56 protein-coding genes and 4 tRNA genes (2 of these 60 running past the window's edge) are annotated in these 55,467 nt (G+C 62.4%); 32 read left to right on the top strand and 28 right to left on the bottom strand.

Translation table 11 applies throughout. The annotated features are described in order from the left end of the window. The 5 genes from BX591_RS05375 to BX591_RS05355 all read right to left on the bottom strand — a co-directional run. Positions 1–100, bottom strand: partial view of an acyl carrier protein gene (locus BX591_RS05375; RefSeq protein ID WP_035547711.1) — the 5' end (the start) only. Its footprint begins 152 nt before the window's first position; only the first 100 of its 252 coding nucleotides appear in the window; the start codon lies at positions 98–100; its stop codon lies beyond the left edge, outside the window. Between the two features lie 3 nt (positions 101–103). Continuing rightward, a complete protein-coding gene (locus BX591_RS05370; protein WP_035547715.1) occupies positions 104–403 on the bottom strand; it encodes a phosphopantetheine-binding protein in 300 nt (99 codons plus the stop codon). Continuing rightward, positions 378–1,172 carry a lysophospholipid acyltransferase family protein gene (locus tag BX591_RS05365; protein WP_111929664.1) on the bottom strand — a complete coding sequence of 265 codons (795 nt, stop codon included), beginning with the start codon at positions 1,170–1,172 and terminating at the stop codon, positions 378–380. Before BX591_RS05365 ends, BX591_RS05370 begins: the two co-directional genes overlap by 26 nt. Continuing rightward, complete coding sequence (locus tag BX591_RS05360; protein ID WP_111929907.1) at positions 1,156–1,941, bottom strand: beta-ketoacyl synthase chain length factor; 786 nt, start codon at positions 1,939–1,941, stop codon at positions 1,156–1,158. Before BX591_RS05360 ends, BX591_RS05365 begins: the two co-directional genes overlap by 17 nt. Before the next feature lie 648 nt (positions 1,942–2,589). Next, on the bottom strand, positions 2,590–3,297 hold the full coding sequence (locus BX591_RS05355) for a DUF4136 domain-containing protein (protein ID WP_111929663.1): 708 nt from the start codon (positions 3,295–3,297) through the stop codon (positions 2,590–2,592). A gap of 225 nt (positions 3,298–3,522) precedes the next feature. Between BX591_RS05355 and pepN the strand changes: the two genes are divergently transcribed. The 5 genes from pepN (at position 3,523) to BX591_RS05325 (ending at position 8,473) form a co-directional block, all read left to right on the top strand. After that, positions 3,523–6,228, top strand: a complete 2,706-nt coding sequence (gene pepN, locus BX591_RS05345; protein ID WP_111929661.1) for an aminopeptidase N — start codon at positions 3,523–3,525, stop codon at positions 6,226–6,228. A 220-nt stretch (positions 6,229–6,448) separates the two neighbouring features. Continuing rightward, complete coding sequence (locus BX591_RS05340; RefSeq protein WP_111929660.1) at positions 6,449–6,730, top strand: type II toxin-antitoxin system RelE/ParE family toxin; 282 nt, start codon at positions 6,449–6,451, stop codon at positions 6,728–6,730. 16 nt (positions 6,731–6,746) lie between these two features. Next, positions 6,747–7,202, top strand: a complete 456-nt coding sequence (locus BX591_RS05335) for a HigA family addiction module antitoxin (protein ID WP_111929659.1) — start codon at positions 6,747–6,749, stop codon at positions 7,200–7,202. 123 nt (positions 7,203–7,325) lie between these two features. Then, positions 7,326–8,342 carry a class 1 fructose-bisphosphatase gene (locus BX591_RS05330; RefSeq protein ID WP_035547733.1) on the top strand — a complete coding sequence of 339 codons (1,017 nt, stop codon included), beginning with the start codon at positions 7,326–7,328 and terminating at the stop codon, positions 8,340–8,342. Between the two features lie 55 nt (positions 8,343–8,397). Beyond that, positions 8,398–8,473 (top strand) — tRNA-Thr (locus tag BX591_RS05325). 298 nt (positions 8,474–8,771) lie between these two features. Here the strand turns inward: BX591_RS05325 and BX591_RS05320 are convergent. Further along, a complete protein-coding gene (locus tag BX591_RS05320) occupies positions 8,772–8,954 on the bottom strand; it encodes a hypothetical protein (RefSeq protein ID WP_111929658.1) in 183 nt (60 codons plus the stop codon). Between the two features lie 368 nt (positions 8,955–9,322). Here BX591_RS05320 and BX591_RS05315 point away from each other — a divergent pair, with 368 nt between their 5' ends. The 3 genes from BX591_RS05315 (at position 9,323) to BX591_RS05310 (ending at position 13,514) form a co-directional block, all read left to right on the top strand. Then, positions 9,323–12,007 carry an excinuclease ABC subunit UvrA gene (locus BX591_RS05315; protein WP_111929657.1) on the top strand — a complete coding sequence of 895 codons (2,685 nt, stop codon included), beginning with the start codon at positions 9,323–9,325 and terminating at the stop codon, positions 12,005–12,007. 472 nt (positions 12,008–12,479) lie between these two features. After that, positions 12,480–12,629, top strand: a complete 150-nt coding sequence (locus tag BX591_RS36355; RefSeq protein WP_028200145.1) for a hypothetical protein — start codon at positions 12,480–12,482, stop codon at positions 12,627–12,629. 288 nt (positions 12,630–12,917) lie between these two features. Continuing rightward, positions 12,918–13,514, top strand: coding sequence for a chorismate mutase (locus BX591_RS05310; RefSeq protein ID WP_111929906.1), 597 nt, complete (start codon positions 12,918–12,920; stop codon positions 13,512–13,514). Positions 13,515–13,562: 48 nt separating this feature from the next. Here BX591_RS05310 and BX591_RS05305 read toward each other — a convergent pair whose 3' ends face one another. Both BX591_RS05305 and BX591_RS05300 read right to left on the bottom strand, forming a co-directional pair. Continuing rightward, positions 13,563–14,714, bottom strand: coding sequence for an exonuclease domain-containing protein (locus tag BX591_RS05305; protein WP_111929656.1), 1,152 nt, complete (start codon positions 14,712–14,714; stop codon positions 13,563–13,565). Between the two features lie 346 nt (positions 14,715–15,060). Then, positions 15,061–15,264, bottom strand: a complete 204-nt coding sequence (locus BX591_RS05300; protein ID WP_007180812.1) for a cold-shock protein — start codon at positions 15,262–15,264, stop codon at positions 15,061–15,063. Between the two features lie 294 nt (positions 15,265–15,558). Between BX591_RS05300 and BX591_RS37295 the strand changes: the two genes are divergently transcribed. Beyond that, positions 15,559–15,969, top strand: a complete 411-nt coding sequence (locus tag BX591_RS37295; RefSeq protein WP_420849327.1) for a hypothetical protein — start codon at positions 15,559–15,561, stop codon at positions 15,967–15,969. A gap of 530 nt (positions 15,970–16,499) precedes the next feature. After that, complete coding sequence (locus BX591_RS05290) at positions 16,500–17,648, top strand: porin (RefSeq protein ID WP_111929905.1); 1,149 nt, start codon at positions 16,500–16,502, stop codon at positions 17,646–17,648. A 121-nt stretch (positions 17,649–17,769) separates the two neighbouring features. On the opposite strand, the gene greB is transcribed toward BX591_RS05290, so the two are convergent. Next, positions 17,770–18,339 (bottom strand): transcription elongation factor GreB, encoded by a 570-nt coding sequence (gene greB, locus BX591_RS05285; RefSeq protein WP_111929904.1) that lies wholly within the window; start codon positions 18,337–18,339, stop codon positions 17,770–17,772. 120 nt (positions 18,340–18,459) lie between these two features. Between greB and BX591_RS05280 the strand changes: the two genes are divergently transcribed. Together BX591_RS05280 and BX591_RS05275 are read left to right on the top strand one after the other, a co-directional pair. Continuing rightward, a tRNA-Arg gene (locus BX591_RS05280) sits at positions 18,460–18,536 on the top strand. A 79-nt stretch (positions 18,537–18,615) separates the two neighbouring features. Further along, positions 18,616–18,692, top strand: a tRNA-Arg gene (locus BX591_RS05275). 138 nt (positions 18,693–18,830) lie between these two features. Here the strand turns inward: BX591_RS05275 and BX591_RS05270 are convergent. From BX591_RS05270 to BX591_RS05250, 5 genes are all read right to left on the bottom strand, one after another. Further along, positions 18,831–19,322: a phage protein NinX family protein gene (locus tag BX591_RS05270; protein ID WP_111929654.1), complete on the bottom strand. Its 492-nt coding sequence runs from the start codon at positions 19,320–19,322 to the stop codon at positions 18,831–18,833. A gap of 164 nt (positions 19,323–19,486) precedes the next feature. Further along, the gene (locus tag BX591_RS05265; protein ID WP_111929653.1) at positions 19,487–21,844 is read right to left on the bottom strand and encodes a RelA/SpoT family protein; all 2,358 of its coding nucleotides are present in this window, start codon (positions 21,842–21,844) and stop codon (positions 19,487–19,489) included. Positions 21,845–21,997: 153 nt separating this feature from the next. Further along, complete coding sequence (rpoZ, locus tag BX591_RS05260) at positions 21,998–22,201, bottom strand: DNA-directed RNA polymerase subunit omega (RefSeq protein WP_006025620.1); 204 nt, start codon at positions 22,199–22,201, stop codon at positions 21,998–22,000. A gap of 60 nt (positions 22,202–22,261) precedes the next feature. Continuing rightward, positions 22,262–22,924, bottom strand: coding sequence for a guanylate kinase (gmk, locus tag BX591_RS05255; protein WP_111929652.1), 663 nt, complete (start codon positions 22,922–22,924; stop codon positions 22,262–22,264). A gap of 18 nt (positions 22,925–22,942) precedes the next feature. Further along, a complete protein-coding gene (locus BX591_RS05250; RefSeq protein ID WP_111929651.1) occupies positions 22,943–23,866 on the bottom strand; it encodes a YicC/YloC family endoribonuclease in 924 nt (307 codons plus the stop codon). 237 nt (positions 23,867–24,103) lie between these two features. On the opposite strand from BX591_RS05250, the gene rph reads away from it, so the two are divergent. The 4 genes from rph (at position 24,104) to BX591_RS05230 (ending at position 26,855) form a co-directional block, all read left to right on the top strand. Next, the gene (gene rph / locus BX591_RS05245; RefSeq protein WP_111929650.1) at positions 24,104–24,844 is read left to right on the top strand and encodes a ribonuclease PH; all 741 of its coding nucleotides are present in this window, start codon (positions 24,104–24,106) and stop codon (positions 24,842–24,844) included. Continuing rightward, a complete protein-coding gene (rdgB, locus tag BX591_RS05240) occupies positions 24,837–25,484 on the top strand; it encodes an RdgB/HAM1 family non-canonical purine NTP pyrophosphatase (RefSeq protein WP_111929649.1) in 648 nt (215 codons plus the stop codon). Before rph ends, rdgB begins: the two co-directional genes overlap by 8 nt. After that, positions 25,481–26,710, top strand: coding sequence for a radical SAM family heme chaperone HemW (hemW, locus tag BX591_RS05235; RefSeq protein ID WP_111929648.1), 1,230 nt, complete (start codon positions 25,481–25,483; stop codon positions 26,708–26,710). Before rdgB ends, hemW begins: the two co-directional genes overlap by 4 nt. A gap of 55 nt (positions 26,711–26,765) precedes the next feature. Continuing rightward, positions 26,766–26,855: transfer RNA gene (locus BX591_RS05230), tRNA-Ser, on the top strand. Between the two features lie 173 nt (positions 26,856–27,028). Here BX591_RS05230 and BX591_RS05225 read toward each other — a convergent pair. After that, positions 27,029–27,838 (bottom strand): hypothetical protein, encoded by an 810-nt coding sequence (locus tag BX591_RS05225; protein ID WP_146749728.1) that lies wholly within the window; start codon positions 27,836–27,838, stop codon positions 27,029–27,031. 246 nt (positions 27,839–28,084) lie between these two features. On the opposite strand from BX591_RS05225, the gene BX591_RS05220 reads away from it, so the two are divergent. Further along, on the top strand, positions 28,085–28,543 hold the full coding sequence (locus BX591_RS05220) for a hypothetical protein (protein WP_111929646.1): 459 nt from the start codon (positions 28,085–28,087) through the stop codon (positions 28,541–28,543). A gap of 54 nt (positions 28,544–28,597) precedes the next feature. Here the strand turns inward: BX591_RS05220 and BX591_RS05215 are convergent, their stop codons facing one another. Together BX591_RS05215 and BX591_RS05210 are read right to left on the bottom strand one after the other, a co-directional pair. Then, positions 28,598–28,828 (bottom strand): hypothetical protein, encoded by a 231-nt coding sequence (locus BX591_RS05215; RefSeq protein ID WP_111929645.1) that lies wholly within the window; start codon positions 28,826–28,828, stop codon positions 28,598–28,600. Between the two features lie 164 nt (positions 28,829–28,992). Continuing rightward, complete coding sequence (locus BX591_RS05210) at positions 28,993–30,213, bottom strand: Bcr/CflA family multidrug efflux MFS transporter (RefSeq protein WP_111929644.1); 1,221 nt, start codon at positions 30,211–30,213, stop codon at positions 28,993–28,995. Positions 30,214–30,531: 318 nt separating this feature from the next. On the opposite strand from BX591_RS05210, the gene BX591_RS05205 reads away from it, so the two are divergent. The 5 genes from BX591_RS05205 (at position 30,532) to BX591_RS05185 (ending at position 35,294) form a co-directional block, all read left to right on the top strand. Continuing rightward, positions 30,532–31,065 (top strand): hypothetical protein, encoded by a 534-nt coding sequence (locus tag BX591_RS05205; RefSeq protein ID WP_111929643.1) that lies wholly within the window; start codon positions 30,532–30,534, stop codon positions 31,063–31,065. Between the two features lie 130 nt (positions 31,066–31,195). Next, positions 31,196–32,479, top strand: a complete 1,284-nt coding sequence (gene hemL / locus BX591_RS05200; RefSeq protein ID WP_111929642.1) for a glutamate-1-semialdehyde 2,1-aminomutase — start codon at positions 31,196–31,198, stop codon at positions 32,477–32,479. Between the two features lie 5 nt (positions 32,480–32,484). Continuing rightward, complete coding sequence (gene ribD / locus BX591_RS05195) at positions 32,485–33,642, top strand: bifunctional diaminohydroxyphosphoribosylaminopyrimidine deaminase/5-amino-6-(5-phosphoribosylamino)uracil reductase RibD (protein WP_111929641.1); 1,158 nt, start codon at positions 32,485–32,487, stop codon at positions 33,640–33,642. Positions 33,643–33,657: 15 nt separating this feature from the next. After that, positions 33,658–34,266: a riboflavin synthase gene (locus BX591_RS05190; RefSeq protein WP_111929640.1), complete on the top strand. Its 609-nt coding sequence runs from the start codon at positions 33,658–33,660 to the stop codon at positions 34,264–34,266. Between the two features lie 8 nt (positions 34,267–34,274). Next, positions 34,275–35,294: a D-cysteine desulfhydrase family protein gene (locus BX591_RS05185; RefSeq protein ID WP_111929639.1), complete on the top strand. Its 1,020-nt coding sequence runs from the start codon at positions 34,275–34,277 to the stop codon at positions 35,292–35,294. A gap of 11 nt (positions 35,295–35,305) precedes the next feature. On the opposite strand, the gene BX591_RS05180 is transcribed toward BX591_RS05185, so the two are convergent. Both BX591_RS05180 and BX591_RS05175 read right to left on the bottom strand, forming a co-directional pair. Then, a complete protein-coding gene (locus BX591_RS05180; RefSeq protein ID WP_146749727.1) occupies positions 35,306–35,611 on the bottom strand; it encodes a hypothetical protein in 306 nt (101 codons plus the stop codon). 173 nt (positions 35,612–35,784) lie between these two features. Continuing rightward, on the bottom strand, positions 35,785–36,762 hold the full coding sequence (locus BX591_RS05175) for a LysR family transcriptional regulator (RefSeq protein WP_111929637.1): 978 nt from the start codon (positions 36,760–36,762) through the stop codon (positions 35,785–35,787). Between the two features lie 144 nt (positions 36,763–36,906). Here BX591_RS05175 and BX591_RS05170 point away from each other — a divergent pair, with 144 nt between their 5' ends. The 5 genes from BX591_RS05170 (at position 36,907) to BX591_RS05150 (ending at position 42,760) form a co-directional block, all read left to right on the top strand. Continuing rightward, positions 36,907–39,198, top strand: a complete 2,292-nt coding sequence (locus BX591_RS05170) for an NADP-dependent malic enzyme (RefSeq protein WP_111929636.1) — start codon at positions 36,907–36,909, stop codon at positions 39,196–39,198. Between the two features lie 145 nt (positions 39,199–39,343). Continuing rightward, on the top strand, positions 39,344–40,477 hold the full coding sequence (gene ribBA / locus BX591_RS05165) for a bifunctional 3,4-dihydroxy-2-butanone-4-phosphate synthase/GTP cyclohydrolase II (protein ID WP_111929635.1): 1,134 nt from the start codon (positions 39,344–39,346) through the stop codon (positions 40,475–40,477). A gap of 51 nt (positions 40,478–40,528) precedes the next feature. Next, positions 40,529–41,035: a 6,7-dimethyl-8-ribityllumazine synthase gene (gene ribH / locus BX591_RS05160; protein WP_054037335.1), complete on the top strand. Its 507-nt coding sequence runs from the start codon at positions 40,529–40,531 to the stop codon at positions 41,033–41,035. Beyond that, positions 41,032–41,466, top strand: coding sequence for a transcription antitermination factor NusB (gene nusB / locus BX591_RS05155; RefSeq protein ID WP_111929634.1), 435 nt, complete (start codon positions 41,032–41,034; stop codon positions 41,464–41,466). Before ribH ends, nusB begins: the two co-directional genes overlap by 4 nt. Positions 41,467–41,563: 97 nt before the next feature. Then, a complete protein-coding gene (locus BX591_RS05150) occupies positions 41,564–42,760 on the top strand; it encodes a pyridoxal phosphate-dependent aminotransferase (RefSeq protein ID WP_111929633.1) in 1,197 nt (398 codons plus the stop codon). A 113-nt stretch (positions 42,761–42,873) separates the two neighbouring features. On the opposite strand, the gene BX591_RS05145 is transcribed toward BX591_RS05150, so the two are convergent. Next, a complete protein-coding gene (locus BX591_RS05145) occupies positions 42,874–44,052 on the bottom strand; it encodes a lytic transglycosylase domain-containing protein (RefSeq protein ID WP_111929632.1) in 1,179 nt (392 codons plus the stop codon). 607 nt (positions 44,053–44,659) lie between these two features. Between BX591_RS05145 and BX591_RS05140 the strand changes: the two genes are divergently transcribed. Together BX591_RS05140 and BX591_RS05135 are read left to right on the top strand one after the other, a co-directional pair. Beyond that, entirely contained in the window at positions 44,660–46,228 is a 1,569-nt protein-coding gene (locus tag BX591_RS05140) for a UbiD family decarboxylase (protein ID WP_111929631.1), read from the top strand. A 52-nt stretch (positions 46,229–46,280) separates the two neighbouring features. Next, on the top strand, positions 46,281–46,958 hold the full coding sequence (locus BX591_RS05135; RefSeq protein WP_111929630.1) for a LysE family translocator: 678 nt from the start codon (positions 46,281–46,283) through the stop codon (positions 46,956–46,958). Between the two features lie 83 nt (positions 46,959–47,041). On the opposite strand, the gene BX591_RS05130 is transcribed toward BX591_RS05135, so the two are convergent. From BX591_RS05130 to BX591_RS35995, 3 genes are all read right to left on the bottom strand, one after another. Beyond that, complete coding sequence (locus BX591_RS05130; RefSeq protein ID WP_111929629.1) at positions 47,042–48,007, bottom strand: threo-3-hydroxy-L-aspartate ammonia-lyase; 966 nt, start codon at positions 48,005–48,007, stop codon at positions 47,042–47,044. A 159-nt stretch (positions 48,008–48,166) separates the two neighbouring features. Further along, positions 48,167–48,484 carry a hypothetical protein gene (locus BX591_RS05125; protein WP_035547823.1) on the bottom strand — a complete coding sequence of 106 codons (318 nt, stop codon included), beginning with the start codon at positions 48,482–48,484 and terminating at the stop codon, positions 48,167–48,169. Positions 48,485–48,864: 380 nt separating this feature from the next. Then, a complete protein-coding gene (locus BX591_RS35995; protein WP_146749726.1) occupies positions 48,865–49,191 on the bottom strand; it encodes a hypothetical protein in 327 nt (108 codons plus the stop codon). A 79-nt stretch (positions 49,192–49,270) separates the two neighbouring features. On the opposite strand from BX591_RS35995, the gene BX591_RS05120 reads away from it, so the two are divergent. From BX591_RS05120 to BX591_RS05110, 3 genes are all read left to right on the top strand, one after another. Beyond that, positions 49,271–50,206: a Rossmann-like and DUF2520 domain-containing protein gene (locus BX591_RS05120; protein WP_111929628.1), complete on the top strand. Its 936-nt coding sequence runs from the start codon at positions 49,271–49,273 to the stop codon at positions 50,204–50,206. A gap of 77 nt (positions 50,207–50,283) precedes the next feature. Further along, a complete protein-coding gene (locus BX591_RS05115) occupies positions 50,284–50,604 on the top strand; it encodes an EthD family reductase (RefSeq protein WP_111929627.1) in 321 nt (106 codons plus the stop codon). Between the two features lie 243 nt (positions 50,605–50,847). Continuing rightward, on the top strand, positions 50,848–51,411 hold the full coding sequence (locus BX591_RS05110) for a YggT family protein (RefSeq protein ID WP_111929626.1): 564 nt from the start codon (positions 50,848–50,850) through the stop codon (positions 51,409–51,411). Between the two features lie 409 nt (positions 51,412–51,820). On the opposite strand, the gene BX591_RS05105 is transcribed toward BX591_RS05110, so the two are convergent. The 5 genes from BX591_RS05105 to BX591_RS36350 all read right to left on the bottom strand — a co-directional run. Further along, on the bottom strand, positions 51,821–52,522 hold the full coding sequence (locus BX591_RS05105; RefSeq protein WP_111929625.1) for an HNH endonuclease: 702 nt from the start codon (positions 52,520–52,522) through the stop codon (positions 51,821–51,823). Continuing rightward, positions 52,503–53,720, bottom strand: a complete 1,218-nt coding sequence (locus BX591_RS05100; RefSeq protein ID WP_111929624.1) for an AAA family ATPase — start codon at positions 53,718–53,720, stop codon at positions 52,503–52,505. The genes BX591_RS05105 and BX591_RS05100 overlap by 20 nt, the downstream gene beginning before the upstream one ends. Before the next feature lie 276 nt (positions 53,721–53,996). After that, positions 53,997–54,953 carry a reverse transcriptase family protein gene (locus tag BX591_RS05095; protein WP_244146844.1) on the bottom strand — a complete coding sequence of 319 codons (957 nt, stop codon included), beginning with the start codon at positions 54,951–54,953 and terminating at the stop codon, positions 53,997–53,999. 52 nt (positions 54,954–55,005) lie between these two features. Continuing rightward, positions 55,006–55,302 (bottom strand): helix-turn-helix domain-containing protein, encoded by a 297-nt coding sequence (locus BX591_RS05090; RefSeq protein WP_276330762.1) that lies wholly within the window; start codon positions 55,300–55,302, stop codon positions 55,006–55,008. Between the two features lie 48 nt (positions 55,303–55,350). Continuing rightward, a protein-coding gene (locus BX591_RS36350) for a hypothetical protein (protein ID WP_167444500.1) crosses the window boundary here: on the bottom strand, positions 55,351–55,467 show its end. 126 nt of this gene lie beyond the right edge of the window; only the last 117 of its 243 coding nucleotides appear in the window; its start codon lies beyond the right edge, outside the window; its stop codon occupies positions 55,351–55,353.

Below are 55,467 nucleotides of genomic sequence, written 5' to 3'. Positions count from 1 at the left end.
CTTCGAACAGGTTCGCTTCAGGCGTCACGCGCTCCGGCTCGATCGCGAAGTTCTCTTTGAAAATGGCGCGGATGCGCTCAAGAATCTCAGCCTCGGACACGATTTATTCCCCTTTTCTGGTGGTTTCATTCACAGCGTGCGCCGCTTCGCGCTGGCTCGCGACGAGCGCGGCCAAGGTGCTGATCGAACGGAAATGTTCGCGCGTGCGCTCGTCGTTCGCTGCGATGGTCAGTTGGTATTGTTTGCGCAGCACGATGCCGATTTCGAGTGCATCGATCGAGTCGAGACCGATGCCGTCGGTATCGAACAACGGGGCGTCGTCGTCGATATCGGCGGGGCTCAGGTCTTCCAGATCGAGGGCCTCGATCAGAAGCTGTTTAATTTCCAGTTTTAAAGAATCCATAATCGAACAGGTGCTGAGTAATGTGTGCTTCGATGGCGCTCGTCACGCTGCGCGCCGCAAGGGCCGGTGTCGCGTCGTGCGCCGCGAGTTGCTCGACGTCGAGCGGTGCGAGGACGTTCACGCGCATCCGGAATGCGCGCGCCGGCACGTCGTACCAGCGCATCTGCTTGGTGAAAGCGGGCGGATCGCAGTCCATCAGCACCGGCACGATCGGCGCGCCGACCTTCAGGGCCATATGCGCGAAACCGCGCGAAAACGCATGCAGGCGGTTCGGCGCGGGACTGCGCGTGCCTTCCGGAAAAATGATCATCGTGTAGCCGGCCGCCAGTTGCCGCGCGCCGGCCTCGACGAGTTCCGCGGGGTCGGCGTTGCTGACGTATTCCGCCGAGCGCACGATGCCCCAGAAACACGGGTTGCCCCAATGGGCGTTTTTCACCACGCAACAGGCGTGCGGCGTGAGCGACAACAGCACCATCACGTCGAGATACGTGGGGTGATTCGCGACCACGATCGCCGGCCCGCCCGCGCGTAACGCCTCGACGTTCGACACGTCGAGCTCCATCACGCCGATGCGCTGCAGCACCGCGACCAGCGCGCGGAAAAACCAGTGGATCACGCTCGTCACCGCGAATTGCCGCGACGCGCGGTGCGGCCAGAGCCATGCAAGCGGAAACACCAGCACCGAAAACAGGGTGCCGCATACGCCGAACACCACGAAGGCCATGCCCGTTGCGCACAAACGCCAGCCGTAATCAAGACGCGAGGCCATGCCAACTCCAGTGCCAGGTGGCGTCGGCGTGTTGCCAGGCGCCCGGGTTGCCGGTTTCCAGGCAGTGCAGCAGCGCCTGGGTTTGCGTCGCGAAGCGGGCCTCGGGGACAGCCTGGTTGGCGGCCGCGGCCAGACTCTCCGGCCCGGCTGAGTTGCCGCGTACGTTGTCCGGTGCTTGTGCGTTGCAGGACGCTTCCGTCATGCCCGCGCCCCCGCCGCCGGACAATCTGCACGTCAGTTGCCCGGTCGCCGCGCCGCTATCCAGCAGGATCGCCAGCGCACCGCCCGGCACTTCGTCTTCGATCGTGCCGTAGGCCGGATCGGCCGGCTCGTCGGCATACACCAGCAGCACTGGAGAGCCCGGCTGCGCCGCGTATTGCGCATGCGCTTCCAGCAGCGCGTAGCCGAGCGTTTCGGCACCGGCCGAAATCGCGCTGGCCGCGGAACGGTCGCCACGCGCGATACCAAATACGCCGGTCATCGCATTGAGCACCGACAGGCTGAACGCGGTCGGCGACACCGGCTCGCCCGCACTGATGGCGCGCAGGATGTCGGTGGTGCGGCGCAGCTCGCCATGACGCGACGCGAACACGACCCGCGCCGGCTCCTGCGCGACGCACTCGTGCGCAACCTTCAGCGCGACTCGGGACAGAGTGCTGAGACGACGCCGCACGATCGGCTCGATAAAGCCGATGTCGGGTGCGGCAGATGCGGCAGCAGGCCAGCTAGACCAGCGAGCGACCGGAATGGTCCAGTGCAGATCGGGCATATCGGTGTTCGCGCGTTGATGCGAGGAGAGGCTGAAGCGCCTGACGGAATACGCAGCCGTCACAGCGTGCGAGCGCCGCGCGGACCGGCAATCTCCAGCCGGGAGTCAATCCAGATCCAGTTTTCTTATATGGGGTTCAGCGAATTAACGGCACCGCGCCCCATTTATTTAGGCACCTTTGACAATTAGTGTGACAAATTGTCCCGAGCCCCCGTATAGTCGCCGAATCATACTGAATATTGTGGATTAAATCAGCCACAAAAGACGTATCCATCTGTATCCGTATCGCCCTCACGACGGATCGTCAAATCTGCGGCAGGCCGCTCCGGCGGCGTTTCCACGCGCTACGCATCGACCGTGCGCCCCAGCCCCGGCCGGTTCAGCCAGCCGCCGCGATGCGCGCGACGATAGCCTTACGTCCCAATACTTTCATTTAACTTTCTTAATCGTTGTTTCACTTTTCGTATTTTCGAACTTCAGGCGACGCCCGTTTAAATTCACGCCGGTGCGCGACGCAGTTCGCGGGCGTAAGAAACGGAACGGCCCGCCAGGGCATCCCTGGCGGGCCGTTCCGTTTCTTACGTGTGGATTGCCGCGGCGATTCGCGGCGGGGGCGCCTTCCGGCGCTCCCTTTCCCATTCCCGATGCTTACTGCACGACCTTCGGCGCGGAAGCCGGTGCCGGCATCGCGGCGGGCGCGGCGCCCGTCGCGGCCATTTCGTTCGATGCCGCGCCGTTCCTGTCGAGCGGAATCTTGACGGTATGCACGATGCCGTTACCCAGCGGGAAATCGGCCAGCGCGCTGCGCGCCAGATAAGGCATGGCCCTGACCAGCGACGACTCGGCGCCCGAGTTGCGCGCGGTCACGTTATAGACCTCCTTGCCGGTCGCGCGCTCGGTGATCCGCACACCGAGCAGATGCGTGAAGATCGGATAGCTCTGGTTCACATAGGCGTTCGGAAACGGTCCATACGGACCCCAAGGGCCCCACGGATCGAACGGCCTCCCCCAGTAAGGCGCGGGCCACGGGTTGTAGTACACCGGCTCGGCAACCGTCACCATGTCCGAGCGAATCCCATAGGAGAGCCCGACCAGATAGCGCGCCTGCGCGGCGTCGACCTGACGGAACGCATGCGTGGCCAGTTCGTTGGCCACCACGCGCTCGTAAGTGCTCAGTTCCAGATTGTTCTGCTGGTCCGCGGTCCGCGTGAAGGCATAGGTGCGGGTCGCGTCGTTGCCGCTCCAGTCGGAGAAGGCGGTGACCTGAGTGGTCACGTAGGTCGTGCAGCCGGACAGCAGCACCGCCAGCGACGCTAGCAGCAGCGTGGCGCGGCGGGTCCATCGATTGATTGTCATGGTCTACCTCGTGAAGCGCTGTGTTGCCCGTTATGGCCCGTCATGAGCGGACTCGCCGACGCGCGGGCTGTGTTCCGCGTCGGCGCCCGATAATACGCTGACCAGGCGATTCGGTAAAAAGTTCGCGCCGCACGAATGGCCGAGGCTTTGTACAATGGCTCGACAAGCCCGGCTCGCACGCCAGAAGCGAGCTTGCCGACTCGAGTTCCCATCCTACAGAACGCCATGGCCGATACCGCTACGCCCAATGTGATCCGCCGCGCCGATTACGCGCCGCCCGCTTTCCTGATCGACACCGTCGCACTCGAGTTCGATCTCGTCCCCGAACGTACGATCGTGAAGAACACCATGCGGGTGCGCCGCAATCCGGAGGCGTCGCACGCCACGCAGTTCGCGCTGATGGGCGAGCAACTCGAGTTCGTCAGCGCCACGATTAACGGCAAGCCGTTCGCCAACGTGCATGCGCATGAACACGGCCTGCTGCTCGACCATGTGCCGGACGACTTCGAGCTCACGCTCACCAGCGTCTGCAATCCGGCTGAGAACACCACGCTGTCGGGCCTCTACGTGTCGGGCGGCAACTTCTTCACGCAGTGCGAGGCCGAGGGCTTCCGCCGCATTACCTACTTCCTCGATCGCCCCGACGTGATGGCGACCTACACGGTCACGTTGCGCGCCGACAAGGCCGACTATCCGGTGCTGCTGTCGAACGGCAACCTGCTGGAAGAAGGCGATCTGCCGGACGGCCGCCACTTCGCGCGCTGGGAAGATCCGTTCCGCAAGCCGAGCTATCTGTTCGCGCTGGTGGCCGGCAAACTGGTGGCGCTCGAAGAACGCGTGAAGAGCGGCTCGGGCAAGGAAAAGCTGTTGCAGGTCTGGGTCGAGCCGCACGATCTGGACAAGACCCGTCACGCCATGGACTCGCTGATCAACTCGATCCGCTGGGACGAGGAACGCTTCGGGCTCGAACTCGATCTCGACCGTTTCATGATCGTCGCGGTGAGCGACTTCAACATGGGCGCGATGGAGAACAAAGGCCTCAACATCTTCAACACGAAGTACGTGCTGGCGAACCCCGAAACAGCCACCGACACCGACTTCGCGAACATCGAGGCGGTGGTCGGCCACGAGTACTTCCACAACTGGACCGGCAACCGCGTGACCTGCCGCGACTGGTTCCAGCTGAGCCTGAAGGAAGGCCTGACGGTGTTCCGCGATCAGGAGTTCTCGGCCGACATGGCGGGCGGCCAGGCCAACAGCAGCAACGAAGCCGCGCGCGCCACCAAGCGCATCGAAGACGTGCGCGTGCTGCGCCAGATGCAGTTCGCCGAAGACGCGGGTCCGATGGCGCATCCGGTACGTCCGGAAAGCTACGTCGAGATCAACAACTTCTACACGATGACGGTCTACGAAAAAGGCTCGGAAGTCGTGCGGATGTACCAGACGCTGTTCGGCCGCGACGGCTTCCGCAAGGGCATGGACCTGTACTTCAAGCGCCACGACGGCCAGGCCGTGACCTGCGACGACTTCCGTCACGCGCTCGCCGACGCGAACGGCCGCGATCTGGCGCAGTTCGAACGCTGGTACAGCCAGGCCGGCACGCCGCGCGTGTCGGTGCGCACCCGCTACGACGCCGCCCAGCAGCGCTATAGCGTGACGCTGACGCAAGGCTACGGCGAGGCGGCTTCGGCCGCGCGCGACACGCAAAAGGGACCGCTGCTGATCCCGTTCGCGATTGGCCTGATCGGCCGCGATGGCGCGGACCTGCCGCTGCAACTGGAAGGCGAGGCGCAGGCCTCGGATAACACCACGCGCGTGCTGGAATTCACGCAGACCGAGCAAACCTTCACGTTCGTCAACGTGGCGCAGGAACCGCTGCCTTCGTTGCTGCGTAATTTCTCGGCGCCGGTGATCGTCGAATACGATTATTCGGCGGACCAACTGGCGTTCCTGCTCGCGCACGACAGCGATCCGTTCAACCGCTGGGAAGCGGGTCAACGTCTGGCCACCCGCGAATTGCTGACGCTCGCGGCGCGTGCCGCGACGGGCGTGCCGCTGCAACTCGACGACTCGGTGGTCGCCGCGTTCGCTCGGGTACTGACCGACGAAACGCTCTCGCCGGCGTTCCGCGAACTGGCGCTGATGCTGCCGTCCGAGGCGTATCTGGCCGAGCAGATGGCGGAGTCGAATCCGGCCGCCGTGCATGCGGCGCGCCAGTTCGTGCGCAAGCGTCTCGCCAATGCGCTGAAGAGCGACTGGCTCAAGGTAGTCGAGCAACATCGCACGCCGGGCGCGTACGAAGCAACGCCGGAGGCCTCCGGTCATCGCGCGTTGAAGAATCTCGCGCTCTCGTATCTCGCCGAACTGGACGAACCGTCTGAAGCGGTGCGTCTCGCGGCCGCGCAATACGACGCCGCCAACAACATGACCGACCGCGCGGCGGCGCTGTCGGCGCTGCTCGGTGCGGCCGCGGCGAACGGCGGCAGCGCCGACGCGCAGCGCGCGCTGGACGACTTCTACCGGCGCTTTGAGAAAGAGCCGCTCGTGATCGACAAATGGTTTGCGTTGCAAGCCGTCCAGCGCGGCAGCGCGCAGCGCCCGGTGATCGACGTCGTGCGCAAGCTGATGGCACACCCCGCGTTCAACCTGAAGAACCCGAATCGCGCACGCTCGCTGATTTTTAGCTTCTGCGCGGCGAACCCGGCGCAGTTCCATGCCGAAGACGGCTCGGGTTATGCATTCTGGGCCGAGCAGGTGATCGCGCTCGACGCCATCAATCCGCAGGTGGCCGCCCGCCTCGCCCGCTCGCTCGAATTGTGGCGCCGCTTCACGCCGACGCTGCGCGATGGCATGCGCGCCGCGCTGGAGAAAGTGGCCGGACAGGTGAAATCGCGCGACGTGCGCGAGATCGTGGAAAAAGCGTTGGCCTGATGCTCGCCTGAGCGCTGTTTTTGCATGGAGAAGCCGGCACGCGTTGCCGGCTTTTTTTCGTCCGGAGTGTGTGCTGTATTCGTCTTGCGCTGGCCGAAGCGGCCACGCGCGCGGCGCTCAACGTTAGCCATCTGGCCGACTGTTCGAGCGACGCCGACAGGGTGAAAGTAAACGTATTCTTTTAACGGTTTACGTTTAACGCTATGCGTTATATCATCCTATGATCAAGACATTCAGCGACAAAGCGACGGCAAGAATTTTTCAGGGCGAGTTCGTGCGATCACTGCCGCTTCAAATACAGCCGCTCGCACGGCGCAAGCTGCTCATGATCGACGCCGCCCATTCCATACGCGATCTGCGGGCGCCGCCGGGCAATCGGCTCGAGGCGTTGCAAGGCGAACGCAGTGAGCAATGGAGCATCCGTATCAACGCGCAATGGCGCATCTGTTTTGGCTTTGTCGGCGAGCACGCGCTGAATGTCGAGATTGCCGACTATCACTGATTATTGGGAGAGCAGCATGGTCATCAAACGCTCCGATCTGGACCGCATCGATTTCTCGGACATCGATACCGGCGAGAGCATGCCGGAAATCTATCCGGGCGAGATTCTGCGCAGCGAGTTCCTCGAACCGCTCGGCATGTCGGTCAATGCGCTCGCGCTTGCGCTGCGGGTGCCGGCGCCGCGCATCAACGACGTCGTTCGCGGCAAACGCGCAATCTCGGCCGACACCGCGTTGCGCCTCGACCGCTACTTCGGCGCGAGCGCGCAATTCTGGCTCAATCTGCAAATCGCCTACGACCTGCGCGTCGCCGCAGCCGCAGTCGGCGAGCAGATCGAACGCGAAATCGAGCCCATGCCCAAGGCAGACCGGCCGAAAATGCCGAAAATCACCGCCGAACATGCTCGCGCGGCAGCACTGGCCACCAGCCTGCGCGGCAGCGCCGAGAACAGCCGGGCGCAGCGCGCAGCCTGACTCCTTGCACGCCGCGCGCGGCGCGTTGCGGCATCGAGCGGGGCGGTCCTCGTCAAAAGCACGGAGCGGACACAACGAACGGTTAAAATCGCGATATTCCTCAAGCCTTCCCGGAGTACAGCAATGGCTTTGCAACGTCGTACCACTCTCACGAAGTACCTGATCGAGCAGCAGCGCGAGACCAATAACCTGCCGGCCGACCTGCGCCTTTTGATCGAAGTCGTCGCGCGCGCGTGCAAGGCGATCAGCTACCACGTCAGCAAAGGCGCGCTGGGCGATGCGCTCGGCACCGCCGGCAGCGAAAACGTGCAGGGCGAAGTGCAGAAGAAGCTCGACATTCTGTCGAACGAGATCCTGCTCGAGGCGAACGAATGGGGCGGCAACCTGGCCGGCATGGCATCCGAGGAAATGGAGCAGTTCTTCCCGATTCCGGCCAACTATCCGAAGGGCGAATACCTGCTGGTGTTCGATCCGCTCGACGGCTCGTCGAATATCGACGTCAACGTTTCCATCGGCACGATCTTTTCAGTGCTGCGCTGCCCGGACGGCCAGCAGCCTACCGAGCAGTCGTTCCTGCAACCGGGCACGCAGCAGGTCGCCGCGGGCTATGCGGTGTACGGCCCGCAGACCGTGCTGGTGCTGACCACCGGCAACGGGGTGAACTGCTTCACACTCGACCGCGAATTGGGTTCGTGGGTCCTCACGCAAAGCGATATGCGCATTCCGGTCGAAACCCGTGAGTTCGCGATCAACGCGTCGAACGAACGCCACTGGTATGCGCCGGTCGAGCAATATATCGGCGAATTGAAAGACGGTAAGGACGGTCCGCGCCAGAGCGATTTCAACATGCGTTGGATCGCGTCGATGGTGGCAGACGTGCACCGTATCCTGAATCGCGGCGGCATCTTCATGTATCCGGCCGACAAGCGTACGCCGGACAAACCGGGCAAATTGCGCCTGATGTACGAAGCCAACCCGATGGCGTTCATCGTCGAACAGGCCGGCGGCGCTGCGACAAATGGCGAGAAACGCATTCTGGACATTCAGCCGAAGAGCCTGCACGAGCGCGTGGCGGTGTTCCTCGGTTCGAAGAATGAGGTCGACCGGGTCACCCGCTACCATCTCGAAGCAAAAAAATGAGCGCGGGGGCTTGCCAAGCCCGTAAAGAAGTCCCTATAATCTCGTTTCTCCTGATGCCGGAATAGCTCAGACGGTAGAGCAGCGCATTCGTAATGCGAAGGTCGGGGGTTCGATTCCTCTTTCCGGCACCACAAGATTCAAGCAAAAAGCCCAGTCCTCGTGACTGGGCTTTTTGCTTTTTTGCGTTTGCAGAAGCGCTTGTGCAAACGCCTGTTTCGGCACTCGCTGAAACGCCACTGATCGATGGACGATCCTGATTGGCGAATTCGCCTTTGCCGGGTGATGAAAATCCCCGGCGTGCCGATCGGCGCCGGAGATGACGACGACAGTGAGCGGCGTATCCGCTCCCCGTCTTTTTTTGGGCACCGGCGTGGCGAAAGCGGGTCGGCGGCGATCGCTGCAAAGACGCAAGATCGTCGCGCGTACCCTTTATCGATAAGACGCGGTCGTGACGAGATTGCGAGCCAGCATCGACTGCTCGGCGCTGACCGGTTCGCTCCTCTGCGTTCCGTACGCTACAACCGCCTCGCGCGGCGCCGATGAGAACCACAAAATCCGGCCCGCACACTCGACGCCAACCTGACGCCCCTTCCAGTACACAGCGTTTTCCATGGCGGACTCCTTTTGGGGTAAAGCAGCCATCTTCCGCGCTCGTCAGGCCGCGTCCGTTCGCGACCGCACGCGAAAGCGGCATCGATCCGATTCACGATAGGCGATGCGCCCCTGCGCGCGCTCCGGTCTGTCAGCCGGCGACGTGAATCTGGCGCAAAAACGCGACCGCACTGCCGCACACATCGGCGGCACGCGCTCCCGCTTTCCAGGGGGGAATCGGCTACGCTGTCAGTTGTCGCGGTGCCCAGAGCAACGCCGCACCGCGATTAGCCAAACTGAATCCACTTTTCGCCGGGCACGCTCCGTGCGGCCTCGCCAGCGCTCTCCGCCCGCAACCGGGCCGCCGCGCCAACCCGCTATTCATCCTCATGGACGCCATCCGCAAACCGCCCCGCCCGCCCGCGACATCCTCCGATACTCCCGTACCGACCGGCTTCGTCCGGGTGCGCGGCGCACGCGAACATAACCTGAAGAATATCGACGTCGACATTCCGCGTGACGCGCTCGTCGTGTTCACCGGCGTATCGGGCTCGGGCAAATCGTCGCTCGCTTTCGGCACGTTGTACGCCGAGGCGCAGCGGCGCTACTTCGAATCGGTCGCCCCGTATGCACGGCGGCTGATCGACCAGGTCGGCGTGCCCGAAGTGGACGCGATCGAAGGCTTGCCGCCCGCGGTCGCATTGCAGCAGCAGCGCGGCACGCCGAGCGCGCGTTCGTCGGTCGGCAGCGTGACGACGTTGTCGAGTCTCGTGCGCATGCTGTACTCGCGCACCGGCGACTATCCGCCGAAGCAGCCGATGCTGTTCGCCGAGGACTTCTCGCCGAACACGGTGCAAGGCGCCTGCCCAACCTGCCACGGGCTCGGCCGCGTGTACGAGGTCACGGAAAAGTCGATGGTGCCGGACGACTCGCTGACCATCCGCGAGCGCGCGATCGCTGCGTGGCCGCCGGCGTGGCACGGACAGAACCTGCGCGACATTCTGGTGACGCTCGGCTACGACGTCGACACGCCGTGGCGCGATCTGCCGAAGCGGGACCGCGACTGGATTCTGTTCACCGACGAGCAGCCGACGGCGCCCGTCTACGCCGGCCTCACGCCGAAGGAAACCCGCGCCGCACTCAAACGCAAGGACGAGCCGAGCTACCAGGGCACGTTCACCGGCGCGCGCCGCTACGTGCTGCACACCTTCGCGAACACCCAAAGCGCGCTGATGAAAAAGCGCGTCTCGCAGTACATGATCGGCAGCGTGTGCCCGGCTTGCCATGGCAAACGGCTCAAGAAGGAAGCGCTCTCGGTGAAGTTCGCCGGGCTCGATATCGGCGAATTTTCGCAGTTGCCGCTAGCGGGACTGGCGGCGATGCTGCAGCCGATCGCTCGCGGCGAATGGCCTGAGTCGGGTGCCGCCGGGCACGCGCAAAAAAGCAAAGGCGCAGTACTCAGCAAGAACGCGATGCGCGACGCCATCGACAAACGGGTCGCCGCCGGCGGCTCGGCGCACAAAGCGTCGCGCGACGTACGGCGCACGCCGAACCTCTCCGAAGAAAAACGCGTCGCCGCGCAGCGCATTGCCGCCGAACTGCTGGAGCGGCTCACCACGCTGATCGATCTGGGACTCGGTTACCTCGCGCTGGAGCGCAGCACGCCGACGCTGTCGTCCGGCGAGCTGCAGCGCTTGCGGCTGGCGACGCAGTTGTCGTCGCAACTATTCGGCGTCGTCTACGTGCTCGACGAGCCGTCGGCCGGCCTGCATCCCGCCGACGGCGAAGCGCTCTTCACCGCGCTGCAAGCGCTGAAGGCGGCCGGCAATTCGCTGTTCGTCGTCGAACATGACCTGCAGATGATGCGGCGCGCCGACTGGCTGGTCGACGTCGGCCCCGCAGCCGGTGAAGCCGGCGGCCATGTGGTCTATAGCGGACCGCCCGCCGGGCTCGCGAAGGTCGAGGCGTCGCAGACACGCCGGCATCTGTTCGCACCGCCCGCGCCGGTCGATCGCACACCGCGCGAGAGCGCGGGCTGGCTGCGGCTCGCCGGCATCACGCGCAACAATCTGCGCGGTTTGAACGTTGCGTTTCCGCTCGGCTGCCTGACGGCCGTCACGGGCGTCTCGGGTTCCGGCAAATCGAGCCTGATAAGCCAGGCGCTGCCCGAACTCGTCGCGAGCCACCTCGGGCGAAGCGTCGAAAGCGCGGACGACGACGAACTCGACCCTCTGCTCGCCGATGCCGCGCTGCCGACCGGCGGCCACATCGCCGACGGCATGGACGGCTTGCGCCGGCTGGTGCGCGTCGACCAGAAGCCGATCGGCCGCACGCCGCGCTCGAACCTCGCCACTTACACAGGTCTGTTCGACCACGTGCGCAAGCTGTTCGCCGACACGCCGTTGGCGCGCAAACGCCGCTACAACGCGGGCCGCTTCTCGTTCAACGTCGCCCAGGGCCGTTGCCCAACCTGCGAAGGCGAAGGCTTCGTCAGCGTCGAACTGCTGTTTCTGCCGAGCGTCTACGCGCCCTGCTCGACCTGTCACGGCACGCGCTACAACCCGCAGACGCTGGAAGTCACGTGGCGCGACAGCAATATCGCGGAGGTGCTCGACCTGACCGTCGACGCAGCCTGCACGTTCTTCGTCGACGAACCCGGCGTGATGCGCGCGTTGAGCGTGCTGCGCGACATCGGCCTGGGCTATTTGCGGCTCGGACAACCCGCCACCGAACTCTCCGGCGGCGAGGCCCAGCGCATCAAGCTCGCCACCGAACTGCAACGCACGCAGCGCGGCGACACGCTGTACATCCTTGACGAACCGACCACCGGCCTGCATCCCGCCGACGTCGATCGGCTGATGGTCCAATTACAGGGACTCGTGGACGCCGGCAACACCGTGGTGGTCGTCGAACACGATATGCGGGTGGCCGCGCAAAGCGATTGGGTGATCGACGTCGGGCCCGGAGCGGGCGACGCCGGCGGCACGATCGTCGCGTGCGGTACGCCGTCTGAAGTCGCGCGCGCGAAGAATAGTTGCACGGCCGTCTATCTGCGACCGCTGCTGGCAGCGTGAAGCAGTTTTAAATTTTGCAAAAAGAACTTAAAAATGCCTGTTGGCCGTCAACGAAATAGGCGAATCAATCGTTTACGAAAAGATTAGGCGGCTGAATACGCGGACCAACACACCGGTAATTAACGAACGTTCGGCCACTTAACGAGAAAATCCTGCCAATGCGGCACTGCACAATATCGCTGAGATTTGTTCATATCAACTGCATTGAACACGCGATGCGCGGAGCATGAGAAGCGCTGCGGCGAAATGCCCGCAGGACAAGGCTGACAGGGAAACGGAGAGGAGTATCGGGCTGGTCTCGATGGGTGTGAGGAAAACCAACCATCCGCGATGCAACCGATAAATTTTATTCAAACACTCTGTTCAAATGTTGACCTGTGCCGTTAAAGCAACAGAGAACCCGTAAGCCGCATCAGCTGCTGGTGCAAAACGGGGACCGAGGCAGATAATCGGTTTGTAAAGGAGAAAGATCATGGATGCCAAACCACCGAAGATTCCGACCCCGGACAAAGTTTTCAGCCCGGATCCGGAACCCGCTGGCGTCGAGTTTCTGGGTGCGGAACTGCCGGAGCACGTTCGCGCCTTTTTCGACGAACAACGAAAGTCGTGCGACTCGAAGTAATCCGTCAGTGGCGCGATGCAGCATCGGCGTCCGCGCGTCCGTCGCGCGGCCCGGGTTCGCACGTGCCCGACTTGGAGTTTCAGGCTCCGCAGACGATGCGGGTTAAACCTGTCTGAGCTCGACGCCTCGGCACCACGCCCGGCGTTCAGTCACGCTCGCCCGTAAGCTCAATGCGCGCCAAGCTTTTTGTTTCGCGCGCCGCTTTTCGCCCGTGAAAACGCCCGCCGCGCCGGGCATCGTCTATTCTTCTGGTTTTTCTTCCGCGGCCGTCCGGCCACCGCCTCCCTCATGAATCGTTCGTCCTGTTTTGGCGCGCGCTGTGCGCTGACCTTGTTCGCCGCGCTGGCATTCACGTCCGTTCCCGCCGTCGCGGATGGCGATGACACGGCGCTCACCAGTTTGATCGCGCTGGCCTCGCAGCGTCTTGCGTTGGCGGAGCCGGTCGCGCGCTGGAAGTGGGCGAATCACCAGGCGATCACCGATACGCCGCGCGAAAACGCACTCCTCGCCGATGTGGAAAAACGCGCGGCGGCGGCCAATGTCGACCCCGCGTTCGCTCACGCGTTCTTTCAGGATCAGATCGACGCGAGCAAGGAGGTGCAGAACGCGCTGTTTGCCAACTGGCGCGCCACGCAGCCACCGCAAGGCCCGGCCCCGGATCTCGCCACCTCGACGAGACCGCAGTTGGACCGCCTGACGCAATCGCTGGTGGCCGGCCTCGCGCGCGTGCAGCCGCTGCGCTCGGCGGCGGATTGTCCGTCGCGCGTCGCGCAAGCGCTGGCTAACTGGAAATCGCTGACACGCTACGACTCGACTCGCTCGGGCGCGCTGACTCGCGCGCTGGGTCATGTGTGCGAGACGGGCGGCGTGGGCGCGACGGGTTGAGCGGCGCGGCGTGACAGCACGCCGCTCTGGCTCAATCGGCTGGATGGGTTAAGCGAGACTCGGAGCGGTCGCGCCGCTCGTCACGCTCAACGGCATCACCCGCAAACCGCGCGCGAGGTGACTTTGCAAAATGCGGTAGGTCGACAATTCGAACGGCCCCGCGACGCTCGACGCGTGCAGATCCGCCGCCTGCGCGAGCGAGGGCGCATGACCCACGTAGCGCCAGCGATCGACCACATGAAACGCGCGCGCCTGCGCCCCTTCCTCGCGCTCCTCGAAAACGATCGGGCCTTGAAACGGCCAGGGCGCGTCCGCCGGATCGCTTTTCGTCACGCGCGGCACGCGGTTGTGACCGGGACGCAAGGTCGCGATCCACTGCGCTTCCGCCAGCATGGCGCCGAGTTCGCCACCGGTCGCTCGCCACTCGACGCGTCGCACCTGCTGCGCGAGTCGAATATCTTTCGACGATCGCTTTTCGCCGGTCAGGTGCGAACGCAAGCGCTGACGCACTCGCACGCTTCGCCCGACGTACAGCGGCAGATCCTCTTCTCCATAAAACGCGTAGACGCCGCATCCGGCCGGCGCGCTGTCCAGCAGATCTTCGGTGATGTTGCCGGCGAGCCGGTAACGCCGTGTGGTGCGCTCGATCTGGGCCCGCAATACGTCTAGCGGCACGAGGCCGTGCAGGCGCTGCCAGAACTGCCAGATCAGATCGGCATCGGCGAGCGCGCGGTGACGGTCGGACGGCACCAGCGCATGACGCTCGACCAACGCATCCAGCCCATGGCGCTTTTCCGCTGGAAACAATGCGCGCGACAGACGCACCGTGCACAACACGTCCGGATCGAACGCGAGGCCGACGCGGCGAAACTCGCCGCGCAGAAAGCCGCGATCGAAACTCGCGTTATGAGCGACGAACAGTTTGCCGTTCAGGCGCTCGAATAGCGCCGGTGCGATCGCGTCGAAGGTCGGCGCGCCGCGCACCATCGCGTTGGTGATACCGGTGAGTTGCTGGATAAAGGACGGAATCGGCTGCTGGGGGTCGACCAGACTGCTCCAGCGCGACACGCCGGCGGGCCCGATTTCGACCACGCCGACTTCGGTAATGCGATGCTCGCTGGTCGATCCGCCGGTGGTTTCAAGGTCGACGAAAACGATCGGCTCATTCAGGGCCGGTTCCGACAAAAACGGTTCAGACATGGAAAGGGATACTTTGGACGCGTGACTTTGCGGCAAGTATGCACCAGTTGGCTGCCCCGTACCCGGATTGCATCGAAGGATCCACGCTGAGCGGTGGCGCGGTGGATCTCACTCCACCGCATTTTTCGCGACCGGCAAAACCTCGAAACGATTATCTTTTTCGGATCAACGCGGCAATGATCCCTAAAAGCGTCGTGAAATGATCCGGTTCAATTGGTATAACCATTCGAACCGGATAGTTAATTCCGCTCAGTTCCGTGATAACGGAACAGGTATTGAAAAAGCCCTCGCTTTCGTGCGAGGGCTTCTCTGCGATCAACTGCGCGATACCACCGTGCGCGGCTTCTTACAGCGGCTGGATATTCGCAGCCTGCTTGCCCTTCGGGCCGGCCTTGACGTCGAACGAGACGCGCTGGTTTTCCTTCAGGGACTTGAAGCCGTCCGCGCGAATCTCCGAGAAGTGGGCGAACAGATCTTCGCCGCCCGAATCCGATGTGATGAAGCCAAAGCCCTTAGCATCGTTGAACCATTTGACGATACCAGTTTCCATGTTCCAGTTTCCCTCGAGGATTTATAAAAATCGGGCAATGCCCTCAAACCGAATATCACAGCCAAACTATCCGTCATGGATTATTTCTGACAACCCGTCTGAAATCAGACCGGTTACGTGAATTCAGCTTTGCCGTTATACGGGTGACGAAGAATCGTCGTCAAGCAAATTTTTGGTATTCGTTTAGCTTGCAACAAGCTATGCGCAACGCAAACCAGATCGGCAATGTTTATCGCATATCTTTATAAATACTGAATAAATTTCACGTCAACATTACTCATCGATCGACGAAAAATGCAGAATGACGGAAAAAATTTCTGCATCTCTGCGATTTATGTAACAAATGATGTTTTTAGTAAGTGTTTTTCCGAGTTGTTGCGGCGCATGCCCGCCAGCATCATTGAAAGTAGTAAATGTTGTGATGCAGATCAGGAGAGCGTCATGTTGTTCAATGAAATCCGCCGGCTTGTCACGTGGCTCGTGCAGTCGCCCGTCAGGGCGGCGGACGGCCCGTTTGAAGCACGCGCGGAAACGACAGACTCTTCCATCTTTAGCTTCGACCCTGCGTCCGTCGTCTGGCACGGCGATCACTGGCAGAATCTGTTGTCGTCGCCCATGGATGCGCGCCGTTATGTGATGGAAGACTGGAGCGTGTCGGCCACCGCGCAATGGAATCCGACTGAAGGTGCGGCACCCGCGTACTGAGCTGTGCGCACACGTCCGCCCGCGGACGAAAAAAAAGCGCGACTGGGAAGTCGCGCCGACAAAGGTTTGGAGATCTTTTTCGTCAACGAAAAAGTCTGCTTCGGAAAGCAGAAATTTCAGTATAGCGGTTGAGAAGACGTCGATTATTCACACAATCGGCAATCATCTATTTCATTCGCAACAACAATCCTTTTTTACGAATTATCTCGTTGTTTTTTTGCATCGATTATTGTCGCAAATGAGCAACGCCATTCGCATCGACACGCTCCCTCCACTCCACGAATAAGCGGAAAGCCTTTATCTATAAGGCTTGCGCGGCATTCCCCCATCGTTTCCGATCGCGTAATACTTTATTGCGCAAATCGGAATGTCCATCTCGCAATCGGTCTCTCTACACTTTGCGTAACCGGAAACCAGCGCGTTTATTACCGCGCGCAGCTCACTCGGATACGCCTCTCGCAGCGGCCCGCGTGAAGGTCTCCCTAAAGCCTGGGTTCAATGCCCGCTCTCGCTCTCGGAGTTACAAGATGATGAAGAAGACACTCATGGTCGCTGCCCTCACGGGCGTTTTTGCAACGGCTGCGCAAGCTCAAAGCAGCGTCACGCTGTACGGCTTGATCGACGCCGGCATCACTTATACGAACAACCAGCACGGCCATAGCAACTGGCAGGAAACCAGCGGTTCGGTGAACGGCAGCCGTTGGGGCCTGCGCGGCGCTGAAGATCTGGGCGGCGGTCTCAAGGCCATCTTCACGTTGGAAAACGGCTTCGGTATCAATGACGGCACGCTGAAGCAAGGCGGTCGCGAATTCGGCCGTCAGGCGTTCGTCGGTCTCGCAAGCGACCAGTTCGGTGCCGTGACACTCGGCCGTCAATACGACAGCATGGTCGACTACGTCGGCCCGCTGGCGTTGACCGGTACGCAGTACGGCGGCACCCAGTTCGCGCATCCGTTCGACAACGACAACCTGAACAACTCGTTCCGGGTGAACAACTCGGTCAAGTATCAGAGCGTGAACTACGGCGGCTTCAAGTTCGGCGCGTTGTACGGCTTCTCGAACCAGGCTGACGGCTTCGCAAACAACCGCGCGTACAGCGCTGGCGCGTCGTACAACTGGGGCGGCCTGAACGTCGCTGCCGCTTACCTGCAACTGAACAGCAACGGCGCGACCGGCGCAGCGGCAGCGTTCAACTCGGGTGGCGCGGTGTCGAGCGACAACACGTTCTTTGCGGGCCGCCAGCAAACCTGGGGCGCAGGTGCGAACTACGCGTTTGGCCCGGCAACGGTCGGCCTGGTTTACTCGCAAACCAACCTGTCGGGCCTGGCTGGCATCGGCGCGGGTGCGTCGGGTCAATCGGCTGGTGTCGGCGGCTTCGGCGGCGGCAGCGCTCACTTCCAGAACTTCGAAGCGAACGCCCGTTATGCTCTGACGCCGGCCGTCAGCATCGCCGGGTCGTACACGTACACGAAGGCAAGCCTGGCCGGTACGCGTCCGCACTGGAACCAGTTCAACCTGCAGACCGCGTACGCGCTGTCCAAGCGTACCGACGTGTACCTGCAAGGCGAATACCAGCAAGTCAACGACGGCGCGATCGTCGACGCCGACATCAACGGTCTGGCAGCTTCGGGCAACAACAAGCAAGTGGCTGTTACCGCAGGTCTGCGTCACCGCTTCTAAAGCGGCAGGCAGGTCTCGCAGTATCGAAGGCGCCGTTCGCGGCGCCTTTTTTTATGCTGCGGCGAAAGCACATGGGAGTACGGTCGAAATCGCCTCTCCAGCGACGCCGTGGCCGAGCGCCCTAGCCGCCCATGTCCGGCGGCGGATACTTCACGTTAAGTATGTCGATCGGCTGCGGGCCGGCAGGCGTGTACAAGGTCACCGTATCGCCGATCTTCGCCTTGATCAGCGCGCGTGCGACCGGCGAGATCCAGCTCACGTGTCCGATATCCAGATCGACCTCGTCGACGCCGACAATGGTCACGACGTGATCCTCGCCGTCCTCGGTCGCGTACTCCACGGTCGCGCCAAAGAACACCTGATCGACATTCTCCTGCTTGCTGCTGTCGACCACTTCCGCGAGGTCGAGACGCTTGGTCAGAAAGCGGATGCGCCGGTCGATCTCGCGCAACCGACGCTTGCCGTAGATGTAATCGCCATTTTCCGAGCGATCGCCGTTCGACGCCGCCCACGACACGAGTCTGACCACTTCGGGCCGCGCGACGTCGATCAGATGCAGCAGTTCGTCACGCATGCGCCGGTAGCCGGCGGGCGTGATGTAGTTCTTGGTGCCGGCCGGGACATCCGGCTGGGCGACGTCGAGGTCGTCGTCATTCTCTTCACTCGACTCTTTGACAAAGGCCTTGTTCATGATCATCCGTTGACTGCAGCAAACGACTGCCTATCAAGGGTACACGATCATGGCCATGAGACAAATCGCAGTTACACGCTTCCCTTTTTCAAAACCTTTGCTATAATCTCGTTTCTGCGTGCGGCTGTAGCTCAGATGGATAGAGTACTTGGCTACGAACCAAGGGGTCGTGGGTTCGAATCCTGCCAGCCGCACCACTTATTCGAGGGCCTCCCTCCCGGGAGGCCCTTACGTTTTACCCAGTTTCATTGCAGTAAAGCATCACCCGTTTAGCGTGCGGCTGTAGCTCAGATGGATAGAGTACTTGGCTACGAACCAAGGGGTCGTGGGTTCGAATCCTGCCAGCCGCACCACCTATAAAGGGCCTTCCGATCGGAAGGCCCTTTGTTTTTGTTCAGCGCATTTTTTCCGAGTTGCGCGACGAGACCGGGCCAGGCCGGTCTACTTGGCCACGGCACGCGTGAAGCATGCGAGCGCGCCAACCGCTCAAGCTAACGCGGCGCCGACTGAATATCTCCAATCTGCCCATCCGGGTTCGGCATGTCGCCGCCGTACGAACCCTGCGCGGTTTCCTCGCCGATCGGCTGTGCCTGCTCGCCAGTCAACACCTGCGCCTCGTGCAGCACATCGTCCACGGTATCGCCATACCTGCTTTCGACGAACGCTCGCAGCAACGCCTCCCGCAGCGAGTCCCCTCTCCCTTCGACCGTCCGGTGACTCCCCTCGAAATCCGCGACGCAATGCGCCGAACCCTGGTCGGTCCGCTCGCGTACCTCCAGCCGTTGCGCGCGCTCCAGTACCGCAGCCGCGGCCTCCCATGACGTGGACGGCGTGAACCGGCCGTCCCAGGGACGTCCGCGGTCGTTGCCGCGAATCGAAACGGTTTCGCCGCTGTCGGTGAAGTGGATTTCGCGCACGAAGTCGTGCAGGCTGCGCGCCACCCAATAGTCGAGCGCAAGGCCGGTGAGGTCAACTACGTTCATGAGCGTTCTCCCTGAAGAACAGGTGAGACTCGCAGGCAGCCCGCGCGTTCAGATAGACGCGAATGGCGCGCGAGACAGGCTGAAAATAAAAAAGGCGCGCTTACGCACGCCTTCGGCTACATCTCAGGCACACCGCACATTGCGCGCGGCGTGCGAAACAAAAATTAGTAGTCCGCCCGCTCGCGATCGATCCGCATCCCGCCGTCGTGACGGTGATGGCCTTCCTCGCTCGGCCGTTCGCGCGCGATTCGCATCACGTCCGGGTTGGTCCGCACGCGGCGCATCACATTGGCCAGATGAACCCGATCGCTGACCTGGATCACGAAGCGCAGCACTGTGGACTCCTGCGAGAGGTCCTCGTCCATCGCAATGTGGACGATGTTCGCGTCCGCCGACGTGATGTCGGCTGCCACGCGGGCAAATACGCCCTTGGTGTTCTTGACCAGCACCTTGACCGCGACGTCGAACAGACGCCCCGGCTGCGGCGCCCACGCCACGTCGATCCAGCGACCCGGATCGCGCTTATGGATACGCTGCGCGACGCGGCAATCCGTGGTGTGGATTGCCATACCGAGGCCAATGCCGATATAGCCCATGATGTCGTCGCCCGGAATCGGCCGGCAGCAGGCCGACAGTTGCACCGACATGCCCTCGGTGCCCGTGATAACCACCGGCGGCGCATGCGGCAGATCGGAGTGCGAGCGCGAGCCGTCGTCGTCGGCGTCGCGGCCGCTCATCAACACCTCGATGCGCTTGGCCATGACCGCCGCGACACGCCGGCCGAGGCCGATGTCCGCGAAAATTTCCTGACGGTTCTTGTTGCCCGTCCATTGCACGAGCTTTTCCCACGCTTCCGGCGTGACGTCCGACAGCGCAAAACCGTAGCCCTTCAACGCCTGATCGACCAGCCGCTCGCCCAGCTGCACGGACTCGTTCAGGCGCATGGTTTTCAGATAATGGCGGATCGCCGAACGTGCCTTGCCGCTACGCACGAACCCGAGCCACGCCGGATTCGGCTTCGAATACGGCGCCGTGATGACTTCGACGATGTCGCCGCTCTTCAACTCGGTGCGAAGCGGCAGCAGTTCATTGTTGATCTTCACCGCGACGCACTGGTTGCCCAGGTCGCTGTGGATCGAATACGCGAAGTCGAGCGCGGTGGCGCCACGCGGCAACGCCATGATCTTCGACTTCGGCGTGAACACGTAGACCGCATCCGGGAACAGATCGATCTTGACGTGTTCGAGGAATTCGCTCGAGTCGCCGGCTTCGCTCTGAATATCGAGCAGCGACTTGAGCCACTGGTGCGCGCGCTTCTGCACGTCGTTCAGGTCGGCACTGCCGTTTTTGTACAGCCAGTGCGCGGCCACGCCGGCTTCGGCGATCTCGTGCATCTTGCGTGTGCGCACCTGAAACTCGATCGGCGCGCCGAACGGGCCGACCAGCGTGGTGTGCAACGACTGATAGCCGTTCACCTTCGGAATCGCGATGTAGTCTTTGAACTTGCCCGGCACGGGCTTGTACAGCGCATGCAACGCGCCGATGCAGGTGTAGCACTCCAGCGCGCTTTCGACCACCACGCGGAAACCGTACACGTCGAGCACCTGCGAGAACGACAACTGCTTGTCGCGCATCTTCTTGTAGATGCTGAAGATGGTTTTCTCGCGGCCGGTGACTTCGGCGTCGATCTTCGCGTCGGCAATGGCGCGCTGCACCGACTCCAGAATCTTGCCCACCACTTCGCGCCGGTTGCCGCGCGCTGCCTTGACGGCTTTTTCGAGCGTGGCGTAACGGTGCGGATTGAAGTTCGCGAAGCTCAGGTCCTGCAGCTCGCGATAGGTATTGTTCAGGCCGAGCCGATGGGCGATCGGCGCGTAGATATCCAGCGTTTCGCGCGCGACCCGGCGGCGCTTCTCGTGCGGCACCGCACCAAGCGTACGCATGTTGTGCAGCCGGTCGGCGAGCTTCACCAGAATCACGCGGACGTCGCGCGCCATCGCGAGCAACATCTTGCGGAAATTTTCCGCCTGCGCTTCTTCGCGATTGCGAAACTCCATCTTGTCCAGCTTCGACAAGCCGTCGACCAGCTCCGCCACCTTGGCGCCGAAACGCTCGGCGAGTTCGGCCTTGGTCACGCCCTGGTCTTCCATCACGTCATGCAGCAGCGCTGCCATGATCGACTGGGCGTCGAGATTCCAGCCGGCGCAGATCTCCGCGACGGCGACAGGATGCGTGATGTAGGGCTCGCCACTCTGGCGGTACTGGCCGAGGTGGGCTTCGTCGCTGAAATGGAAGGCCGCCTTGATGTCCTTGATCTCTTCCGGCTGCAAATAGCCGGACAAGGCGGACGTCAGCTTGGCGATCGAGACGACGTCATGCCGGCGCGGTTGCTCCGGCGTGGCGGTCGGCCCGAACAGATGGCGAAACGACTGTTCGAGGACCGCGTCGATGTACTTGCGTGCGGACGAGGGCGAGTCGGCGTCGTGTTCCACTTCCGTGGCGGTGGGCGGGGTGGTACTCATGGTCGCCTCCGCAGCGGTTGGGGTTGGACGCCGGTCTGCACGTTGATGCGATTACGTGTAGCAAATGGGTCAAGCGAGGTAAAGCGGGTGAAGCGGTGAAGCAGAAAACGTGTAAAGCAAAAGCGGGCAATCGAAACCAGAAAACGCTGCGCCTTAAACCGGCACCTTCTTCAGCATTTCGACGCCGACCTGGCCGGCTGCGATTTCGCGCAGAGCGACGACCGTGGGCTTGTCGCGGCTTTCGATCTTCGGCGTGTGACCTTGCGCGAGCTGACGCGCGCGATAGGTCGCGGCAAGCGCGAGTTCGAAACGGTTCGGGATCTGTTTGAGACAGTCTTCGACGGTAATGCGGGCCATGTTGGGTTCCTTCTCAGTATGTTGCTTATTCTACCTTATGTGCTCGACACGCCGCCGCGTTCACGCGTGTGGCAGGTGAATGCCGAGCTGCACGAAAAGCTGCGTGTGGCGCGCGTATTGCGACGCGAAGCGCGAACGCGTCGCGGCCACGAGGCACTGCAGTTCGCTGAGCGCGCGATCGAAGTTCTCGTTGATCACCACGTACTCCGCTTCGGCCGCGTGCGCCATCTCGCTACCGGCTGCGAGCAGACGCCGCGTGATCACGTTCGGCTCGTCCTGACCGCGTTTCTTCAGACGCTCTTCGAGCGCTTCGAGCGACGGCGGCAGGATGAAAATCTCGACCGCGTTGTGAAACTGTTTCTTCACCTGTTGCGCGCCCTGCCAGTCGATTTCGAGCAGCACGTCATGGCCGCTTTTCATCTGTTCCTCGATCCAGACGCGCGACGTGCCGTAGTAATTGCCGTGCACTTCCGCGCTTTCGAGAAACTCGCCGGTGTCGTGACGCGTCATGAAGTCGTCGACGGTGGTGAAGTGATAGTGCTCGCCGTCCTGCTCCTTCGGACGCGGCGGGCGCGTCGTGTAGGAGATCGACAGACGGATCGCGTCGTCGCCCGCGAGCAGCGCGTTCACGAGCGTCGACTTGCCCGCGCCCGAGGGCGCCACCACCATGAACAGGTTGCCCGGATAAGCACCGGCGTAGGGATTGCGTGTGTGGTCGGTCATGTTCGTGTTGCTCCCGCCTTATTCCAGATTCTGTACTTGCTCGCGCATCTGTTCGATGAGCAGCTTCAGGGTCATCGACGAATCCGCCAGTTCTTTCGCGGCGGCCTTCGAGCCGAGCGTGTTCGCTTCGCGATTGAGTTCCTGCATCATGAAGTCGAGGCGCTTGCCGACCTTGCCGCCCTTCTGGATCACGTGGCGCGTTTCGTTCAGGTGCGCGGTGAGGCGCGACAATTCTTCGGCAATGTCGATACGAATGCCGTACATCGTCACTTCCTGACGGATCCGTTCGTTGATCTCTTCGCGCGACACGATCGTCGCGGCCGTGTCCGGCGCGGCGATGCCAAGCGCTTCCTGCAGACGCTCGACGATCTTCTGTTGATGCCTGGCGATCAGTTCCGGCACGAGCGGCGTGATCTTCGTCACGATCGCTTCCATCTCGGTGACGTTGGCGAGCAGCATGGTGGCCAGTTGCGCGCCTTCACGGCCGCGCACGTCGATCAGGTCGGTAATGGCCTGTTTGCCGCAGGCGAGCACCGCGTCGCGCAACACGTCCTGCGCCACGCCGGTTTCGGCCAGCACGCCGGGCCAACGCATGATTTCACCGGTGCGCAGACGGCCGGCTTCCGGGAAGGTGGCCAGCACCGTGCGTTCGAGCACCGCGAGTTGCGTCAGCGCTTCATGGTTGACCGAGCCCGCGCTGGCCGTCTGTTCGCTGCGCTGCAGATTGATACGGATATCCACCTTGCCGCGCGACAGTTTGTTCATCAGCATTTCGCGCAGCGTCGGCTCGCAGACGCGCACGTCTTCCGGCATGCGGAAGTTCAGATCGAGAAAGCGCGAGTTCACCGTGCGCAGTTCGACCGATACGCTCACGCCGCCGGTGCCCGAGGCCGCGACGAGTTCGCGCGTGGCGCTCGCATAGCCAGTCATGCTGTAGATCATCGTATTTCTCGCGATTGTGGCCATGCGCTCGACGATGGCCGGAGAGTCGAATCGCCCGGCGCGTACGAGGCGCGGGGCGGAGAACCGGCATTATCCCATTTTTGCCGGAAGGGCCGTCCTGTCACGCTCGCCGTCGACCGGCGCACGCAGCATGCACGCGTCCTCGCATGACCGCCGTCGCGCGATCGGCGGTAAAATCGCGCTTTCCTTCCCGCTTTTCTTCCAGACCGATCCCAAATGACCCACACCACCCAACGCCCCAGCGGCCGCCAGGCCAACCAGCTGCGCGACGTGCGCATTACGCGCCACTACACGAAGCATGCGGAGGGCTCGGTGCTGGTCGAGTTCGGCGACACCAAGGTCATCTGTACGGCGAGCATTGCCGAATCGGTGCCGTCGTTTCTGCGCGACCGCGGCCAGGGCTGGCTGACCGCCGAATACGGCATGCTGCCGCGCGCCACCAACACGCGCAACGACCGCGAGGCCGCACGCGGCAAACAGACCGGCCGCACCCAGGAAATCCAGCGGCTGATCGGCCGCGCGCTGCGCTCGGTGTTCGATCTCGAGAAGCTCGGCGCGCGTACGCTGCATATCGATTGCGACGTGATCCAGGCCGACGGCGGCACGCGCACGGCGAGCATCACCGGCGCTTTCGTGGCCGCGCATGACGCGGTGGCGAAACTGCTGGCCACGGGCCGCATCGAAAGCTCGCCGATCACCGACTACGTGGCGGCGATTTCGGTCGGCGTGTACGACGGCCTGCCGGTGCTCGACCTCGATTACGACGAAGACTCGCAGTGCGATACGGACATGAACGTGGTGATGACCGGCGCGGGCGGTTTCGTCGAAGTTCAGGGCACGGCCGAAGGCGTACCGTTCTCGCGCGAGGAAATGAACGCGCTGATGGATCTGGCGAGCGACGGCATCAACACGCTGATCGCGAAGCAGAAGGAAGCGCTGGAGCAAAAGAGTGAATGAGGTTCGTCAAGGCGGCGGCGAGGCGGGTTCAGATTCGCCATTGAAGAAAGTGGTGCTGGCGTCGAATAACGCCGGCAAGTTGCGCGAGTTCGCGGCGCTGCTCGGCGCGGCCGGCATCGAACTGATTCCCCAAGGCGCGTTGAACGTGCCCGAGGCGGAAGAGCCGTATCCGACCTTCGTCGAAAACGCGCTGGCCAAGGCGCGCCACGCAGCGAAGCTGACCGGGCTGCCCGCCCTCGCCGACGACTCCGGCCTGTGCGTGCGCGCGTTGCGCGGCGCGCCGGGCGTTTATTCGGCGCGCTACGCGCAACTGGCCGGCGGCGAGAAAAGCGACGCCGCGAACAACGCGCGGCTGGTCGCCGCATTGCAGGGCGAGACCGATCGTCGCGCGTATTACTTTTGCGTGCTGGCGCTGGTGCGTCACGCCGACGACCCCGAACCGTTGATCGCCGAAGGCCGCTGGCACGGCGAGATTCTCGACACGCCGCGCGGCGGGCATGGGTTCGGCTACGACCCGCACTTTTTCCTGCCGTCGCTGAACGCAAGCGCCGCGCAGCTCGAACCGGCGGTGAAGAACGCCGCCAGTCATCGCGCGATGGCGTTGCGGCAACTACTCGCGCGCCTCACGGAGGAAGCGTGATTCCGATCAAACCGGCGCCGGCCGACATCGGCAATGGCGTTATCAAGGCGTTCACGTCGCCGGGCAGTATCCGGCTGACGTCGCTGCCGCCGTTGGCGTTGTATGTGCACTTTCCATGGTGCGTGCGCAAGTGTCCGTATTGCGATTTCAACTCGCACGAGTGGAAAGGCGACACGTTCCCCGAAACCGACTATCTCGACGCGCTGCGCGCCGATCTGGAGATGGCGCTGCCGCTGGTGTGGGGACGCCAGGTGCACACGGTGTTTATCGGCGGTGGCACGCCGAGCTTGCTGTCGGCGGCGGGGCTCGACCGGATGCTGTCGGACGTGCGGGCGCTGTTGCCGCTCGACGCCGACGCGGAAATCACGCTCGAAGCGAACCCCGGCACCTTCGAAGCCGACAAGTTCGCGCAGTTTCGCGCGAGCGGTGTGAACCGGCTGTCGGTGGGGATTCAGAGTTTCAACGAGGCGCATCTGAAGGCGCTCGGCCGGATTCACGACTCGACGCAGGCACGCCACGCGGTCGAGGTCGCCGCCACCACGTTCGACAACTTCAATCTCGACCTGATGTTCGCGCTGCCGGGGCAAACGCTCGCCGAATGCCAAACCGACATCAATACCGCGTTGTCGTTCGCGCCGCCACATCTGTCCTTGTATCACCTCACACTCGAACCCAACACACTGTTCGCGAAGTTCCCGCCGGCGCTGCCCGACGACGACGCCTCCGCGGATATGCAGGACTGGATTCACGAACGCACCACGGCCGCCGGATACGGTCGCTATGAAGTGTCGGCGTATGCGCAGCCGCACAAGCAGAGCAAACACAATCTGAACTACTGGCGCTTCGGCGACTATCTCGGCATCGGTGCGGGCGCGCATACCAAGCTGTCGTTTCCAAACCGCGTGTTGCGCCAGGTGCGCTACAAGCACCCGTCCACCTTCATCGAGCAGGCCAGGGCCGGCACGGCGGTGCAGGAAGAACACGAAGTCGGGACACGCGATCTGCCGTTCGAGTTCATGCTGAACGCACTGCGGCTGGTGGAGGGGTTTCCGGTGCATCGGTTCATCGAGCGCACGGGGCTGTCCATGACGTCGATCGAACCGGCGTTGCAGGAAGCGGAGCGGCGCAAGCTGATCACGCGCGACCACGAAAAGATTGCGCCCACCCCGCTCGGTCAAGCGTTCCTGAACGACTTGCAGGAGCTGTTTCTGAAAGATCCGCAGTGATGGCGGTTCGAGCGAGTGCCGCAGCGCCCGTTTTTCAGGTTACAATTTAGGGCTTGGAGGTGTGGCCGAGTGGTTTAAGGCACCGGTCTTGAAAACCGGCGAAGGAGCAATCTTTCCGTGAGTTCGAATCTCACCGCCTCCGCCAGAACAATCGTTTCATCTCTTCAGAATCGCTCTGATTCGAAATCCCGGTGCGGGCGAACACCGCCCCCCTGGCAGCACATCTTTCCCCTGAAACGACAAGCTCGAACGTAGACCGACTGCCAGGCCTGCCTATCCGGCTTGGGTTCAGCTCACCATCGGTGCTGTAGTTGCCGTTTAGTGCTGAGGCTCATTCTGTAGTTGTTGCAACTGCTGATTCGTCTGTTGCAACTGCTGTTCAATCGCGTGCAACTGGGCGTTGATATTGGCGATCTGGCTGTTCAGCATGCTCTGTAAAACCGCCAGTTCCAGTGGCGACCGGTTCGCATGCTGAGGCGCCGGAAACTGATGCAACTGATCTTGCAGGTGTTGCCGCTGCTGCATTAAATCCTGCCTCTGAAATTGCAACTGTTGCGCCTGCTGTTGCAACTGCGTGGTGGCGTGTTGCGTCCAACTTATCCCCGTGGGCGGAGCGCCTCTCCAACCGCCCGGCTGCCCCACCTTGTCGTGTACATGCCAGACGCCATTGCCGTCCTGTCTGACGGGGTAGCGATACTTCGTCGGATTCTCCGGGTAATGAACCCGCCATGTCCCGTTGTCTTTGTCGTAGGTGATAGGGAAGGTCTCGCCGCCTTGCCTGATATATGCCGCGCCCTTGTCATCCCGATGCACACCGCGCTCCGCCTGATGACCTGCTTCGGCCTTTAACGGGCCTTCCGGCTCGCGTGCATAGTGCGTCGGCACACCGAACGGCGCATTGGTCATAAGCGGCGACGATTCACCCGGACTACTTCGGTTCGGATAAAAGTCGTCACAAGTCCCGATACTCGCCGACGTATCGAACACCGCGGGAGCAATCGGCAAGCGGACCGCCGGTCCAATGCTTCGCGCCGCTTGTGCCGGGTTCGGTTCGTTCGTTTGAATGCTGGTCGACGGGACTTTCATTTCGCCATGCCTTTTCAGGTGAGAAGTCGAAATCGGATACACCAGGCACGCTCCAACGAGCGAAGCGCGTGTCCATTAAATCGTCGGCGCGCTGCCGCATGGTCGTATCTATGTCGATACGATTCCGCTCGGGCGACCCGGTCAGTCATGACGGACGTGTCGACTTCCTTCGCCCCGAGTCGAACACGCGTTTGCCGTAACGAGCAGACGGCCTAGCAAAAACGCGCCCTCAACTTCTCGTCTTCACGGTCGATATCAAGGCTATCCGCACTCGCCTCGGAGGCGTCCATGAAAGTCCGTTCACTCGCCATTGCATGGGTTGGGGTCGCCACGATCGCGGCGGCATCGTCCGCGTCGGCGGCAACGTTAGCCGCGCTGTCCGACGACGACAGCGCCGTCGTGTTCGGCTCGGTGGAATTGTCAAATCTGCAGGATATCGGCGGTAGCGCCAAGCTCGGTTCATCGCTCACGGCGGTGGGCGCGGCAGCGTTGCGCGGCGTCAGCGGCAACCTTGGCGTCAATCTCGCCGCCGGTGCGCTGAACGCGCAAGCCAATGAAATCGCGGTGATTGGCACGCCTCAAGCGGTGATCTCCAGCCAACAGAATGTGCACGCGGTCGCGCAGTTGAGCGGCAGCGGCAGCGCGCAAATCGGCGACCACGCACTAGCCGGCGCGAGCGGCAACGTCGGTGTGAATATCGCAGCCGGTGCGGGCAATGCGCAGTTCAATGGACTGGTGGTCCATTAAGCAGAAAGCAGATCGCGGATCGCGACTCGATCCGCGCCATCGCCCGCAGCCCTCTCACACGCTAAGCGCTTCCAGCCTCTCGCGCGCGTCGGCACACCGGCGATTCAGGTCGCGATGCATCAACTGGCTGTCGAGCAGCGCCGATACATCAGACAAACCGTAATCAAAGCGCAGGACGTATTCGATGTCCGTGTAATCGTGATAGGCGCCGCTGTCAGCCAGCTTCTGCGCTTCAGCGAAAGCGGCATGTTGCCGTTCGCCATTCATCAAATCTCTGATCGCCATGATTGCCGCTCCGAGGAACAGTGGTCCCATCATAGCAATGCAAATCGACACACAGGGTCGCGCGCGTGCAACACCTGGTGTTTTCCGTAGACACATCGCATTGCGCGACGTGAGCAGGCGCGCATCGCATCGAGAAGCTTTGTCACCGTCGCGTAACGCGGCGTTCACACAGCGGCGAGCGGCGCCTTCGTTCCATGCCAGCGGACTACCAGAATCCGGCCGACGTAACACCACACGCCCGCAACGCCGATGACCACCCCCATGCCCTTGGGCGAACCGTCCTGCCACAAGCCGACCGCAAGACTCGACAAAGCGCCGAGCGCCAGCTGCACCGCCCCGAACACGGCGGCAGCAGCGCCGGCATTGACCGGATAGCGATGCATCAGATCGGTCGTGCAATTGGCCGACAACAACCCCACCACGCCGACCACGAAGAACAGACCGAACACGATCGACCACAAGCCGCCGAGCCCGGTCAGCGAGACGAAGCACACGAACAGCGACGCGATACAACTGACGGTCGCCGCGAACGAGATGATCGGCAGCGACCCGAGTCGCCCGACGAGTCGCGTATTCATGAAGTTGCCGAACATGATGCCGACGATATTCAACGCGAACAGAAAGCCGTAATGCTGGGCCGACACATGGAAGTACTCGATGTAGACGAACGGCGTCGCCGTGATGTATGCGAACATCGACGCGAATGCCATGCCGCCGCACAGCATGTGCCCCCACGCAACCGGATCGCGCAGCAGCTTGCCGTACGCGCCGAACGATTTCAGCAGCGCCGACTCGGCCCGCTTCTCGCGCGGCCATGTTTCCGGCACCTTGAGAAACGCGGTGACCGCGCACAGCGTGCCGAACAGCGTCAGCACCACGAACACCACGCGCCAGCCGCCGAGCAGCAGCAACTGTCCACCGATCAGCGGGGCCAGCAACGGCCCGATCGAGGTGACGATGGCGAGCATCGACAGCACGCGGGCGGCGTCGGTCGGACCGTGCGCGTCGCGAGCGATAGCCCGCGCCAGCACCGAGGCCGCGCCGGCCCCGAGCGCCTGCACGAAGCGAAAGGCGACGAGCGAGCCGATCGAGAACGACAACGCGCAAGCCACGCTCGCGAGCGCATACATGATGATGCCGCCGAGCAGCACCGGCCGGCGGCCATAGGTATCCGACAACGGACCGTACAGCAGCATGCCGATCGAGAAGCCGAACATGAAGCTGGTCAGCGTGGTCTGCGCGGCGCCGTTGGTGATCGCGAACGCCTGCGCGATGGTCGGCAGGCTCGGCAAATACATATCGATGGAGATCGGCCCGCATGCGGCGAGCGCACCGAGCAACAGAATCAGCCGGCCATCGGGCCGGCGTCTGGTGACGTGAGACATGGGAATCCAGATGATGCGCCGCGCCGTGACCGGCCGCGGAACGGGTGAAACGGGGAACGCAACCACTCGGCCTCAATTGTACGCGACGGTTAACCCGAACCCCGTGCAACACCACGACACCCGTCTGCGCAGCTATCAAAAACGCTAACGCGATGCCGCGTCGGCGAACGAGCGGGTCCACGCCGAACCGCCTGCGCAGGCGCCGCGCGGCGACCGCGCCGCCGATCGGTTAAGCTGCCGCAAGACCAGTCCGGACGCCGCATGCGCGAATCCCCGGCGCCCTTCACCCTCCCGCAACGACCACGCAACCACCACGCAATGACCGCCTTCCTGCTGATCTGGAGCCCCAAGAAATGGCCATGGCCCGAGCTGCCCGACGTGGCAAAGCGCGTCGCCGCGGGCGTCGCGGTGTCTGACGTGTGGGGCTGCGGATTCGCGCGCGGCATCCTGCCGGGCGATCGGGTATTTCTGCACCGTGTGGCCATGGAACCCAAGGGCATCTTCGGCTCCGGTTACGTGACGCGTGCGCCGTACGAGGTCCCGGATGCCGCGACGAAGCGCGGCTACCGTCTGTGTATCGATTTCGTGTACGACTGGCTGGTCGATGCGCATGCCAGCGTGGTGATGCCGCGCGAGACGTTGCGCGTGCATCCATTTTCGGTGCAGACATGGGACGCGCAAAGTTCCGGCACCGTCATCAAGCCGATCGCCGAAGGCGCGCTGGAAAAGCGTTGGCGCGAGCTCACCGGCATACGTCCGACGCCCGTACTCGAAGCGCCGGGTTCGCCGCCGCGCTCCAGCAAAGTCAGCGCGCACGCCGCCGTGGCGGCAAAAAACGCACGCAAGACCTGAGCGCGTGGACATGGCCAGCCGCAAAGCCGCTTCACGCTGACTCCGGTACAATTTCCTCACCGATCCCAGCGCCGTGCGAACCGCCTTCCGGCAACCCGCGCCGCTGCGCAACCTCTTTCCAGCTATCGCCATGTCCAACAACGAAACCCTCTTCGAACGCGCGCAACGTACCATCCCCGGCGGCGTGAATTCGCCGGTTCGCGCGTTCCGCTCGGTCGGCGGCACGCCGCGTTTTATCGAGCGCGCGCAAGGCCCGTACTTCTGGGACGCGGACGGCCGGCGCTATATCGACTACATCGGCTCGTGGGGCCCGATGATTCTCGGCCACGTCCACCCCGAGGTGCTCGACGCGGTCCAGCGCGTGCTGGGCAACGGCTTCTCGTTCGGCGCGCCGACCGAGTCCGAAGTCGAGATCGCCGAGGAAATCTGCAAGCTGGTGCCGTCCATCGAACAGGTGCGGATGGTGTCGAGCGGCACGGAAGCCACCATGAGCGCGCTGCGTCTCGCGCGCGGCTTCACGGATCGCAGCCGCATCGTCAAATTCGAGGGCTGCTACCACGGTCACGCGGACAGCCTGCTGGTCAAGGCCGGCTCGGGTCTGCTGACGTTCGGCAACCCGACTTCGGCGGGCGTGCCGGCCGACATCGCCAAGCACACCACGGTGCTCGAATACAACAACGTCGCGGAACTCGAAGAAGCGTTCAAGGCGTTCGGCAATGAGATTGCTTCGGTGATCGTCGAGCCGGTGGCGGGCAACATGAACCTCGTGCGCGCCACGCCGGAATTCCTGCAAACCTTGCGGCGCCTCTGCAGCGAATACGGCGCCGTGCTGATTTTCGACGAAGTGATGTGCGGTTTCCGCGTCGCGCTGGGCGGCGCGCAACAGGTGTACGGCATCACGCCGGACCTGACGTGTCTGGGCAAGGTGATCGGCGGCGGCATGCCGGCAGCCGCGTTCGGTGGCCGGCGCGACATCATGGCGCACCTCGCGCCGCTCGGCGGCGTCTATCAGGCGGGCACGCTGTCGGGCAATCCGATCGCGGTCGCCGCGGGCCTGAAAACCTTGCAACTGATCCAGGCGCCGGGCTTTTACGACACGCTCACCGCCCGCACCGCGCGCCTCGCGCAAGGTCTGGCGAAGGTCGCGCGGGAAGCCGGCGTGCCGTTCGCGGCCGATTCGCTCGGCGGCATGTTCGGCCTCTATTTCGCCGACGCGATTCCCGCAAGCTTCGCCGAAGTGACGAAGAGCGACGTGCCGCGCTTCAACGCGTTCTTCCACAAAATGCTCGACGCCGGCGTGTACTTCGCGCCGTCGGCGTACGAAGCGGGCTTCGTGTCGATCGTTCACGACGACGCGATCATCGACGCCACGATCGACGCGGCGCGTGGCGCGTTCGCTTCGCTCGCGGCCTGACCCCGATGTTCTCGCAAACCGACTTCGTTCATATGGAACGCGCGCTCGCTCTGGCGAAGCGCGGCATGTACACCACCGATCCCAACCCGCGGGTCGGCTGCGTGCTCGTGAAGAACGGCGAAGTGATCGGCGAAGGCTTCACGCAACCGGCCGGCCAGGACCATGCGGAAATCCGCGCGTTGAAAGACGCGCGTTCGCGCGGTCACGATCTGCGCGGCGCCACCGCCTACGTCACGCTCGAACCGTGCAGCCACTTCGGCCGCACGCCGCCGTGCGCAAACGCGTTGATCGAAGCGCAGGTCGCGCGCGTGGTCGCGGCGATGGAAGATCCCAATCCGCAAGTGTCCGGCCGCGGCCTCGCGATCCTGCGCGACGCCGGGATCGAAGTGCGTTGCGGACTGCTGGCGCAGGAAGCGCATGAGTTGAACATCGGTTTCGTGTCGCGTATGACGCGTGGCCGCCCATGGGTGCGCATGAAGGTGGCGGCGTCGCTGGATGGCCGCACTGGCTTGCCTTCGGGCGTCAGTCAGTGGATCACCGGCGAAGCGGCGCGCGCCGACGGTCACGCGTGGCGCGCCCGGGCTTCGGCGATTCTGACGGGTATCGGCACCGTCAGGGAAGACAATCCGCGCATGACCGTGCGCGCCGTCGACACGCCGCGCCAGCCGCAACGCGTGTTGATCGACAGTCAGCTCGACGTGCCGCCCGAGGCGCAGATTCTGGCCGGCGCGCCCACGCTGATTTTTTGCGGCAATCTGGATCAGCGTCATACCGAACGCGCCAATGCGCTGCGCGATCGCGGCGCCGAGATCGTCCAACTGGCGAACCCTGCCGGCAAGGTCGATCTGCCCGCCGTGCTGAACGTACTTGGCCAGCGCAACGTGAACGAACTGCATGTCGAGGCGGGTTACAAGCTGAACGGCTCGCTACTGCGTGAAGGCTGCGTCGACGAACTGCTCGTCTATCTCGCGCCGAGCCTGCTCGGCATGGACTCGATGAGCATGTTCAATCTGAGCGCGCCGGACACGCTGGAAGGCCGCGTCAAACTGAATTTTCATGCGATCGACCGGATCGGCGACGACCTGCGGATCCTCGCGCGCTTCACGCCGCATGGCGCGGGCGAGCCCGGCACCGACCCCGCGTCTGAACCCATTACCAATTGATCGAGGACTAGCACGATGTTCACAGGAATCGTCGCGGCAGTGGGCCGCATTGAATCAGTCAAGCCGCTCGGCACGGACGGCGACGCGGGCGTTCGCCTGAACGTCGAAGCCGGCGGGCTCGATCTCGGCGACGTGCAGCTCGGCGACAGCATCACGATCCAGGGCGCCTGCATGACCGTGGTCGCACTGACCGCGCATTCTTTCGAAGTGGACGTGTCGCGCGAAAGTCTGAACTGCACGGCCGGGCTCGGCGAAACCGGCGAGGTGAATCTCGAGAAGGCGCTGCGTGCGCATGACCGGTTGGGCGGCCATATCGTTTCCGGTCACGTCGACGGGCTCGGCACGGTCACGCATTTCGCGCCGGTGGGCGAATCGCATGAACTGCGCGTGCTGGCGCCGCGTGAGATTGGCCGCTACCTGGCGTTTAAAGGATCGATCACGGTGAATGGCGTGAGCCTGACGGTGAACTCGGTGAAAGACCGGGACGACGGCTGCGAGTTTTCGATCAATCTGATTCCGCACACGGTGCAGGTGACGTCGCTAAAGAATCTGCGCGAAGGGTCGGCGGTGAATCTGGAGATCGATCTGATTGCGCGGTATGTGGAGCGGATGCTGTCGACGTAGCAAAACTCATGACCCACACGGCCACTCCCTCACTCGATCTGTCGACGTTTCCGCGTCGCGCCCTTCTCGAAGGGCCGACGCCGATTCAACATCTGCCTCGCCTGAGCGCGCGCCTCGCCGACGTGAACGTGTTCGTCAAACGAGAAGATCTGAACGGCTTGGGCGGTGGCGGCAACAAGTTGCGCAAGCTCGAATTCCTGATCGGCGAGGCACTGGCAGACGGTGCGGACACGATCATTACCGTCGGCGCGCGGCAGTCGAATCATGCGCGCCTGACGGCTGCGGCCGCTGCGCGTGTCGGCCTCGAGTGCGAACTGGTGCTGACCCGAGCCGTACCGCGAGACGATCCCGACTACGTCGACAACGGGAACATCCTGCTCGACGCGTTGTTCGACGCGCGCGTGCACGATTTGCCGGGCTCGGCCAACGCGCTGCAATTCGCCGAGGACCGCGCGAACGAGTTGCGCGCGCAAGGCCGTCGCGTCTATGTCTGTCCGCTGGGCGGTTCGAGTCCGGTTGGCTGTTTGGGCTATGCGGATTGTGCGGCTGAAATCGTCGCTCAGGCGAAGGTGGATGGCGTGTCGTTCGATCGCATCGTGATTCCCAACGGCAGCGGTGGGATGCACGCCGGACTCGTCGCCGGCCTGGCAGCGATGGGGCTGGAACCGTCGCTCGTGAGCGCGTTCACTGTGTACAGCAAAGCCGAACAGGCCCGCTCGACCACGCTCGATAAAGCGAACCAGACGGCTCGACTCATCAATGCGACGCTGCGCGTGGACAGCAGCGCGATTTCCATCGACGAAGCCCAACTCGGTGCCGGTTACGGCATCCCAACCGAGGCGATGCGCGCGGCGGTTCGCCTGATGGCGTCGACCGAAGGATTGCTGCTCGATCCGGTCTACGGTGGCAAGGCCTTTGCGGGTCTGGTGGAAAACGCCACCGCCGGACACTATCGCGCCGGACAGAACATTCTGTTCGTCATGACCGGCGGCCTGCCCGGGCTGTTCGCCTACCGAAGCGAGTTCTGACGGTTTAACGCCTACGCGCTGATATCGATGCTCTTGCCAACCGCGGCGCTGGTGCTGCTCGCTTGCGAGGTCGACGGCACGACATCGGCCGACGCGCTCACCACGATTCCTTTCCCATGCAAGTGACCGTGATGACTTCCCGTCGTACCGGTCGACGCGGTAGCCGCCTTCAGGTGCGTGGCAAAAGTCGGCTGCTGACTGGGGCTGCCGCCCGACGTGCTCGCGGAACTCTTGTTCCCGGCCAGTTGCGACAGACCGGAACGGATTGCGCTGCCTACATTGCTGAGCAGCGTTGCGGCTAGACCGATTGGAATCATTTCGACGTCCGTCGTGAGAAGGGGTGGCTGAATCAGCCATGCCGACCGACTATATCCCGCTTCGCAGGCAGCGAACGCGGCGAATAGCATGGGTAATTGCCGTCTTTTCGCTCCGCTCGCGAGCGGTTTGTAAAGGCAGCTACTCTCGCAATGACGCTAAACGGCTTCCCGACTCACTCCTCCCGCCGCCGCTCCGCGTAAGTCTGCGCACAGATCGCCTGCAACGACGCGATAAAAAGCGTCAGCGCCTCCGGACGCGGCCGTTGCGAATGGGTAAACACCGCGATCGGCGGCAGCGTCCACTGAAACGAATACGGCACGATCGCCACGCCGGCGATTCGGACCAACTCTTCGGCGATATCGGCCGGAACGATCGACACGGCATTTTCACTCGACGCAATCATTTCGCCGATCAGCTTGGACGAAAAACTCTCCACCATCGGCACAGGCGGCGCCGCGCCCGCGGCGAGAAACAGATCCGAAACCTGTTCGCGCATCGGCGTCTGCGGTGCGCCGAGAATCCAGTCGAGCGTGCGCAGCGTGGTCCAGTCGAGCTTCACGCGCGCCAGTTGCGCGGCCAGCCGCCGGTTCGCGATCAGCCGGGGCTGTTGCTGGTACAGCACCTCGAAGCCGACCTGCGATAGGTCCACGGCCGCCGACGCCCGGCCGATCACGATGTCGACGGTATGGTCGTGTAGTTGCGAGAGCAACTGCTCGCTGGTGCCTTCATGAATCGTCACGGTCAGGCGCCGCTCCATCCCGGATTGCAGGCGCCGCAACGTTGCCGACAACATCTGCCCGGAAATAAACGGGATCACCCCGACGTGCAGATGCGCCGCGTGCCCCGACGCCACCGCCTGCATATCGCGCGCGAGGTGGTCGAGGTCGTGAACCATGGCCTGGGCGCGCCTGAGCACCACCGCGCCCAACGCGGTCGGCAGCATGCCGCGCGACGAGCGCTCGAACAGCGGCGTGCCGAACATGCTCTCCAGCTCCGCCAGCGCATTGGTCACGGCGGGCTGGCTGCTGGCCATGTGCTCGGCGACCCGCGTGAGCGACCGGTGCTGCTCGATCTGCAGCAACAGCACCAGATGCCGCATTTTCAGCCGCGCGCTCAGGCGCCTGACCAGATCGTTCGATTCGAATGTCATCGCAAAGTCGTGGGTCAAGCTCGCACCCATCACAAAAAAATGATGGACCGATATTAAAACAGAATGAACACCTTATAACGGCTCTTTAGAATCGCCTTAACAAATCGCGCCGGGACCGGCCCGGCGCTCACCAAGGCGAAAAACATGAACCCGACCGACCAGCAAGCCGCTTTCGACTATCACGAGTTCCCGACTCCCGGAAAAATCTCCGTGGTGGCCAGCAAACCGCTCGCGACCCAGCGCGATCTCGCGCTCGCCTACACGCCGGGCGTCGCCAGCGTCTGCACGGCCATCGCGGACGATCCGCTGCAGGCGTATCGCTTCACCGCGCGCGGCAACCTGGTCGGCGTGATCAGCAACGGCACCGCGGTGTTGGGCCTCGGCAATATCGGCGCGCTGGCCTCCAAGCCGGTCATGGAAGGCAAAGGCGTGCTGTTCAAGAAGTTCGCCGGCGTCGACGTGTTCGACATCGAGATCAATGAAACGGACCCGGACAAGCTGGTCGACATCATTGCCGGGCTGGAGCCGACCTTCGGTGGAATCAACCTCGAAGACATCAAGGCGCCGGAGTGCTTTATCGTCGAACGCAAGCTGCGCGAGCGCATGAAGATTCCGGTTTTCCACGACGATCAGCACGGCACGGCGATCACCGTCTCGGCCGCATTTATCAACGGCCTGAAAGTGGTGGGCAAATCCATCGCCGAGGTCAAGGTCGTCACGTCCGGCGCGGGCGCGGCGGCGCTGGCCTGCCTCGATTTGCTGGTAGACCTCGGCCTGCCGGTGGACAACATCTGGGCGACCGATATTGAAGGCGTGGTCTATCGCGGCCGTAAAGCACTGATGGACCCGGACAAGGCGCGCTTCGCGCAGGAAACCTCGGCGCGCACACTGGCCGAAGTGATCGAGGGCGCCGACGTGTTCCTCGGTCTGTCGGTGGGCGGCATTCTGAGCGCGGACATGCTGAAAACCATGGCCGCGCGGCCGCTGATCCTCGCGCTCGCCAATCCGACGCCGGAGATTTTCCCGGAACTCGCGCACGCCACGCGCGACGACGTCGTGATCGCGACCGGCCGCTCGGACTACCCAAACCAGGTCAACAACGTGCTGTGCTTCCCGTACATCTTCCGCGGCGCGCTCGACGTGGGCGCCACCACCATCACGCGGGAGATGGAAATTGCCGCCGTGCATGCAATCGCCGGCCTCGCGGAAGAAGAACAGAACGAAGTGGTCGCGGCCGCCTACGGCGCCTACGACGTGGCGTTCGGCCCGCAATACCTGATCCCGAAGCCGTTCGACCCACGCCTGATCGTCCGGATCGCTCCGGCCGTCGCGCGGGCTGCCATGGAAGGCGGCGTCGCGACCCGGCCGCTGCCGGATCTGGACGCTTATATCGAGCAGTTGCAGCAGTTCGTCTACCACTCGGGCGCGTTCATGAAGCCGCTGTTCTCGAACGCACGGCAATTCGTGCGCGACGGCGGCAAGGCGCGCATCGTCTTCACCGAAGGCGAGGACGAACGCGTATTGCGCGCGGTGCAGGTGGTCGTCGACGAAAAGCTGGCGCGGCCGATCCTGGTCGGGCGGCCGGAAGTGCTGCTCGCGCGCATCGAGAAATTCGGGCTGCGCTTGCGGCTCGGCCAGGACGTCGAAGTCACCAATCCCGAGTACGACGAGCGTTTCACGCAGTACTGGACGACGTACTGGGAATTGAGGTGCCGCGACGGCATCACGAAGGAAATGGCGCGCGTCGAGACGCGCCGCCGCCTGACGCTGATCGGCGCGATGATGGTGCGCCTGGGCGACGCGGACGGCATGGTGTGCGGCACGGTCGGCGCATATCACGACCACCTGCGCTTCGTGGACGAAGTCATCGGCAAGAAACCCGGCGCGCGCACCTACGCGGCGATGAACATTCTGCTGCTCGACCAGCGCACGGTCGCGCTGGTCGACACGCATATCAACGACGACCCCACCGCCGAACAGATCGCCGAATACACGATCGCCGCGGCCAAACAGATGGCGTGGCTGAACCTGACGCCGAAAGCCGCCCTGCTGTCGCGCTCGAACTTCGGCTCGGGTGCCGCGGCCTCCGGCGCGAAGATGCGCCGCGCGCTGGAACTGGTGCGGGAGCAGGCGCCCGAGCTCGAAGTGGACGGTGAAATGCACGGCGACTGCGCACTGGACGAAGCGTTGCGCCTGCGCATTCTGCCCAACTCGCCGCTCAAGGGCGCGGCCAACCTGCTGGTCTGCCCGAACGTGGACGCCGGCAACATTGCCTACAACCTGCTCAAAACCGGCGCGGGCAGCAATGTCGCCGTGGGTCCGTTCCTGCTCGGCGTCAACGCGCCGGTGAACATCCTGACCTCGAGCTCCACGGTCCGACGGATCGTCAATATGACGGCGTTGACCGTGCTGCAGGCGAATCTGACGGACCACTGAGCGGTTCGGTCAGTGTTTGACGGCCGATTGTGGAGGTCCGACGGGGCTTCCACAAGTCGGCCGAATGGCCTATCCCATCCGGCGGATGGCGACTTGGGACCGCGCGTGGCGTAAAATACGCGCTTTCCCGAAAATCTCCGCCAACATGACGCTCGCCTCCACTTTAGAGATCATCGCCGAACTGAAAGCCGGCCGGATGGTGATCCTCGTCGACGAAGAAGATCGCGAAAACGAGGGCGACCTCGTGATCGCCGCCGAATTCGTCACGCCGGAAGCGATCAACTTCATGGCCCGCTACGGCCGCGGCCTGATCTGCCTGACGCTCACCCAGGAACGCTGCAAGCTGTTGAATCTGCCGCTCATGACGTACCGCAACGGCACGCAGTACGGCACGGCGTTCACGGTCAGCATCGAAGCGGCCGAAGGCGTGACCACCGGCATCTCCGCGGCGGACCGCGCCCGCACGATCGCCGCGGCGGTTGCGCCGGACGCCAAGGCCGAGCACATCGTGCAGCCGGGCCACGTGTTCCCGATCATGGCCCAGCCAGGCGGCGTGCTGGTGCGCGCCGGCCATACCGAGGCCGGCTGCGATTTCACCGCGCTGGCAGGTCTCACGCCGGCCGCCGTGATCTGCGAAGTCATTAAAGACGACGGCACCATGGCGCGCCTGCCGGATCTGATGGAGTTCGCGAAAGAACACGATCTCAAGATCGGCACGATCGCGGATCTGATTCACTATCGCAGCCGCACCGAGTCGATCGTCGAGCGTATTTGCGAACGCACCATGCAAACGGCGCATGGCGCGTTTCGCGCGGTCATGTATCTCGACCAGCCGAGCGGCCAGCCGCATATCGCGCTGGTACGCGGCACGCCGTGCACGGATCAGGACACGCTGGTGCGCGTGCACGAGCCGCTGTCGGTGCTGGATCTGCTGGAAGTCAGCGAATCCACGCACTCCTGGATGCTCGACGCGGCCATGAAGGAAATCGCCGCGCGCGACTGCGGCGTGATCGTGCTGCTGAACTGCGGCGACTCGAAAGACCATCTGATCGACGTGTTCAAGGCCTTCGATTCGAAGGAAAAAGCCGAGGCGCTCAAACGCCGTCCGGTCGACTTCAAGACATACGGCATCGGCGCGCAGATTTTGCGCGAGCTGGGTGTCGGCAAGATGCAGGTCCTGTCGAACCCGCGCAAGCTGGGCAGCATGTCGGGTTACGGTCTCGAAGTCACCGGCTTCGTGCCGATGCCGGGCAGCAAGGCACAAGCTCCACAAGCCTGATCCGACCACTCTCGCGCATAAGCGCCCACTCAAAACACTACGGAATTCACAATGGAAATCGGACAATACCAACCGAATCTCGACGGCGACGGACTGCGCATCGGCATCGTCCAGGCGCGCTTTAACGAACCCGTTTGCAACGGCCTCGCCGACTCCTGCATCGAAGAACTCGAGCGCCTCGGCGTGACCGGCGAAGACGTGCTGCTGGTCACCGTGCCGGGCGCACTGGAAATCCCGCTGGCGTTGCAAAAGCTCGCCGAAAGCGCGCAATTCGACGCGCTGATCGCACTCGGCGCGGTGATTCGCGGCGAGACGTACCACTTCGAGCTGGTCTCGAACGAAAGCGGCGCGGGCATCACGCGTATCGGTCTGGACTTCGGCATTCCGGTCGCGAACGCCGTGCTGACCACCGAAAACGACGAGCAGGCCGTCGCCCGCATGACCGAAAAGGGTCGTGACGCAGCGCGCGTGGCCGTCGAAATGGCGAACCTCTCGGTCGCGCTCGAACAACTCGGCGGCGACGACGAAGAGGAAGACGAAGAAGAGGAAGAGGCATGAAGAGCGCACGCCGACGCTCCCGCGAACTGGCCACGCAGGGGCTTTACCAGTGGCTGCTGTCGGGTTCGCCCGCCAGCGAAATCGACGCGCAACTGCGCGGCGCGCAAGGTTACGACAAGGCCGATCATGAACATCTGAACGCGCTGCTGCAAGGCGTGATCCGCGATTCGGAAGCGCTCTCCGTGGATATCGCGCCGTGTCTCGACCGTCCGCTCGAACAGCTCTCGCCGGTCGAACGCGCGGTGCTGCTGGTGGCCGCGTACGAGTTCAAGAACCATGTGGATATTCCCTATCGCGTGGTCATCAACGAAGCGGTCGAACTCGCCAAGACGTTCGGCGGCGCGGACGGCTACAAGTACGTGAACGGCGTGCTGGACAAGCTGGCGGCGCAATTGCGCGCGGCTGAAACGCAAGCGGCCCGCAAGTCTTGAGTTGGACGCGGCACATGGCTGCGGTGAAAGTCGCGGCCTGTGCCGGGTTGGCTGAACGCTGCACCGCCTTTGCTTCTGAATGGATCTGACTGACCGTATGAACTCCGTGACCGAACCCCTGGTGCGGCTTGCCGCGCGCGTCGACGCCATCCAGCCTTTCTACGTGATGGAATTGGCCAAGGAGGCCGCGCTGCTGGAGCGCGACGGGCGCGACATCATTCACATGGGAATCGGCGAACCCGATTTCACCGCGCCCGAACCGGTCATCGAGGCCGCCGCGAATGCGCTGCGCCGCGGCGTCACGCAATACACCAATGCGCTCGGCCTGCACGCGCTGCGCGAGGCCATCTCCGCGCACTACGCCGACTTTTACGGCGTGAACGTCGACCCGGCGCGGATCGTGGTCACGGCCGGCGCTTCCGCGGCGTTGCTGCTGGCGTGCGCGGCGCTGGTCGATCGCGACGACGAAGTGCTGATGCCCGACCCATGCTATCCGTGTAACCGGCATTTCGTGATCGCCGCCGAAGGCAAGCCGGTCATGGTGCCGAGCGGTCCTGCCGAGCGTTTCCAGCTGACTGCCGCCGACGTCGAACGTCTGTGGAACGAGCGCACCCGTGGTGTGCTGCTGGCGTCGCCGTCGAATCCGACCGGCACGTCGATCGAACCCGCCGAACTCGAGCGCATCGTCAAGGCGGTGCGTTCGCGCGGCGGCTTTACCATCGTCGACGAAATCTACCAGGGCTTGAGTTACGACGCGAAGCCGGTGTCGGCGCTGTCGTTCGGTGACGACGTGATTACCGTCAACAGTTTCTCGAAGTACTTCAACATGACCGGCTGGCGGCTCGGCTGGCTGGTGGTGCCGCCCGGCATGGTCGGCGCGTTCGAAAAGCTCGCGCAGAACCTGTTCATCTGCGCGTCGGCGCTCGCCCAGCATGCGGCGCTGGCGTGCTTCGAGCCGGACACCATCGCTATTTACGAAGGCCGTCGGCTGGAATTCAAGCGCCGGCGTGACTTCATCGCACCGGCTTTGGAATCGCTGGGCTTTTCAGTACCGGTCATGCCCGACGGCGCGTTTTACGTCTACGCGGATTGCCGCACGGTCGCGCATCCGGCTGCCGGCGACAGCGCCGCGCTGACCAAAGCGATGCTGCACGACGCAGGCGTGGTGCTGGTGCCGGGCATGGACTTCGGCACGCATGCGCCTAAGGACTACATCCGGCTTTCATATGCAACGGCTTATCCGAAGCTGGAAGAAGCCGTCGACCGGTTGGGCAGGCTATTCGGGCGGCATTGATGCTTCCGGATTGCCAGACGTAAAAAAGGACACTCGCGGGTGTCCTTTTTTGTGGCGGCCGAACTTTTGCGTCGGCCCCAGTCGAATTCAGCTCATGTCGCCAACGCTGAACGTTAAGCGCCGAACTCCGAATTCGAAGCAACATGCTTGGTGGCGTTGGAACTGGCGTCGTCCTGCTCGGACACCGGCGTCTTCACCGGCGCCGCACTCAGGGGATGACCACCATCGAGCGTCACCTGCACGCGCTTGCTGCTGGTCGCCGCCGCGGCCGTCGTATTCGCAGAAGCGGTCGTCAGAACCGGTGACTGAGGTGCGTTGACCGGCACCTTGCGGCCGCGCGCCACGTCGCGCAGACGTCCGCGCTCGGCCATTACCTTGGCGCCGTAACCGCCGTCGTCCTGCGAGGTCGAGCCCACGTAAAGACGCAAGCCGCCCGGCAACGAACCACCGCGGGCGATGCAATCCTTCAGCACCAGCGCGCCCACCTTGATGTTAGCAACCGGTTCGAGCGCCGCACTCTGGCCGCCGAAGTACTGGAACTTGTCCGAGTGCACCTTCGACATGACCTGCATCAGGCCTTGCGCGCCCACGCCGCTCTCGGCGTACGGGTTAAAGCCCGATTCGATCGCCATCACGGACAGCAGCAGCAGCGGGTCGAGACCGACCTCGCGACCGGTGTCGAACGCGGCCTTCACGAGCTCGCTGACGGGCTCCTGAGCGACGCGATAACGCCGCGCCAGGTAGGACGCGACCAGATCCTGCTCACGGGTCGACACCAGCACGCGGTCATCGCGGGCATCGGCGGAGACACGCTGCGACGGGATCAGACGCGCCAGCGCGCTGACGCTTTGCATGGTGCGCGGGTCGAGCCCGTTAAGGGCGGCGACGCCCATGCCTGCCGAACCGGAGCCGTCGAAGGCCCCATCAAAACTGGCGTTGCTCGAGGTGGCGGCGGTGTTGGTGTTCGCACCGCTTGCGCTATCGGTTCCGTTCGAATTGGCGGACAGCGAGTCGTCGGAAGACGCGCTGCCCGGCGGGCCGAACGACGGCAGCGGATTGCCCTGCAGCAAGCGGGCAGGCCCGGCTTGCACGGCGGCCGACACAACCGGCATCAGCTTGGCGGCAAGCGTGCCGCGCAGGGCCGGCATCAGCCACAGTACGAGTGCCAGCACGACAGCGATACCGCCGACAATGCTGAACAGGTGATGACTCATTCGCGTCCCGCGACGCAGCACACCACGCACAACCTGCGCAATACGCTCATCGGGACGCCACGATAACCAGGCGTTCATTCAGATCTCCCATGTTGCATGATCCCCGAACTCCGCCATGTGAACAGGCGGTAACACACGTTCGAAGAGTCAAGACATCGCGTGCTCTGTCTGGTTAGGGCAGCAGCGACGTCGGGAAAACGGCAAATACCGTCTGTGGGGAGCCGTCCTGAAAAGTGGCCGCGGCATACCAAAAAAGTATGCAGGCGGTGGCTCCCACGCGAAAAACCAGCGTCAGTTGGCGCTTGCAAGGACTTCACTAAGGCCGTCAGATACCGTGCAGGGGTTCGGTAAACGGTGACGCGTTGCGTCTAAAGGGACCGGGGGCAGTGGTAAAAAGGTTCACGCCCTGCAACCAATGTGGACGGATTCTATGCAGGGTTTTATAGATCGTCAACACTATAAACAGGCAAAAGTATAACTAATTGTAATAATGAACAGTGTTCAGTCGGTCAAGAGCCGCGCAGCATGCGCCTTTTGAGCCATCTCAAATGAGTTCCTCTATCTAGGCCGTTCGGCTGAGCTACGTGCGCCAGTCAACGCAGGTAAAATCGACAATCGCTTTGGTGCGGTAGCAGCCTGCCGCGCCCTTCCTTCCCGCCGCTCGCGCGGCACTGAACCGCACCAGATGAAATATAAAGACCTGCGTGATTTCGTCGGCCGTCTCGAAACGATCGGGGAGCTGCGCCGTATCTCGCAAACCGTCTCGCCTGTCCTGGAAATGACCGAACTGTGCGACCGCGTGCTGCGCGCCGGCGGCCCGGCGTTGCTGTTCGAGAGTCGGGCCCAGCATGAGTTTCCGGTGCTCGGCAACCTGTTCGGCACGCCGCGTCGGGTGGCGCTCGGCATGGGTGTCGACGCGCAGGCCGGTGAAGGCGATGGCGCTGCGCTTGAGTCGCTGCGCGACGTCGGCCGGCTGCTCTCCGCGTTGAAGGAACCGGAGCCGCCCAAAGGCCTCGAGGACGCGGGCAAACTGTTCTCGCTGGCCAAGGCGGTGTGGGACATGGCGCCCAAAACGGTGAGCGCGCCACCCTGCCAGGAAATCGTCTGGGAAGGCAACGACGTGGACCTCGCCAGGCTGCCCATTCAGACCTGCTGGCCGGGCGACGCCGGGCCGTTGATCACATGGGGCCTGACCGTCACAAAAGGCCCGAATAAGAGCCGACAAAATTTAGGCATATATCGCCAGCAATTGATCGGGCGTAACAAATTGATCATGCGCTGGCTCGCGCATCGCGGCGGCGCGCTCGATTTCCGCGAGTTCGCGCTGCAGAATCCGGGCAAGCCTTATCCGGTGGCGGTGGTGTTGGGCGCCGATCCGGCCACGATCCTCGGCGCGGTCACGCCGGTGCCCGATACCTTGTCCGAATACCAGTTCGCCGGACTGCTGCGCGGCGGGCGCACCGAGCTCGCCAAATGCATCACGCCGGGCGTCGACGGTTTGCAGGTGCCCGCGCGCGCCGAGATCGTGCTCGAGGGCTTCATTTATCCGCAGGAAGGCACGCCCTCGCCCGCTCCGGCCGGCGCGCCGCCGCGGCCCGCCAAAGGCGCGTCGGCCGGCTACGAACATGCGCTGGAAGGCCCATACGGCGACCACACCGGCTATTACAACGAGCAGGAGTGGTTCCCGGTTTTCACCGTGGAACGCATCACCATGCGGCGCGATGCGATCTATCACTCCACCTATACCGGCAAACCGCCCGACGAACCCGCGGTGCTCGGCGTCGCGCTCAACGAAGTGTTCGTGCCGCTGTTGCAGAAGCAGTTCAGCGAGATCACCGATTTCTATCTGCCGCCGGAAGGCTGCAGCTATCGCATGGCCATCGTGCAGATGAAAAAGAGCTACCCCGGCCACGCCAAACGCGTGATGTTCGGCGTGTGGAGTTTTCTGCGGCAGTTCATGTATACGAAGTTCATCGTCGTGGTCGACGAAGACGTCAATATTCGCGACTGGAAAGAAGTGATCTGGGCGATCACCACGCGCATCGATCCCGCGCGCGACACGGTGCTGGTGGACCGCACGCCGATCGACTACCTGGATTTCGCCTCGCCGGTGGCGGGGCTCGGGTCGAAGATGGGACTCGACGCCACCAACAAGTGGCCCGGCGAAACCGATCGCGAATGGGGCCGCCCGATCGAGATGGATAAAGCCGTCAAACAGCGCATCGACACGTTGTGGAACGAGCTGGGCCTGTAGGCAAGCCGCACGACAAGAGCAAAAACAAAACACCGAGGGAGTGGTCGCGCGGATGCATGCTTTTTCAATGATGTCGGATGGTTTTTTTCTGTCGCTGTCGTTGTGTCTGGATATCGGTCTCGTGAACGTCGCGATGATTTCGCTGACGCTCTCCCACGGCTTCAAACCCGGCTTCTGGCTCGGCCTCGGCTCGTGCATCGGCGATCTGATTTACGCGGCGCTCGCGCTCGCGGGCATGGCCGCATTGCTGCAGTTCGAATCGGTGCGCTGGGTGGTGTGGATCGGCGGCGCGGCGATTCTGCTGTTTCTCACGTGGAAGATGGCGCGCGAAGCGATGTTCCCGGCATCGGCCCCCGCAGTCGCCGGCGAGGCGGATGCGAACGCGCCGCATCTGTCCGCATGGCGCGGTTTTTTGCGCGGCGTCTTGCTGGCGATGTCGTCGCCGTCGGCGATTCTGTGGTTCGCGGCCGTCGGTGGCGCATTGATCGCGAAAGCGGGCGCCACGAGCGTGACGACGGCGCCGGTATTTCTCGGCGGCTTCTTTCTCGGCGGCCTGTGCTGGACGATCTTCATCTGCGGGCTGGGCAGTCACGGTCGTAAACGCGCCGGCACCGGGTTGCTGCGCGCGTGTCATGTGCTGTCAGCGGTGCTGTTCGCGTACTTCTCATATAGCGTGATCGTGAACGGGTATCGCGATCTGATCGTGCAGACCGCGCAGGCGGTGAGTTGATGTGCAAACGGCTCGCCGGAAGCGAGCCGTTTTTCATTGGCAATCTTTAATTCCGTTCAGCGGAAGTCAGCGCCAACGTTCTATCACGCGAGATACTGCGCGAGCTTTTCCAGATCGACGTTGCCGCCGCTGATCACCACGCCGACGCGCTTGCCCTCGACCGGCACAATGCCGTTCGGCACTGCAGCCGCCGCGAGGCAACCCGTCGGCTCGACCACGATCTTCATGCGCTGCGCGAAAAAGCGCATCGTGTCGATCAACTGCGCGTCGCTGACCGTTTCGATTCGCGCCACCCGCTTGCGAATGATCGCGAACGTGTAGTCGCCGAGATGCGTGGAAGCGGCGCCGTCGGCGATCGTGCGCGGCGTATCGATGTGCACGATCTCACCGCGCGCGAGCGATTGCTGAGCGTCGTTGCCGGCTTCTGGCTCGACGCCGATCACCGTGCACGCCGGGCTCAGTGCCGCAGCCGACAACGCGCTGCCGCCGATCAATCCGCCGCCGCCGAGGCAAACGAACAGCATGTCGAGCGGGCCGGTTTCATCGAGCAATTCCTTCACGGCGGTGCCCTGCCCCGCGATCACATGCGGATGGTCGTAAGGCGGAATCAGCGTCATGCCGCGCTCTTCGGCGAGCCGGCGGCCGATCTCTTCGCGGTTCTCGGTGTAGCGGTCGTAGGTGATGACCTCGCCGCCATAACCCTTGGTGGCCGCGACTTTGGCCGCAGGGGCGTCGTGCGGCATGATGATCGTCGCGCGAATGCCGGCGAGCCGCGCCGACAACGCAATAGCTTGCGCATGATTGCCCGACGAGAACGTCAGCACGCCGGCTTTGCGTTGCTCCGCGTCGAAATGCGAAATTGCGTTATAGGCGCCACGAAACTTGAAGGCGCCCATGCGCTGAAAATTCTCGCATTTGAAGAATACCGACGCACCCGTGCGCTCGTTGAACGTACTCGAGGTCAGAACAGGGGTGCGGTGCGCGACGCCTTCGAGACGCGCGGCGGCGTCGAGGACGTCGTCGAAAGTGGGAGCGGGAAGCGCATGCATCGGCGAAACTCTCCAGAGCGGTGGTTAAGCAGGCATTCTCCCAGCTTCACCGGCGCTTTGGATCACTACCGCGCCAACAAAATACAAACGGCGTAACCCGGCGACGAAGCCGGCGTTACGCCGTTGAGTCCGCGCTAAACGCTCGCGCGGCTTGCGCGATTAGCGACGGTAGTAGCCGTGGCCGTAATAACCATGCCCGTAATAGCCGCGGCCGTAATAACCGTGGTGGTAATAAGGACGGCCATAACCACCGTAATACCCACCCACCACGACTGCAGGCGGCGGCGCATAAACAACCGGCGGCGGAGCATAGACCGGCGGCGGCGCGTAATACACCGGCGGCGGCGCGGCGTAAACCGGATAAGCCGGCGCAATCGGCACGCCAATGCCGATCCCCACAGATACGTGTGCTTCGGCTGCACTGGCAAGTCCCAGACCGAGTGCGGCGGCAACGACAAACGGAACGATCTTTTTCACTTGTATTCTCCTAGCGCGGCCCACCAAGGTCGCCGACTTCGCATGCCTTGCATGCCATGAACCCAATGTATCGAAAAAGCCCAATCGTATTTGTGCGCATTTGTTGCAAATTGCAATTGGTGGCAATACGTCGCAAATGGTCCGTGCGCAAGAAATGCCGAAGGCAGAGCGTAGCGGGCTGAAAACTAAGGGTTTCCGCACAGTCGCGGGATCGCATGGACCGCTTGACGAAGCGCGCTGCGTCGAACGCGCGCTTTTCAGTAATCTTTGATTACAAATTCGCTTCAATCCTGACGACTGGATTGAAGTGCCGCAACGAAAAATGCCCGGCGTTCGTAGCCGGGCATCTCTTACCTGCAGACAGCGCTAGTCGCGGTGTATCAACCGACCTTCACGTAGGCGAATTCGCGCGACACGCTAGGCGGGACGTAGGCGCCGCTGATCCGCACGCGCGGCGTCAGGCGCTTTTTCTGATCCCACCAGCGACGGCGCTGTGCGTGGGTGAGGAACCGCAAGTGCTTTCGGTAAGAAAATATGCTCATCGTGACCTCCCGAATCTGACTGCGAAACGAAATACCCGGAACTGCAACGGCCTGAAGCGACACATGGAGAAATTGTGAGCAGTTTTCAAGCCTGCGGGGCGTGTGGCGCCGGATAACCGGCCAGTCGCGCCATACGGCGCGCCAACTGATCAGAGGAAAGCTCATGAACCCACACCGCGCGCCGGCGGCCGGATGCGCGATACTTCTGCTTCCCGTCCAAATGTTCCGTCTGGAGCAGGCAACCATGTCCCAGTCTTCTCTGCCGCGCCTCGGCTTTATCGGTGCAGGCCGGCTCGCGCGGTGCCTTGCGCTGAGCTTTTCCCGCGCCGGCTATCCAGTCACGGCGGTGACGAGCCGCACGGCGGCTTCAGCCAACCGGCTCGCCGGTCAAATCGCTCATTGCGCGGCTTGCGACGACCCTCAACAGGTTGCCGACGCCGCCGACATCATCTTTTTAGCGGTTCCGGACGACCATATCGGTTCGGCCGCCCACACTCTGCGCTTCGATCCGGCGACGGCGACCAGCCCGCGTAAAGCGCTGGTGCATTGCAGCGGCGCCTCGCCGGTCGAGTTGCTGGCCCCGGCGCGCGACCAGGGGGCGGCGATCGGCGGCTTTCATCCACTGTACCTGTTCGGAGGTGACCTCGCCGACCTCGAACGGATCGCCGGCTGCTCGGTCACGATCGAGGCCGATGGCGCGCTGAAAGATGCGCTGACGGCGCTGGCCGTCGCGCTGCGCTGCCATCCGCTGTCGATTCCGGCGGGCGGACGCATGCTGTATCACGCCGCCGCGCACTATGCCGCCAGCTTCGCGCTGTGCAGCCTCGCCGAATGCGTCGCGCTGTGGCGCACGCTCGGTTTCGCCGAAGACGACGCGCTGCGCGCGTTGCTGCCGATGCTCGCCGGCACCATCGAAACGGCGCGCGACAAGGGCCTGCCCAACGCGCTCGCGGGCCCGGTGTCACGCGGCGACACCGGCGTCGTCGAAAAGCAGCTGGCGCTGCTGGAAGGACTCGGCGGCGACCACGCCGCGCTCTACGGTTTGCTGTCGCGGCGCGCGGTCGGACTGGCCGAGCGCCGCGCCACACCGCCCGCCGCCATCGAGGCAATTGCCGAAGCGGTCGAGGAATCGCTCAACCGCTCGCTGAATCAGGCGGCAGCAGGTGCAAGCGTCAAGTAAGCCGTGATAATGTGACGTCCGGCGCCGCGCGCAATCCGCCAGCGCCGCGCTTCGGGACCAACAGACGAGAACGCACAATGATCAAGGTCAGCATCCTTTATCCGTATCGGGAAAACGGCCACTTCGACGTGGACTATTACTGCGTCACGCACATGCCGCTTGCAGCCAAGCTGTTCGGGCCGTCGCTGAAAGGCTGGTCGGTCGACGTCGGCATCAACGCCGGGCCGCCGGGAACGCCGCCGCCGTATGTCGCCGCCGGCCATTTCCTGTTCGACAGCGCGGACGACTTCTACAAGGTCTTCAAGCCCGCAGCCGAACAACTTACCGCGGACATTCCCAATTACACCGACGGCGGCAACGGCGCGATTCTGATCAGCGAGATCAAGATTTCCGTGTGATGGCGAGCGGAGGCGGCCAGGGCGGCAATCTATCGTTGCGCTAGCCGCGCAAGCTTGCCGGAGCGTCACACGATCGAGCGGATGGCCGGGCACAGGCCGAGCGGCCGACCCGAAATCGCGCATGACGCGCCGTTCCGCGAAATCGGCGCATGGAAACCGAATGAAACCGCCGGCGCACCGATCGGTTCGCGCCGGCTCCCCGCGGCCGACCGACGGCCGCCATCAGAAGGATAAGGACACACGATGTTTGGCGATATCGCCCGTTTTCTGCTCAATACCGTCTTTACGCTGTTCGGCGCGGCGTTGCTGCTGCGCGCCTGGCTACAGGTCGTGCGCATGCCGCCGTACAACCCGGTCACGAACGCCGTGCTGCAAGCCACCAACTGGATCGTGCTGCCGCTGCGGCGCATTCTGCCGAGCACCCGCAGCATCGATTGGGCAAGCCTCGTCGCGGCGCTGATCGCGGCGATCGTCTATGTGGTGCTGATGGTGGTCCTGACCGGCGCCGATCCCTTGACCCTCGTGCCGACGCTGCTGATCGTCGCGGTGCTGACGGTGATCAAGTGGGCGCTGAATCTGATCATCTGGATGACGATCCTGATGGCGCTGCTGTCGTGGCTCAATCCACGCTCGCCGGCCATGCCGATTCTGTATCAGCTGACCGCGCCGTTCCTGAATCCGTTGCGCCGGGTCGTGCCGCAACTCGGCGGCATCGATCTCTCGCCGATTCTGCTGTTCGTCATCGTGCAGGTGCTGCTGATGGTGGTGACGCGCGCGGCGATTCAGCTGACTTACTTTGTGATCTGAAGCCGGGGCGCCGCTTCGGCGCTGGCGGGAAACGGCGGCGCGATTTGCGCTAACCGCCCTTTCCCGAGTAAAATCGTGCGCTCTGCGGGCGTCGTATAATGGTAATACCCTAGCTTCCCAAGCTGCAACGGCTTGAGCAAACCCACTATTCATGCGGGTTTTAGACGTGGTTTTCCAGCGGGCACCATTAGGAACCACGTGTCATGCGGGTTTGACGGCGACGCCAGTTTTCACCCCAGCACGTCAAGTCGGAAGCTATTGATCTAGATAGCATCTTTCCGGCAATCTTGTCTCACCATCAGCCTCATAGCCTAGCGCCTCGATGCTGTCAGAACCCCGTAGTTAGACGCGGAGCCTTGAGCTTCTATTTGCACTGTATAGCCGACGGCCCGCCAGCGCGTGCAATGGGTCATCCTGCGGCCTTTTTGACGGCGCGCTCTTGGGCCTTCTTTGCCTTTCGAAGTGCATGGCTTTTCTCGAACTGCTCCGCCAAATAATCTCTAACTTTTGGACTTTCTAGGGCCAATATAGTGTTTGGCTTTCTAATCTTCATTTTTTCCATCAAATCGAATCGCTCAAGCTCTCGAAGATCAAATGCATCATAAGTAAACCAGGCCTTCTCAGGTGAAGGGATATTTTTTTTCGGAATGGGAAGATATTTTACGAAATGGCCGTCATTTATGGACACGCGAGCTAGTTTAATGTAGTCGCGATAGAGATCTAGATTAGGGTGAACAAACTTGTACGTGTATGATGCTTGATACGCCTCTTCCGGGTTTGGGGTGGTAACCATGTCGACCATTGCGTTCTTCTTAAAATTGCAGCGTCGACAAGAGGCCGTGAGATTTCCGATATTGAAGGTGAGTCGAGGGAAGTCATCTTTCTCAAGAATGTGCTCTATGTCAATAACCATGTTGTGCTCGCCGCTTATGATTCGACGACAATATGCGCAACATTGGTTATTCCGAATTTTAAGGTACTCCTTGAGCTCTCTTTTTAATTCTGAAAAACTTTCTGCGTCCCAAAAAGCCGGATCATTAGAAACGGCCGCGGCAGCTTCAGAAATGCGATCTGCGATCGATTTGACAGACTCAATGTTTTTGTTTGTCATTGCTGGCAATCCTCAGCGCATCTTTAAAGGCGTCGATAACTTCTCGCTGATCCTGGCCAACGCAACCTCCGATGAGGTTGTCCATAGTCAGCAACGCTTGGTCAAAGCTAATTTCGTCCCTGCAGTATTGATTGATTAAATCAATCAATAGTCCAGACAGGTACTGATTATTGCTCGGAAGCGTTCCAAAGGCGGCCCAAGACACGCCTTCCAAACCCGAATCAATGGTGGTGATGGCGTATGCCATTCGGCCCTCTTCTATTTTATAAGGAAGAATGTCGAAAGCTCCCGACTCTTCACCGGCCAAAAGAAGTGGGCTATGGCTTGCGATGACAACGAGCGGGCGCTCATATCGGAATAGGGCCTGAAGGCATTGGATATACCTCACTTGCCACTTGGGGTGCAAGCTGTTCTCCGGCTCGTCAATTAGCAGCACGCAATGTTCAGATACCTTGGACGAAGCCCACGCCATCGTAGACAGATAGGAAATCTCGCCGGAACTTGCGGCTTGAAGATCGACCTCCCTTTTGTCCAGGGCCGCAGAAGAAATTGGCTTTCGAAGAATTATTCGAATCCCGGAGCACACACCAATCGCAACGAGCGTTTCTTCATTGCTCAGCAGGCTTGGTGCAAAGGAAGCGCCAGTTCGAGATTCCTCGTGATTATCTAGATTTAGCCAGACAACTGGTGTAGTAGTTCCGACGAGCTTGTCGCGAACGGTTGAAGCCACCTTCCTGGTTACGCTGGACGCTACGACGTGGGAGTCATTAGAGTCGAATGTGACATGAGGATTGAAGTTTTCCAAGGCCAAGCCAATCACTCGTTCGTATCCCATCAACTCCAGCACTTCCGCTAGCTTGCGTACCCTCGTCGCGATCTCGTTGCGGGGTGATCTGAGAGACTCCTTGATGGCCTCAGACGCATAGCGGTTACCGTCTCGCTGACCGAGGTAGTGGACTGCGCGGTCACCGCGTGAAAATTTGTCGTGTGGCGTATTGGATATAGCGATGACCTGGGCCCCTCTTCCCTGTTCGACAAGGCGCTCCGCAAACTGTGCCAAAAGGGTGCTTTTGCCCACGCCGTTTTCGCCGATCAAAACGACTACTTTCATGCGATCCGTATCGAGGGAAAGTATCTCTTCGATTAGCTCATTCGAGTTGAGCTTGCAAACAAGTTCTGCCATCACTTCCTCAAGCATGTCATTACGATGCCATCACGGCACCTGAATTTTGGCTTAACCTTGCAATACGTGCTGATGCCGGCTGAGCGATTTCACCAACCCGTTGCATTGATCGGCTTAATCCACAATTAAAATAAGACGGCTAAGCTGACAATGCAGACGCATTCGCCGGAAGACACCTACCCCAAAGTTTGAATCGACTCGCGTTTACGCCAGCGCAAGAGAGAAGCTCTATCAACACGCTGGCAAATCCGCACCTCGCCGGTAAACCAGTAATTTTGGGAGGTTTGCGGATCACCATGGAACGGTGGAAATATCGTCAACACTGTCGCGAATTGCCTTGTGTGTCGCGTCGTCCGCTCTAGTTACCATCGGAACTAGCAGCAATTGCTCGCGTACGGAAGCGATGCGTTGCTTCAAAGCTTGCCCTTCCGTAGAGTGAAAACGTGCAAGCATACTGACCCGACCTGTGACGGAGGGTAAAAGCGCTCGCGCATCGGAAAAAGCACCAGCCGCAAATGTCAGTTCGAGCTTGTGTACGGCAGCGCGAATCTGTCCTCGCTGCTGACCTGACAGGCTAGGATCACCGTTGACGCCAAGCTTTGTTGCTGTGATGCGGCCGCTCGCCGTCTGGATTTTGTGTTTCGATCGTTTGGCAGAATAGCCGTGTCGTGCCAGCATTGCGTATATAACCGAGATCACTGACTGCTTATCGGCATGAGCAATACCGGTGCTGGAAGAAACACAGACATCATCGACATATCGCGAGTATCGTAATCCTCGAAACGCCATCTCCGCACGTATCGCTGGCTCCACGCGCCAAAAGACGAGATTCGCGATATGCGGACTTGTGATGGCCCCCTGCGGCAGAGCGCCATCTTTGGTGCAAAGAGCCGTTAGGCACTGCGCCACGTCGGCCGAAAAACCGAAGAACTGCGACCAGATTTCCTGCACGAGATGCTGCGTGGTCGAAGGGAAGAATCCTTGGATGTCTTCGCTAATCAGGATCTTTGAATTGCGATGCAGCAGCGCGTTCGTGCGATAGTCCTGCCCCTTCACACTGCCAGTCAAATAGTTGGGAAAGCTTACTCGATCGAGAATGGCCAGCTTGATCCGCCGATGAATATCCTTCAACACCGGCTTCGCATCAAACGTTTCGCGGAGCGTACCGTCGGCTTTTTCGATCTTGTCCGCGACTCGGTAGAGAGAGGAAGCTTTGGCGGCGACTGCAGCGAGATGCTGGTTTGTCACACCCAGCGCTCGCGACAATGCCGCCATACTTTCTATGGGAGTAGCCGTGTACCTAGGAACCTCTAACCGGTTCACGTGTATCACTCAGTATCTCCAACGCCGCGCGGGCGAGCTGACCGGAGAGCTCTTTGTCCATACCCGCAAGCTCCTCTCGGTCTGATCCCAAAAAGAACAAAATCTCCGTCGGGATGCGTAACGCTCCAGCAATGCTTTTCAAAGTGGATAGCGACGGATCCCTCTGATTGCTTTCCAGCATCGAAAGGTAAGAAATCGAACAACCCGCAAGTCCAGCTAGTTCAGCCTGTGATAACGACCTACGAGTCCGACACATCTTGATAGCCTGACCCATATTCATAACGCTCATCCAAATCAACTGTGGGGCTTGCTGTGACTTGGCCTAACGCCAGTGGTCCATGAGACTCGTGATGTTCGTCACAAGTCGCAGGATCATTGCGATGATGCGGAGAACTCGGCCTTCGAGTTCTTCCCGCCGAACAGCTTCCTGGCGGTCGGA

Source organism: Paraburkholderia bryophila (assembly GCF_003269035.1).
Classification (GTDB): Bacteria; Pseudomonadota; Gammaproteobacteria; order Burkholderiales; family Burkholderiaceae; genus Paraburkholderia; species Paraburkholderia bryophila.
The sequence above is the reverse complement of the archived record's forward strand: the minus strand, read 5'-3'. Positions and strand labels throughout refer to the sequence as shown.

Bases quoted from the DNA above. Each gene is read 5' to 3' on its own strand.
- BX591_RS05370 (WP_035547715.1), bottom strand. From the start codon at position 403: ATGGATTCTTTAAAACTGGAAATTAAACAGCTTCTGATCGAGGCCCTC.
- BX591_RS05365 (WP_111929664.1), bottom strand. From the start codon at position 1,172: ATGGCCTCGCGTCTTGATTACGGCTGGCGTTTGTGCGCAACGGGCATG.
- BX591_RS05360 (WP_111929907.1), bottom strand. From the start codon at position 1,941: ATGCCCGATCTGCACTGGACCATTCCGGTCGCTCGCTGGTCTAGCTGG.
- BX591_RS05355 (WP_111929663.1), bottom strand. From the start codon at position 3,297: ATGACAATCAATCGATGGACCCGCCGCGCCACGCTGCTGCTAGCGTCG.
- pepN (WP_111929661.1), top strand. From the start codon at position 3,523: ATGGCCGATACCGCTACGCCCAATGTGATCCGCCGCGCCGATTACGCG.
- BX591_RS05340 (WP_111929660.1), top strand. From the start codon at position 6,449: ATGATCAAGACATTCAGCGACAAAGCGACGGCAAGAATTTTTCAGGGC.
- BX591_RS05335 (WP_111929659.1), top strand. From the start codon at position 6,747: ATGGTCATCAAACGCTCCGATCTGGACCGCATCGATTTCTCGGACATC.
- BX591_RS05330 (WP_035547733.1), top strand. From the start codon at position 7,326: ATGGCTTTGCAACGTCGTACCACTCTCACGAAGTACCTGATCGAGCAG.
- BX591_RS05320 (WP_111929658.1), bottom strand. From the start codon at position 8,954: ATGGAAAACGCTGTGTACTGGAAGGGGCGTCAGGTTGGCGTCGAGTGT.
- BX591_RS05315 (WP_111929657.1), top strand. From the start codon at position 9,323: ATGGACGCCATCCGCAAACCGCCCCGCCCGCCCGCGACATCCTCCGAT.
- BX591_RS36355 (WP_028200145.1), top strand. From the start codon at position 12,480: ATGGATGCCAAACCACCGAAGATTCCGACCCCGGACAAAGTTTTCAGC.
- BX591_RS05310 (WP_111929906.1), top strand. From the start codon at position 12,918: ATGAATCGTTCGTCCTGTTTTGGCGCGCGCTGTGCGCTGACCTTGTTC.
- BX591_RS05305 (WP_111929656.1), bottom strand. From the start codon at position 14,714: ATGTCTGAACCGTTTTTGTCGGAACCGGCCCTGAATGAGCCGATCGTT.
- BX591_RS05300 (WP_007180812.1), bottom strand. From the start codon at position 15,264: ATGGAAACTGGTATCGTCAAATGGTTCAACGATGCTAAGGGCTTTGGC.
- BX591_RS37295 (WP_420849327.1), top strand. From the start codon at position 15,559: ATGCAGAATGACGGAAAAAATTTCTGCATCTCTGCGATTTATGTAACA.
- BX591_RS05290 (WP_111929905.1), top strand. From the start codon at position 16,500: ATGAAGAAGACACTCATGGTCGCTGCCCTCACGGGCGTTTTTGCAACG.
- greB (WP_111929904.1), bottom strand. From the start codon at position 18,339: ATGAACAAGGCCTTTGTCAAAGAGTCGAGTGAAGAGAATGACGACGAC.
- BX591_RS05270 (WP_111929654.1), bottom strand. From the start codon at position 19,322: ATGAACGTAGTTGACCTCACCGGCCTTGCGCTCGACTATTGGGTGGCG.
- BX591_RS05265 (WP_111929653.1), bottom strand. From the start codon at position 21,844: ATGAGTACCACCCCGCCCACCGCCACGGAAGTGGAACACGACGCCGAC.
- rpoZ (WP_006025620.1), bottom strand. From the start codon at position 22,201: ATGGCCCGCATTACCGTCGAAGACTGTCTCAAACAGATCCCGAACCGT.
- gmk (WP_111929652.1), bottom strand. From the start codon at position 22,924: ATGACCGACCACACACGCAATCCCTACGCCGGTGCTTATCCGGGCAAC.
- BX591_RS05250 (WP_111929651.1), bottom strand. From the start codon at position 23,866: ATGATCTACAGCATGACTGGCTATGCGAGCGCCACGCGCGAACTCGTC.
- rph (WP_111929650.1), top strand. From the start codon at position 24,104: ATGACCCACACCACCCAACGCCCCAGCGGCCGCCAGGCCAACCAGCTG.
- BX591_RS05220 (WP_111929646.1), top strand. From the start codon at position 28,085: ATGAAAGTCCGTTCACTCGCCATTGCATGGGTTGGGGTCGCCACGATC.
- BX591_RS05215 (WP_111929645.1), bottom strand. From the start codon at position 28,828: ATGGCGATCAGAGATTTGATGAATGGCGAACGGCAACATGCCGCTTTC.
- BX591_RS05210 (WP_111929644.1), bottom strand. From the start codon at position 30,213: ATGTCTCACGTCACCAGACGCCGGCCCGATGGCCGGCTGATTCTGTTG.
- BX591_RS05205 (WP_111929643.1), top strand. From the start codon at position 30,532: ATGACCGCCTTCCTGCTGATCTGGAGCCCCAAGAAATGGCCATGGCCC.
- hemL (WP_111929642.1), top strand. From the start codon at position 31,196: ATGTCCAACAACGAAACCCTCTTCGAACGCGCGCAACGTACCATCCCC.
- ribD (WP_111929641.1), top strand. From the start codon at position 32,485: ATGTTCTCGCAAACCGACTTCGTTCATATGGAACGCGCGCTCGCTCTG.
- BX591_RS05190 (WP_111929640.1), top strand. From the start codon at position 33,658: ATGTTCACAGGAATCGTCGCGGCAGTGGGCCGCATTGAATCAGTCAAG.
- BX591_RS05185 (WP_111929639.1), top strand. From the start codon at position 34,275: ATGACCCACACGGCCACTCCCTCACTCGATCTGTCGACGTTTCCGCGT.
- BX591_RS05180 (WP_146749727.1), bottom strand. From the start codon at position 35,611: ATGATTCCAATCGGTCTAGCCGCAACGCTGCTCAGCAATGTAGGCAGC.
- BX591_RS05175 (WP_111929637.1), bottom strand. From the start codon at position 36,762: ATGACATTCGAATCGAACGATCTGGTCAGGCGCCTGAGCGCGCGGCTG.
- BX591_RS05170 (WP_111929636.1), top strand. From the start codon at position 36,907: ATGAACCCGACCGACCAGCAAGCCGCTTTCGACTATCACGAGTTCCCG.
- ribBA (WP_111929635.1), top strand. From the start codon at position 39,344: ATGACGCTCGCCTCCACTTTAGAGATCATCGCCGAACTGAAAGCCGGC.
- ribH (WP_054037335.1), top strand. From the start codon at position 40,529: ATGGAAATCGGACAATACCAACCGAATCTCGACGGCGACGGACTGCGC.
- nusB (WP_111929634.1), top strand. From the start codon at position 41,032: ATGAAGAGCGCACGCCGACGCTCCCGCGAACTGGCCACGCAGGGGCTT.
- BX591_RS05150 (WP_111929633.1), top strand. From the start codon at position 41,564: ATGAACTCCGTGACCGAACCCCTGGTGCGGCTTGCCGCGCGCGTCGAC.
- BX591_RS05145 (WP_111929632.1), bottom strand. From the start codon at position 44,052: ATGAACGCCTGGTTATCGTGGCGTCCCGATGAGCGTATTGCGCAGGTT.
- BX591_RS05140 (WP_111929631.1), top strand. From the start codon at position 44,660: ATGAAATATAAAGACCTGCGTGATTTCGTCGGCCGTCTCGAAACGATC.
- BX591_RS05135 (WP_111929630.1), top strand. From the start codon at position 46,281: ATGCATGCTTTTTCAATGATGTCGGATGGTTTTTTTCTGTCGCTGTCG.
- BX591_RS05130 (WP_111929629.1), bottom strand. From the start codon at position 48,007: ATGCATGCGCTTCCCGCTCCCACTTTCGACGACGTCCTCGACGCCGCC.
- BX591_RS35995 (WP_146749726.1), bottom strand. From the start codon at position 49,191: ATGAGCTTTCCTCTGATCAGTTGGCGCGCCGTATGGCGCGACTGGCCG.
- BX591_RS05120 (WP_111929628.1), top strand. From the start codon at position 49,271: ATGTCCCAGTCTTCTCTGCCGCGCCTCGGCTTTATCGGTGCAGGCCGG.
- BX591_RS05115 (WP_111929627.1), top strand. From the start codon at position 50,284: ATGATCAAGGTCAGCATCCTTTATCCGTATCGGGAAAACGGCCACTTC.
- BX591_RS05110 (WP_111929626.1), top strand. From the start codon at position 50,848: ATGTTTGGCGATATCGCCCGTTTTCTGCTCAATACCGTCTTTACGCTG.
- BX591_RS05105 (WP_111929625.1), bottom strand. From the start codon at position 52,522: ATGACAAACAAAAACATTGAGTCTGTCAAATCGATCGCAGATCGCATT.
- BX591_RS05100 (WP_111929624.1), bottom strand. From the start codon at position 53,720: ATGCTTGAGGAAGTGATGGCAGAACTTGTTTGCAAGCTCAACTCGAAT.
- BX591_RS05090 (WP_276330762.1), bottom strand. From the start codon at position 55,302: ATGGGTCAGGCTATCAAGATGTGTCGGACTCGTAGGTCGTTATCACAG.